We start from the raw sequence: 55,967 nt of genomic DNA on the forward strand, positions 1-55,967 counted from the left end.
TGCCGGGAGGAACCCCCGCCTGCACCGTGCCCCGCCGCCCCGGGTGACCGAGCCCCTCTCCGCGCACTGAGGCGTCGACACCGGCCGGCGAACTCGCCGTCTCACCGACCCGGTCGCGCCCCCGCTCGGACCCGACCCCTCACCGCCCCCGGCCGCCCTCGGTGGCACCGGACCGGGATCCGCAGCATCTTGAACCGGCCCTGTCCCTTCCGCGTCGGAGGCCCAGACCACCGCACACGACTATCTGTACAGATGTGCGGTTTTCGGGGAACTCACATTGTGTGACCAGCGTCTTTAATGATCGTGAGAGAGCGCGTTGAAGCACTGAGCGGTACGGGCATCGCCCTGGCCGGCGGGTTCGTGGGGCTGCTGGGATGGGCCGCGGATGCCGAGCTGCGGGCACGTGCCGGGTTCGAAGCGGGTCCGGACTGGAGTGTGTTGTTATGCGGAGCTTCCGCTGACCGTGCTCGCGGGGCTGTTGATCGCCTTGTCGGCATGGTTGCTGCCCCGGCGATGGGTGACCGGGGCGTCCTTCGCCGGATACGCAGGCCGGGCCGTACTCGTCGCTGTGGCGCTGGTCGGGTTCTGGCTGGTCGTCCAGGACTGGTACATGGCGCTTCCCGAGCCGGTGCCGGACCGCAAGCCCTGACGAACCAGCACTCGTAGGACCGAAGACGCCCCGCCCCGGTTCACGGCCTATGGCGGCACGGAGCGACACGCGGCCGTGTGCGTGGGAGCAGGACCCATCCCCGTATAGCCTCGGCCGGGACCGTGGTCGACCCGGCCCAGGCTCCTCCGGCAAGTGAGAAAGACGGTCGCAGTGTCCCGGAATCATCGTTTGATCCTGAGCCCGCCGTCCAAGGTCTGGGAACTGCTGGCCAACGGCCACCGTTACGGAGAGTGGGTCTCGGGCACGCAGCAGGTCACCGCCGTCGACCCCCACTGGCCCGACGTGGGCGCCCGGCTGGGCGTCCGGGTCGGCCTGGGCCCCCTGGTCCTGGACGACAGCTGCGTCGTCCGCATCTGCCAGCCCGAGCGCCGCCTCGAACTGGAAGCGAAAGCCGACCCCTTCGGTGCCGCCCGCATCGCGATGAACCTGATCCCCTGGGGCGAGAACACCCTCTTCCTCCTCGAATGGCACCCCCTACGAGGTCCTGGTACCCGCATGCACGGGCTCCCCGTCGACTACCTCGTCTCCATCCGCAACGGCATGATGTTGACGAAACTGGCCCGCATCGCCGTCAACGAACAGCGCAACACCACCGCCACCCCCGTCCCACCGCCCACCGCCACCCGCTGAACCCCGGATCGTCCGCCCCACCGCGAGACCGCGAGACCGCGAGGACAACTCCTCGATGACCGCTTCAGCCGGACCCGGCCGCGGTGTCCGTCTGATACCGCGTTTGAGATCTCAAATGATCTTGATTTTGGGTGACCTGTTACAACGCTGTCAGCGCCCTGACCTGGCTTTCCGCTGCTCGGCGGCTCGAGCTCAGGGCTGCGAACCGGCTGGGTGCGCAGATCTCAAACGCGGTCTCACATGTACTCGAAGTACCGGTCGTGCCAGTACGCCTTTCCCACCTCCTCGTCCTCGTCTTCGGTTGCCTCGCCCGCAGCCACAAGCGCCGCAACCAGTTCTTCGTCTCGGTGCGCCTCCAGGAACGACGGTCCGTCGTACGGCTCGCAGAGGAGATCGGCCGGAACAAAGCTGCACTCCACCGCTGTACAGACGCCGTCGAGCCATGTCACGAACTCCTCGGTCAAGCCCGCTTCGCCGCTGGTCACCCCCTCACCGGCCACCACGTCAGCAGTGACGAAGTAGCTGCCGAAGTTGCTCATCACGACACGCACAGGCCAGCCAAGACCTGTCGCGTCCGCCGGGACATCGATGACACCGTAGAAACTGGCATCCTGAGCCAGGCCCCTTGAGCAGGAAGGCCGGCCTTGGCCGCGTGCACCGCGCGCGCGTAATTACACCGTCCGCCGTATCCGTGATCCGTACGTCACCGGCCCGGCATACGGCTGCTCTGGCCGGCCATGGGTCCGCCGCCGACCGCATCCGGGAAACAGCTCTTCCCCACGCTGGTACCGAGGGCGGAGCGTATTCCTCGGCCGGGGGTCGGCGGCCGGGGCGGCTGAGGGCGCGCCTCAGGCGCGGGCCGCGTCCGAGGCGCGCCGGAACCGGCTCTCGAAGCCCTCGAAGACCTGGCGCGGCGGCAGGCTCTTGTACTGGGTGATGACACCGCCGGTCCGCACGAACGTGACAGTGCGGCCGGTATCCGCCAGATCGGTCGGCAGGACGGGAATCTGGCCGCTGGACTCCATACCGGGCGGCGGTGCCAGGACGCGGTAGGCCAGCGCCTCGTCCCCCACCGGATACGCGGGCGGAACCTCCTTCAGACCGAACCCGTAGAAGAGATCGGCGTAGTCGGCGTTGTAGGCGGCGCATCCCGGCAGTGCTGCCCGCATCTCCTCCATCACCGTCACCGCGACATCGGGGGCGTAACTGTAGGACTCCACCTCGTACCACTCCCGGGCGCGGCCCGTCTCTGTCAGGACGACCAGGGTCGAAGCCTTTGGAGCGCGTTCGTGCGACAACAGCGCGGCACTCATGTCGCCGCACAGGAAGTCGGGGTTCGGACCCAGTGTGAGAGCGGGATACGCGAACACCGCGCGATACCCTGCAACTTCCTCACCGCGGGGCAGGATCTTCATCATCCGCGCCATGTCCAAAGTCCCCTCCCGGCCGACGGAACTGTCGCCCCCAAGCAGTACGACACCTCCTGCGGCCAGTACGACAACCGGAAACAGCACGGACAACAACGGACGGCGGCAGCGCACAGGGCCTCCTCCTCGGACAGATCCCACCCATCCTGCCGTCTCACCCTGCGGCCCCGCAACGCCGGGTGAGGCAGCCGCTGAGAACAGGCACGCCCACGGCAGCCAGCTATCCCAGCGATGGGCGCCCGACGGCAGCAGCTTGATCACCTCATGGCAGCCGTGACCACCATCGCTACACCGCCTGAGCAGGTCTGGACCCAGTCGTCCTTGCTGACACCCATCCAGCGCCACGGCCATACCCATTCACACACAGCAAAATCATCTCGCCCCTGACCAGCAGTTACGGGACAACCTCTACGATGATCTCCGCTCGTACGGCCGGGGGCCGAATGGGCGGTGACAGACGTCAAGGGGTGCTGTCGCACGAGGATTTGGGACATGTGCAGCCTTGGGGGGCGCGGGATGTCGGCAAGAGGAGCAGCGGGTCCACTGGTGACCCTGGCCGTCATATTGGGCGGGATCGGATCGATCGTGGCTTTCTTCCTTTCGGCCGAGGGTTACTTGCCCTGGGACGCCATGCTGAAGTCATGGGCGGCCGCGGAGGACCGTGAGGCGGAGGTCACGGCCGGCGACGACAACTGGGTTGTCGGTGACATCGCCGTCCGCAGCCGCTACGACGCGGTGAGCGGATACGCGCTCACCGGGGACGAGAAGGGCAGGAAGCTCTGGGAGTACGTGCCACCGGGTCGGAGTGAGATCTGCGACCGAGCCGAGCACGCCGGTGCGGGAGCCGTGATCGTCGTCCAGGACTCGGTCGGCAGCGACGATGCCGGGCAGCCCTCATCGTCCTGCACGACCATCATCGCCCTGGACGCCAAGAACGGCCGGCAGCTGTGGAAGGAGGAACGGAAACCCGGAAAGGATCTCAGCGATGCCGCCGCTCTGCGAAACCTCGACCTCGATGCGGGCGGTGACCTAGCTGTCGTGACCGAGGACCGGCGCGAGACCGAGAATGACGCGCAGGAGCGGTCTGTGAAGAAGGACGGCGAGCGCGGCGAAGCCGCCCTGCGCGGCCTGGACCTGCGCACCGGCACGCCCCGGTGGACGGCCCAACTGCCCGATCGGTGCGGTCCGGACGAGATCGCCGTCGGTGACAAACGGGTGGTCGCCGTCCTCTCCTGTGACGCCGGTGGGCGTGACAGGCGTGAGGTCTCCGAGCTGACCGTGGCCGCGTTCGACCGCACCACCGGAGCCCTGAAGTGGAACGTTCCCATCGACGCGCGCCGTCCCCTCGACCCGGCGACGGGCGTCTCCATCGAAGCGGTCGACCCGCTGGTACTGGCGATCGGGACGTCCGACAAGAATGAGGGGGTGACGGGCCTGTTCGCCTCGTTCGACGACAACGGCCGCCCACACCCCACCATCGACTTCTCCCAGGGCGACGACGGCGTGATCGACGCGGACAGCCTGATGCAGACGGCGGTCTCCGGCGACCGCCTCTACGCACTGGCCGGCTATTGGTCCAAGGGCAACCATCACACGGTCATCGCCTTCGATCTCAAGACCGGCAAGAGGGCCTGGTCGGAGGAGATGGACGATCCGGCAGCGGCGATGGCGGTGAACAACGGCAGAGTCACAGTGCTGTGCGAGTGGTCCACCCAGGCCTCCGCGATCACCACACTGATCGAGCTCGACGCACGGGACGGTGACGAGACCGACGAACGCCACTTCCGTGACCCGGTGCCGAGCCCGGTGAGCGCCATGTACGAGGCCGACGGCCTGCTCGTCACCGCGGGCCGCGGCGGCGGAGCCCCGTTCATCGCCTGGGAGCGGTGGTGACCAGCTGCCGGTGACTGCGACACCCCGGAGCCGACGTCTCTTCCGACAAGCAGCTAAAAGAGCGTTTTGTCCAGACAGGGGTGTTTGAGAAGTTGACGGGTTGGTCGCCGTTCGGGACCGTTCTGACCCGAGGAGGGCCACTTCTGACAGGATGACGTCATGTTCGATTTCGGCATCGCGGGCTACCAGCCAGCATGGTTGGACGGCCGTCGTGACGTCGTGCAAGAACATGGAAATCGTCTGCGTGGTCTTGCCAGCCGGACGCTCACGAGAGTCTGGATGGTCTGGGACCTCAGGGATGACGAGTGGTTCTGCGACTGCCCGGTGCTGTTCGACTTCGGTGGCGAGCAGGTCGAGATCAACCATCAAAAGCTCGGCGATCTCTCCCTCACGTGGAACATGATCGACCCCACCCGACCAGTCCGGTGGTCTGGCTTCGACCTGCAGTGGCACCCCGAACCTTTCCCCAGACTGCACGCTCTGCTGGGGCTGCCCCTCAAGGGGGCAGAGCTACTCGAATGGACAGGCAGGGATGCCGCTCAGGGAAACGTCGACATCACCTTCGCCTTCGATTCAGGTCGCGTTACCGTCTTCAACGCACTCGACGAGAACGGGGTGAGCTTCGACCCTCCCGGTCCGAGCCAGCGGTCCCACCCGTTGCATTGAAGCGGTCGGTGTTCAGACATCACGCCAGTTCAGGGTGGATTCCCTCGCGAGGCGGCGGCTTACTGATCGTTTCAGAATGAGGTTCGCAGGCGTCGCAAGCAGATGACGCTGCAGGCGAGTTGCAGCAGGCCGAGGTGGAGGTCGGCGCGTATCTCGTAGCGGATCCGTAGGCGTTTGAACTGGTGGAGCCGGGTGAAGGTCCGCTCGAGGACCCAGCGGGTCTTGCCCAGGCCGGAGCCGTGCGGGACGCCGCGGCGGGCGATCATCGGTTTGATGCCGAGGGCCCACGGAATGCGGCGGTACTTGTCGTAGTCGTAGCCGCGGTCGGCAAAGAGCCGGCCCGGCCGGTGCCGCGGCCGCCCGCGGAGCCCTCGGATGCGGGGGATCAAGTCCAGCAGGAGCGTCAGCTGGGTGACGTCGTGTCTGTTCCCGCCGGTCAGCGAGACGGCAAGAGGAGTGCCGTGGCGGTCGACGATCAGGTGGTGCTTGCTGCCCGGCCGCGCGCGGTCGACCGGCGAAGGTCCGGTGTGAGCCCTCCTTTGGGCGCCCGGATGTGCGAGCCGTCGATCGCGGCGTCGTCCATGTCCAGCAGGCCGGCCTTGCGCAGCTCGGCCAGGAGCACTTCGTGCAGGCGGGGCCAGACGCCGGCTCCTGTCCAGTCCCGCAGCCGCCGCCAGGCCGTCACCCCGCTGCACCTGGTGTGCTCGGCGGGCACGTCCCTCCAGCTCACGTTCTTGCGCAGCACGTACACGATGCCCCGCAGAGCCGCCCGGTCGTCCGCCGGCAGGCGCCCGGGATACCGATGACGTCGCGGCGGGCGGGGCGGCAGCAGCGGAGCGATGCGTTCCCACAGGTCATCAGGCACAAGATCATCCGACACCCGCAACACTCTGCCGCCACCAGGCCCGGCCGCCAAGCCCCAACAGCGAACTCATTCTGAAACGATCAGTGAGGTAGGAGACCGCCGCGCGGAAGTCCTCGGCACGCTGGAAGGGGTCCTCCAGACCGCGGGGCATGCCCTCGGATTCGCCCTGGAAGGCAGCGTCGAAGGCCAGGACGACGAATCCCTCCTCGACCAGGCGGGTGGCGTACGCCGCCGGCGCCTGCTCCTTGACCCCGGTCGTGGGGTGGCCGACGACGATGGCGGCGAGCGGGCTGTCGACGCCGTCGGAGAGGTAGGGGTCGTGCGGCGCATCGGCTCCTCCATCACCGCGATGCTGTGTTCGACGCGCTCGTGATGCGGACCTCCGTGCCGGCCACCCTGCACCTGCTGAACGTGGCCGCCGGCCGGATCGACGCCTTCTGGCAGTTCGCCGGTGCCCGCGCGGACCTGCTTCCCGGGGCGCTGCTCGTCAGCGAGGCCGGAGGACGCGTTTCCGACGCCGAGGGGCGTCCCCGGACCCTGGAGAGCGAGAGCTTCCTGGCTGCGGCGCCCGGCGTGCACGCCCAGGCCGTCACCACGCTCTCCTGCTGACTCCCACCTCCAGCGGTACCCGCACCGACCCTCACGACCGTCGCACCCACCGGAAGGACCACATCACCATGACCAGGATCGCCGTTCTCGAAAACGGCCGCGTCGGCGGGAGCCTCGCGAAGGCCCTCGCCCGGGCCGGACACGAGGTGACCGTGGCGGACCGCGCACCGGGCGCCGCGTCAGTCGCCGCGCAGGCAGCGGAGATCGTCATCAACGCCACCCCGGGTGCCGGACCAGTCGAACGGCTCGCCACGCTGCGCCCGGAGCTGGAGGGCCGCATTCTCGTGGACGTCTCCAACGCCACCGTCGACGGGCCGGACGGGCTGCCGACCGACCTGATCCACCCCGGCTCCAGCCTCGCCGAGCAGTTTCGGGAAGCCCTCCCCCGCATCCACGTCGTCAAGACGCTCAACACGATGCTCTACACGGTGGTGACCGCACCCGCCGCACTCGACCGGCCCCCGACCGTCTTCCTTTCCGGCGAAGACGCGAAGGCCAAGCAGACGGTGGGCCGACTGCTCGGCGACCTCGGCTGGCAGCGGGAATGGATCACGGACCTCGGCGGGATCCGGACCGCCCGCGCCACCGAGGCCGCGATCCTGTTCGTACCGCACGTGATCCGGACCAACGGGTTCGCCCCTTCGCGATATCGATCGCCCGCTGATCCACGCACGGCACGCCCCTGCCGGACCGACGCCCAGAACAGCCGTCGCGGGCCGGAGCCGACCGATCCGCAGCCAGAACGCGTCCAGGGCGCGACGTGACAGCTCCGCCAGGTCCCGAACCACGGCGGAGCTGCCGCGTCACGCTCTGATGCGACCGATGCGAGCACGTCGGCGACGTACGGGTCTGCGACGGGGGGCACGAGGCAGAGCGACCGGCTCCGCCCAAGGGCGGGGGCCGCACCGCCACAAGGTGTCAGGCCAGAAGTGCGGTCGTCTCGACCTCGACGAGCACATCCGGCTCGAAGAGGTGGCCGACACCGATGAGCGAAGCCGGAGGCAAAGGGATCGGGAGGCCGATCTCGGCAGCCACGGCCTCCACGCCGGCCATGAGGTCGCCGATCTTCTCCGGGGCCCCTCGGGTCACGTAGAACGTCAGGCGCAGCACGTCCGAGAAGGCCGCGTCCGCGCTGGCCAACCCGATGGCGGTGTTGCGCAGTGCCTGAGCGACCTGTCCGGCCAGGTCACCGGGCGCGAGTCCCCGCCGGGCTGGAGACGGGCCGGCCCGGCCTGGACCGCCTGCCGGTGCCGGGTGTCACCCGCGCGGCCCGGACCGGACGCTGGATCCCGCCGTCCGCGAGGACGACATCCCTCGCGGCGGCGCGGGCGGCGCCGATCACCCTGGCGGTGGCCGTGAACACGGCCGCGGGGACGCCGCCGCCGGCCCGGCGCGGGTGCTGCGGGGGCCGCATCCAGTGCGGTTCAGGTAGACGCGAACAGGCCGCCCTCCTGGAAGGAAGGGCGGTCTGGAAGCCGGAGGCGTACTGCGGGGTCACTTGCTCGGGCAGGTCTCCTGGGTCACCTTGCCGCCCGCCGTAGTGGCGGTGGCCGGGTCCATCGACAGGCACAGGCCCGTCCAGTTGTTGACGAACTTGTAGGCCTGCTGTTCACCGTTCGAGGTGGTGACCTTGATGGGGACGACGTTCCACATCTGGCTGCCGGAGAACCAGCGGGTCTCGCAGTCCCACCAGAACATCTGGGTGCCGGAGCCGGGCGGGGTGCCGTTGTTGTAGGGCACGGTCAGGCACTTGCCGTTGCTCGCCCTGATCCAGAAGTGGCCCTTGCCGTCGAACGAGGAGGGCTTCTCGGCCCCCCACTGGTGGCTGCTGGGCGGGCTCGACTGGCACTCGCGCTGGGTGACCAGACCGCCGGTCTTGGAGTCGTCGAACTCGGGGCCCCGCACCATGCACCGTCCGTACAGCGTGTTCACGTAGGTCTTGTCACCCTTGACCTGCCAGAGCATCCGGTTGCCGCTGCTGAGGGCATCGTCCCTGTTGTGGTCGATGATCGCGTTCACGAGGCCCCAGCCGGGAAAGTCCATCATGACGATGCCGACGCGGCCCTGTGTCTTGTTGAGGTACTTCATCAGGTGGTAGTTCACCCCCGGGACCTCGGTGCTGACGCCGCTCTGGACCTTCGTGTAACCGCCGGCGTAGTAGAGCGGCGACCCCCCGCCGGGGACCCTGTTCGCGGACGTGTACGTCACGTACATGTTGGAGGCGGCGGACATGGCTTCGTCGACGTTCTTCTTGACGTGGTTCCACTTCTCCGTGATGTCCGAAGCGTTGTAGTGGTCCTCGTTGCGGTCGTTGAAGCCCGCGAGCCCGTAGCCCGAGTCCTCGACGCTGTCGAAGCTGCCCAGGACCAGCTTGCCGCGGACCTCCCCGAGCTTGGGGATCGTCGCCGGGCCGCTGCCCTTGATCGAGGGCGCCCAGAACAGATTGGAGTATTTATCCTTGTTCGCGTAGGAGCGGAAGATGTCCTTGACGTTCTGCGGGGTCATCGTGTCCGGGTCGTGCTCGCACTCGTGCAGCGCGGCACCCGAGTAGGGGCACTCGGACTTCAGACGCATCACAACCGTCTCGGTCGGATGCGCCTTGAGGAAGGACTGCGTCTTCTCCAGGACGTCGTCGAAGTTGGCGTTCTGGTAGAACGCGGCGTGGTGGATCGCGAAGTCCTGACCGTCGTTGACGACGCGGACCCGGATGTCGAGGGCGCGGATACCGCGTTCGTACTGCGCCGTCAGCGTCTTCGCGCTGTCGCCGTAGTCCTCCTGCGTCTGCACGGCCGACCCGCCGTGGAGGGAGAGCGTGTCATGGGTGCCGGGGATGGACATCGCCGACAGCCTGGTCTCGCTGGCGACGCCCGACATCCACTCGGCCCGGTCCGGCTGCCCGAGGTTGTTGAAGGCGTCCTTGTTGGTCGACCCGGCCGCCCCTGCGGCCGTGGGCATCAGAAGTGCCGCGCCCAGCGCGACACTGACCGTCATCAGACCTGCCAGCGTGCGGGATCGTCTGCGCGATCCCGTGCCGGCGCGGGGGGTGGGGCTGGGCATGGGACTCCTGTCCAGAGCGGGGTGATACGTGCCCAGCTTCAGCCCTGCCGCTTACGTTTCTCTCACGTTTCGCTTACGTCCGCCTCGGAGGCCCGCATGAAGACATCGGACGTGTCTGTGTGTGACGGGGCGGGCGGCGAGGTACAGGAAGGCCTCGGGGATGTCGTCGCGTCGTTCCCGACGGATCCGTAGGCAGCGGAAGCCGTACGACCAGGCGGTGGTCCTTTGGCCGTCGTTCCGGAAGACGTCCAGGCCGGAGCCGAGTTCCTGCCCGCGTTCGGCGATGACCGGGCGGATGCCGGGCTGCCCCAGCGGGCGCCGGTGCTTGTCGCGGTCGTAGCCGCGGTCGGCAGGCGGGGTGTCAGGCCGCCGTCCCGGACGGCCCACGACGCCGGCCATGGGCGGAACCTTGTCGGGCAGAGGCGGAAGCCGGGTGAATCGTTGCGGTTGCCGCCGGTCAGGGACACCGCGAGCGGGACACCCCGAGCGTCGGTGAGGACGCGGTGCTTGCTGCGCGGTCGACCGCGCTGGGGAGCTTCGGGCCTCTGCGGCCCGCTCGCACGTGGGGGGAGCCGATCACCGCTCGGGGCCCGCCCGGCATCTGCGATCCGCCCTCGCCCCGTCGTGTCCCGGCGAGGCCGAAGACGAGCCGGGAGGATCCGTCTCTGCTCTTCCGGTATCCGACCGCCGGGCTCGCGGGACGGCCAGGCAGGCGTGGGCGGCCGTGGCAGGGGTCGTGTGGCAGCGCCGTCCGAGGCGACGGTGCTCACCGGCCGAACGCATCACCGGCTCTGCAAGGCCCTCCGGTGCTCGGAGTTCAAGACCTTTGCCGGATAGTCCGCAATCGTCCAAAAGTATACTTCTGTGCCGCCGATCTCACCCGCAGACTGGTGCGGATCGGAGCATTCGCCCATGCCAGTAGGGGAACTGATGCGAAATATCATGCGCAGCACGGCCACGGTGGTCGCCGGAGTCCTAGTCACGGCGGGCGTGACGGTGTTCGGCGTCAGCGGGCCGGCCCAAGCGAGTCCCGCCGACTGCGAAGGCGGCGCGAACGGGTTCGTCGACATCCCCGACAACCTCAGCGGAACGGTCGGGACTCAGCGGACGATCGGCGGGGGCACCAGGATCAGCATCCAGTACGCCACGCTCGGTGGTGTCCAGCGAGGCTGGGCCAAGATCGACGGATGGACCCTCCCCGGTGACAAGGTGTGGATGGATTGGACCACCAACGGAGGCTCAAGCTGGTTGCAGTGCGGCCCCTTCGTCGTCGGAGCCCAGGACACCCCGAAGACGAGTGCCGCCAAGAACACCAGCAGCTCGTCCGCCTGGAAGTTCCGCGCCTGCGCAGCGCTGGCACCCGCTGGTCCCCCGCTGTGCACGAACTGGTGGTAGCTCCCTGACACCGTCCCGCCTTGTGCCCCGTACCTGACCCGCCAGGTGCGGGGCGCGGGCGGGCCGTGGAAAAAGGGTCGCCCTGAAGCCACGCCGAACGGCCTTCCTCCTCGGACGCTGCGCTCGTCGTCGCTGTCGCGGACGCGCCGTGAGCGGTCCGGTGCCGGGCTCACCCGGCAGCTCGGTGTCACCAGCCGTACCGTACGCCGCGACAGCGACCGCTTGCGCGAGCTGGAGCATCCCGTGGAGGGCACTACCGGCCACTCCGGCGGGTACCGGCCGAGCGCGGGCACCGCGATGCCGCCCCTGCTCCCGGACAGGGCCGAAGCCACTGCCGTCGCGCTGCGCGCCGCGGTCGGCCGGCTCACCGGCATGGAGGAGACCCGTTGGGAGCCGGTTGCGGGAAAGCGCTCCTCGGGCGATCAGGATGCCGCCGGCGACGACGTGGTCGCCTCCGTCGAGGCCGGTGAGTGCTTCGTGGAGACGTGTGCTCAGCCGGCCAGGACATCCAGCGGGTGTCGCACGGGCCCGGTGGATCTCGAACAGGCCTTCGTCCCGGGCCTGGCGGGCGGAGGCGGGGCCCGGGACGGTCGGAGCGGGTCAGGCGTCGACGACAGGAGAGGCGCTCAGCCTGATGTTGTCCACGGCCCAGAACCAGTTGTTACCAGCGTGGTGGACCCTGAAGCCCACCTTCACCGAGCTCGCGTCGGTCGGCACCGGGAAGGAGCAGGTGACGAGCCGGTTCTGCTGGTCGCGGCCGTTGTTGGTGTTTCCCGACGTCGCGCTGGAGTAGTGCAGCACCCGGGAGGTGGCGCCGGTGTCGAAGACCACGGTCACCTCGGCTTCCTGCGGGCTCTCCTGCCGGTAATGGGAGTCGAATCCCAAGTACAGCGTCGAAGTCCCTGCCGGGACCACGACCGCGGGTGTCGTCAGCGTCGAGTCGAAGGTGCCACGGCTGGACGGACTGCCTGTGTCGTCCCAGTCGTCCGGGTCGGCGACGGCGACGATGCCCAGGGACCGGTTGAACGCGGCACGTTCTTGGCCGGCGGGAAACCAGAACTGCCGGGACAGGAATGACCAGCCGTTGAGCTCTTCCGTGCCCCGGGGCATTCCTGCCGCGTTGGTGACCGTCCATCCCTCGGGCGCGGTCCGCGTCCAGCCTCTCAGCCCCGGACGGGCCAGATCTGTGGCAGGGGCCAGCCGGTCGGCGAGAAACTCGAAGTTCTCGGCGAGCAGGTAGCCGGTCATCACCGGTCCCACCCGGGCAGCCAGCGACCCGGTCTCCTCCACCGTACCGCCCGCGGTGCGCGCGCCGACGGTCGCCTTCAGCATTGCCGAGGCGCGTGCAGCCGATACGGGCGCCGTGACCTCCCAGACCACCTTCACCGACGTGCGGGCCGGAACGGAGGTCGGGCTGCCGGCGACGGCCTTGGCGCGCCATCCGTCCGGTACCGCCAGCGCCGCCGACAGGGCGGTGAGCGGGGCGTTGCCCGCGTTGGTGACGGTCGCGGTCACGGCCAGGGGCCTTTCCGGGTACAGCGCGCAGCCATCCGTGTCGGGGGAACTCGCCGGCGCGGTCAGAGCAAGGCTCACCGCGTGGGCGACTTCGGCCCGAACCCGGGCGTCCGCAACCCGCAGCAGGCCGTCGCCTTCGGCGCGGGCAGCGACGGTGAGGGTGGCGGCGGTGGCGTCCGCCGCGGGGGTGACGGTGAAGCGCAGGTCCGCCGAGCCGCCTCCTGGCAGGCTCCTCGGTACCGGACCGAAGGGCTTCGCCGTCCAGCCGACCGGTGCCAGGAGTGACACCACGAGGTCCCGCAGCCGGCTCGTCCCTTCGTTGCGCACGTGCACCACGACCTCGGCAGGGCTGCCCTGCACGAGCGGTGCGGTCAGCGCGGGCAGCGGCTGCGGCAGGGTGAGCGTCGCGCTCAGTGCCGCCCCCGTCCCGATCGATGGGTCGGTTCCCCCCGGTCCGTCGTCTGCGGGCCGGCCAGACGTCCTGCGCAAGAAGCGCGGGTCGTCCTCGTCGAGCACCACGATGTCGTACCAGCCGTGCCGGGCGAGCGGTACGGACACGGTCCGACTCCGGCCGGGTGCCAGCCGGACGGTCTGCACGCCGTCCTTGCCGTGCCGTACGTGGGTGGACTCGCCCACCAGGAGCGTCCGGGTCTGCCCCGACGGATTACTGCACTGCACGTCCACGCCACGGGCATGAGCGTGCTCCACGACGTGCGCCTCGGCTCCGATGCCGGTGCCGCGTAGTTCCCACAGCGTCCAGCCGGGTCCGTGCACCTGGAGGTCGTATCCCTCGGAGCCGTACGGCAGGCTACCCGTTGCGTTCTCCTGGCCGGCGACGGTCCAGGTCCGCGGAGCTGCACCGTCTCCCGGGTAGGCGGTGACTGCGGCGGCTCGTCGCCCCCTGTTGTGGAGCTTCAGCCCTAGCTCGGTGCTGGTGACGGCGGCACGCAGCGAGAGCCGGTACGGAGAGGGCCGCGTAGGACGGACACCAGGCTCCTGGGCAGGTCGCTTCTGCGTCGTGGGCGGAACCGGATTCCAGCGGCCGATCGGCGCCGGGACCGCGCCGGGCCGCTCCACCCCGGGCTGCCGGTAGGCGCGGTCGAAGTCGAACACGGAGGTCAGGTCACCGAAGACGCTACGGCGCCAGGCACTGATGTTGGGTTCCTGGACACCGGTCCACTTCTCCAGGAACCGGATCACCGAGGTGTGATCGAAGAGCTCGGAGTTCACAAACCCGCCGACCGTCCAGGGAGACACGACGGTCATCGGAACGCGCGGCCCGGGACCGACGGGACGGCCCCCCACCCAGTCGTCACCATCGCCGGTGTCCGGCCTGGGAGCGACAGGGGCGGGTACATGATCGAAGTAGCCGTCGTTCTCGTCGAAGTTGATGAACAGCGCAGTCTTCGACCAGGTCTTGGGATCCGCAGCGATGGCGTCCAGCAGGTCGTAGACAAGGTTGGCGCTACCGACGGGAGTGGAGGAACTGGGATGCTCGGACAGTGCGGCCGTGGGCACCACCCAGCTGACCTTCGGAAGGGTCCCTGCCTCGATGTCGGCCTTGATCCGGGTGAGCAAAGTACCCGGCTCGGAGCGGTGGGCGCCACGGAGGAACAGTCGGCGCTCCGGCTCGGGAAGGGCATCGACCGCGGTGCGGAACCGGGCCAGGTCGGCCCGCCGCTCGCTGTCGCTCTTCGCCCAGAGCTTGTCGTAGAACTCCTCGGTGGTGGCATGGGCGAACCCGGCAGCGGTGAGGATCTTCCGGCCGATCCGCTTCCAGGGCTTGAAGTATTCCACCGCGTTGTCGGTGAAGTTGTCCCATTCCTGGTAGATCTGCCAGGACACCCCGGCAGCCTCCAGGCGCTCCGGGTAGGTGGTCCAGTCGTAGCCGGCGTGGCTGTAGGAGTAAGCGGCGTTGGTGATGGCCCGGCCTCCGCCGTTGGGCTCGAACCCGGTGGTTCCGGTCCACAGGTAGTTGCGGTTGGGATTGGTGGAGCCGAACACGGAGCAGTGGTAGGCGTCGCAGATGGTGAAACGGTCGGCGAGTTCGTACTGAAGGGGGATGTCACGCCGGTCGTAGTGGGCCATGGTGCTTTGTCCCTTGGCCGCGATCCAGTCGTTCCACCAACCGTTCGCGCGGGCCTGCACTCCATCGGTAAAGCCGTGCGGCAGCGAGCCGAGGTACTGGATGTCGCTCTCGGCCCGTCCGGCGTCGACGGCCGCCTGCCGCGCGGAGAACGGCAGGACCGCGGGCCCGCCGGAACGGGGCTGCTCGAACACGCTCGCGCCGCCGGGCAGTCGCAGGGCTCTGCGGTCGCCGAAACCACGGACGCCTCTGAGAGTGCCGAAGTAGTTGTCGAAGGAACGGTTCTCCTGCATCAGCACGATGACGTGCTCGATGGCCCGAAAACCACCGCGCGGCATGGGGGCGGCCATGGCCGTCAGGAGAGAGGGCGGCAGAACGGAGAGCGCGGAGCCCGCGGCAAGGGTGCCGAGGACTTTACGGCGTGAGAAGTCGGACATGGCGGGGAGGCTATGACGTAGCGCGACCCCTCCAAAACCCGTCACGTCAGGGGTTCGCTCACTGTTCACGCTGGAGACTTGTACGAAATCCGCAGGTCAAAGCCATGATCGCGATGGATCCAGGGGGTGCGGCGGGTGTGTGACCCACACGTCCCGCCTGGGCGTCCGGTCCGCCCTGCAGCTTCCGGACGACGTTGACGTCCAGCTCGTGGAAGTACTGCGCCGGCCACATCACCGTTTCGGCTGCCAATGCCTCTGCTGACAGTCGACAGCTGAAAACGACGAGCATCAGCCCGGAAGGCATTTCGTTCCATCTGGTACCAGGCTTGGCAAGGTGCAGGGCAACGAGCCGGCGGGCGGTGAACCGGGAGGGTGCCGTGCGGACCTTCAGGGAGCGCGCTCAGGCGTCTGAGTGACCTGCCATGCCGATCGATACGGAGCAGTGAGCCTTTTTCATCCTGAAGAGTTGCAGGTCAGCAGCGCGTGGACGGCTTGGACGAGGGCGCTGATGCGTCGGGTGGAGCATCTGGCTCGGCGGAGGATGCGCCAGGTCTTCAGCTGTGCGAAGGCCCGTTCGCCGGGTGCTCTGAGCCGAGCGTGGTCGCGGTTGAACTGCTGGTAGTGCTCCGGCTGTTCGTGGTGGTTCTTGTACGGAGTGCGGACGGTGGCGTCGGCGCCCTGGTAGGCGCGGTCGGCCAGGACGAGGATCTGCCTGGTGAGGCAGGCCTGGACGATGCCGTGGGCGCGGGCCGCGGTCAGGTCGTGGGTGCGGCCGGGTGTCGCGCGGGAGAACCACAGCGGTGTGCCGTCGGGGCGGGCGATGACCTGGACATTCATGCCGTGCTTGCGGTGTTTCATCGAGTAGTACGGCTCGTCCGCACCGGTCCGGTCGATGGGGGTCAGGGTGCCGTCGACGATGACGTGGTCGCCTTCACCGAGGCCGGTGAGGGCTTCGTGGAGGCCGGGCGCCCAGCCGGCCAGGACGTCCAGGGTCTCGTCGACGTAGCGCCAGGCGGTGGCCTGGGATATCCCGAAACTGGCTCCGAGCTGCGAGAACGTCTCGTTCTTCCGCAAGTGAACCAGCGTGAGAAGTGCCTGCCTGAAGCAGCCGAGCTTGCGCCAGCGAGTGTTGCAGGCCAGGCGGTGCTCGTGCAGCAGCCAGGCGACATGCTCGACCAGCTCGTAGGGGACGTCGAGCGTGGCAGGATACGGAAACCTTCAGGGCCCCTTCGGTCGCCGGTGTGATGAGTGAGATCACCACGCCGACGACCAGGGGCCCTGCCTCGTCACCACACCCGCTGACCAGCCCATTTCACCCTCCAGCACAGGATGAAAAAGGCTCACTGGGCACGGTCAAAAGCCATGCCCGGCGCGCCCTGCAGCGTCTGACGCGGCACCCGGCTCTCGCATCGGCGCACGGGTAAGCGGGGCGAAGGTCGGGGTCCTTCAGGGCGCGGAAGCCGATTCCGTCTGCTCGTCCGGTGCGGCGCCGCCGGCGGCGTGGGAGGTGCGGGCGTTCTGGGTGAGGTGGTCGGCGATGCCGGTGAGCTCGAGGATGCGCGCCACGCGGACAGGTTGGTGGTCCAGGTGCAGGGTGACGCCCGCGGGGTGGGTGCGGCGGCGCAGGGCGAGCAGAGCGGTCAGGGCGCTGGAGTCGATGCCGGTCAGCCCGCTGAAGTCCAGGTGCAGATCCCGTAGGACCGGTCCGTGCCTTTGGTGGTGGGTGTCCAGTGCCTGGTTGACCTCGTGAGTGAACCGGGTGGCGGTCTCGTAGTCGAGGTCTCCCGCAACAGCCAGGTGCAGTGCGTGCGGCTGGACGCTGTGGGCGGTGATGGTGAGGTCAGCAGGCAGGTAGGTCATGCGCTTATTCCCGGGCCGGTGTGATCGGAGGTGGTGTGCAGCGCGTCGGTGGCTGCTGTGAGAAAGGTCAGGGCGCGGGGGAAGTCGCGCAGTTGTCCGGCCAGTACGTCCATGCCCGAAAGCAGGCTGGCGGCGGGAACGCCACGGGCGGTGAGGATGTCGGCGGTCCAGGTGGTGAAGGTGGTGAACAGTTCGGCGTCGTCGACGTAGAGGGCGGCGGCGAGGAAGTCGACGATGTGGGCGAGGTCCTCGGTGGTGCGGTCGCGCTGGGCGGTGCTGTAGGTGCGCATCGCGGGCCAGCGTTCCTCCAGCGTCTCCAGGCTCTGCTTCACCAGAGCAGCGCGGCGGGTGGTGACCAGGGTGTATTCCTGGTCGAGAAGGTGGGGCAGATCATCGTCGATCTGCTGACGCTGCCCGGCGCGGTGCTGCGCCAGGCCCTGGTCGAGGTGGTCGGCTGTCTCCCGGGCGTCGGGAGCCCAGGCGTCGGCGTGCAGGAGGCGGGCGTAGCGGCCGTCGGGGCCGAAGGCGCGGCCGCCGGCCATGACAGAGGCGCCGATGGACTGCAGGGCGCTGATCGCCTTGTGGGCGGTGGGCAGCCGGGTGGGCAGGGAGGCGGACAGCAGGACGGCTGTGGGGTTGGTCTGGTGGACGTGGGCAACCAGGTGCGGGGTGGGGGTGTGGCCGCCGAGGAAGTCGACCTGCCAGCCGCGGTGGGTGAGGACCTCGGCCAGCAGCCGGGCCGGCAGCACGTGCCACTCGCCCTCCGCACAGGCCACCGTCACCCGTCCTCGGGTGCGCAGTCGCCGGGGGGCCTGGTGGTGGGCGAGGGCGGCCAGGACCCGGTCGGTGATCGCACTGGCGGCGTGCTCGTCGGCCACACTGATCCGGTCGGCGGCCCACTCGGTGCCGACCCTGTTCTGAACCCCGGCCACGACGTCCAGCAGCAGGACTTCGCGGTCCGTTCCGGCGTCGGCCGCGGCCGTCACCAGGCGCATCGCGGCCGGCTCGTCCCGGCCGATCACCGCCGTCCACAGCTGCTCGGACAACTCCGGCGGTTCAGGAAGAGGACGGGGCGCAGTAGTGGTGGTCATCGGCCTTCCCTGGTGTACGTGCGGGAGTCGTTGTGGCCGCCCACGATGTGCAGTGCGCCGTGTCCGCTGGCCGGGTTGGTGATCGCCAGGGTGGCCATGTCGTCGTGCTCACGGCCGCCGAGCCACTGCGAGGCCAGCATCTGCACCCGCTCCACCACTGCCTCCGCCGGCATCCGCACGCATTCCCGCAACGCGGCCCGCAGCCTCTCCTCACCGTAGAGCTGGTCACCCAGCGGGCCGCCGCGGGCCTCGGTGATGCCGTCGGTGTAGAGCAGGCACGTCTCCCCCGGCGCCAGCACCACCTCCGTGCTTCGGGTGTTGATCTCGGGGAGAGCGCCGATGAGGGTGCCGCGAGTACCGGCTTCTTCCACCCGGCCGTCGGTGCGGACGACGAGCGGGGGCAGGTGGCCGGCGCTGGTCAGTCTGATCCGCACCTGTCCCTGGCGACGCTGGACGGAGGCCAGGACCAGGGTGGCGAAGCGGGTGTGGTCGGAGGTGAGCACCGCGTCGTTGAGGAGGTTCAGTACGCGCTGGTGGTCTGTGGACAGTGGCAGCAGTGCGTGCAGGACGCTGCGGATCTTTCCCGTCAGAACGGCTGCTTCCAGACCCTTGCCCGCCACGTCGCCCAGGACGACGAAGGTCTCCTTCGTGGCGTCGGTGCCGGGGTGGACGTCGTAGAAGTCGCCTCCGACGCGCTCGTGGTCCCTCGCGGCCCGGTAGATGCCGGCGTACTCCACGCCGTGGACGCGCTCGAGTTTCGGCGGCAGGAGCTCGCGCAGCAGCGTGGCGGTGATGGAGGCCTGCTCGGCGTAGAGGCGGGCCGCGGACAGGGCGGCTCCGGCCCGGGCGGCGAACAGGCGCGCGAAGACTTCTTCGCCGTCGCTGAAGGCCTGGCGGGTGCTGGAACGCAGCAGGATGAGCACGCCGGCGGGCATGCCGTAGCCGGGCAGGGGTGTGACGATGACCGATCCGATCGGGCCGGTGAAACCAGGCGGGACGGCCCAGTCGGGGATGTCTCCCGGATCGATCCACCGTGTCGGCACCGGGGGAAAGCCCTGCAGGGCTTCGGTCAGGCCCGGAACCGTGTGCGGGTCGATCGGCGCGGTCTTCTGCGTGACCTCTCCGCCGACCTGGGCGTAGGTGAGGGTGTGGCGGCGTCCCTGGGAGGGAGCGACGATGACGGCGGCATCGGCGAGATGGTCGGCGGCCATGCGCACTGTCACCTCCGTACACCGTTCGACGTTCAGCGAGGAGAACAGCGCGCTGGAGATGTCCACCAGCAGGCTGGTGCGCTCGCGTTCGCTCTGTAGTGCCTGTTCCGCGAGGTGCAGGTCGGTGTTCTCCACCAGCCACCACACCGTGTACTCGTCCTCGCCCGGCGACGGATGCGCCTCAAAGGTGCGGCCCGCCACCGTGCCGGAGACGGTTTGCGGTGAGGTGGCTTCCGGATCCAGGTGCCGGTGGGCGCGGGCGAGCCAGTCCGGCAGCGCGCAGGCCGCCGGATCTCCGCCGGCCTGGATGAGCAGGTGGCGGGCGGCGTCGTTGGTCTCGATGATGTTCCCGTCGCGGTCTGCGACGAGAACGGGATAAGGGGCGTTGCTCCACGCCGTACTGACATGAGCACCACCACCGCGCGGACTGTCAGGGGTACCAGGGGAGGGAATCACATAGGAGGGGACGCATCGTGCGTACCCCACCACCTTTCTTCCGCTGGAAAATAGTTGACCGGCTGCAACCGTCTCGCATCCGCTGGTCCTATGCAATGTCAGGCCAAAGCCAGCACGACTTCCCCACGCCATTAGCCATATATCGCCCTTCTCGCAGGCTCGGCAGTACTGGCCCCTACCGGCGGAGCAGTGACGTCGGTCTCTCCTTGGGCCTCTTTGTTCGGCGATGCCCGCAGGACCGTGGCGAAAGACGCCCTGAGCTGGTTAGGAGAGGAGCCGGTCTGTAAAAATGCCCGGATGAACGATGAGGTGGAAGTGACTGTGGCCGTGGTCGACGGCATACGGACGGTGCGGGTCGCAGGGGAGTTCGACACCGACGAGGCCGACATTCTGGCCCACGCCCTCGCCCTGCCCCCTGATGGTTCTCCGGCCGGCACCGTGGTGGACCTGGCCGGGGTCGCCTTCGCCGATTCCTCCTTCCTGCACACCCTGTTCACCGCCCGGCAGCATCACGAGCGGGCCGCCGTCCCCCTGGTCCTGGCCGGGCTCACTCCGTTCCTGCAGCGAATGCTGGAGCTGACCGACCTCACCCGAGCCTTCACCATCGCCCCCACCCCGCCTGCGGCCGCGGACCTCATCCGCACGCGCGTTCCCCTGCCCCGCCGGCGGTGAACCGCGTACAACCCGCCCGCACGGGAAAACGCGATGGTGACCATATGAAGGAGAAGGGCGGACGAGCATGACGACGCTGGAGTCTGATAAGGGGCGGCATACGCTGCCCGCCACCGCCGGCGCCGCCCGCGACCAGGTCCGCGACCTCCTGCACACCACCGGACGCGCTCCCCCGCCCCGAACGGTCACCGACGACATCCTGCTGGTCGTCTCCGAACTCGTCACCAATGCCTTCCGGCACGGCGGCGGGCTGACCGGCTTCACCGCCCATCTCACCGATGGCGCCCTCATCGTCCGCGCCACTGACGCCTCCCCCGTGATTCCGCGGACGAGGACGGACAGCCATCCCACCGCGCCCGGCGGGTTCGGCTGGCCGCTGATCCAGAAACTCAGCCGCCGGCTCACCGTCACCCCCCTCGGATCGGGAAAGACCATCCAGGTCGTCCTGGACACCACCGAGCCACGCGTCTGACCGGATACCGCGATCCCCGGTGGACGGGCTCGCCGCCAAAAACGTCAGGCAAAGCCCCCCGTTTCTTCACAACAGCTTGTTCCGAACCGTGTTCGGGGTGTCGATGCGGACGGCGAGCAGGACGATTCCGTCGTCGTGAGCGCGACCGGCGATGCGGTCGGCGATCTGTTCCAGAAGACTTTTCACCGGGGTACTGCTGTTCTCGCCCAGCAGCCGGGAGGCCCGTTTCAGTCCTCTGATCGATGGAGGTGCCGGGTTCTTCAGCCAGGCCGCCCGCACAGAGCAGCAGGTCATGTTCCTGGAGCCGGTGCCTGGGCCGGCCTTGCAGGTCTACAGTGGAAGGGGCAGCGCCGGGAATACCTGACCGCAGGTTCACCGGCCCATAAAGCGGGGGACCTTGCTGTGCTCCATGTCACCACGCGCACCGGCGACCGGGTCACCGCAGCGCTGCCCGAAGACGTCGACCTTCACACCGCTCCTCTGCTACGCGCCGTGGGGGCCCGCATGATCGACGAAGGCTGCCGCCACCTCGTCCTGGACGCCTCCAAAAGCCGCTTCCTCGACTCCAGCGGCGTCACCCTGCTCATCCACTGGTACCAGCGCCTGACCCGGCTCGACGGCACCCTGAGCCTGACCGAGGTCAACGCCAACGTCTACGACCTGCTCCACCGCCTCGGCCTGGACACCGTCATCACTACCACCCTGCGCACGCCCACCCCAGATCCACCCGGCCCGTAGAACTGCGCCCCATGTGATGCGGCGATCGCCGAGTGAGGCCGATCCTTCTGAACACTGGCAATCCACGCGTCCGAGCAGGCATTGCATCCGCCGCTGAGCCGGCTCGGCACGAAGAGCGGGAAGCAGAGGCCTTCTGCCTTACGACGATTCGGTCTGAACCGTCCCCAAAGCGTCGATGCGAACGGCGAGCAGGGCGATGTCGTCATCGTGAGCCGGACCGGCGACGCGGTCGGCGATCTGCTCCAAAAGGCCTTCCGCCGGGATGCTGTTGTCCTCGCCGAGCAGGTGGGAGACCTGGTCGTTCCTCTGGTCGAGGGGGGTGCCGGGTTCTTCGACCAGGCCGTCGGTGTAGAGCAGCACCGTGGAGCCCGGCTCCAGGCGTGCGTGGTGCTGGGTGCGGCGGGCGGGCAGGCCGGGGTAGAGCAGCAGGTCGTGTTCCTGGAGCTGGTGGACGGGGCGCCCGGGTCGGGCTAGGAGCGGGGGCGGGTGGCCGGCGTTGGTCCAGGTGAAGTCCCAGGCGCCGTCGCCGAAGGGGGTGAGGTGGGCGTGGACGAGGGTGCCGGAGATGTTCATGTCCAGGTCGGTGATCGCGCCGTACAGTGCGTCGACCGCGGCGGCCGGTCCGCCGCGGGAGTGGTCGTGACTGGCTTGGCGCAGCATGCTGCGGGCCTGCCCCATCAACGTGGCGGCTTGCATGTCATGGCCGGTGATGTCACCGACAGTCAGCGCCAGCCTGGTGGCAGGAATACTGGTATGGGCGTCGGTGCCGGAGGGGCGGGTGGGGTTCAGCCGGTAGGCGTCGTACCAGTCACCGCTGACCATCTCCTGATCGGCCGCCGTGCGGTACAGCGCCGCAAGGTGCAGACCCCGAACGGTAGGCAGGTCGGTGAGCATGGCCTGCTGGAGTCGGCGGGCCACGTCGATGCGTCCGTCCAGGAACAGGGCGCGTTCGACGGCATCGGCGGTATAACGGGCCAGGACGGTCAGCACTGCCCGTTCGGAGATGTCGATCGTGCGGGGAGTGTCCCAGGCGAGGATGAGGGTGCCCAGCGCACGGCCGTAGGTGTCGGGCAGAGGCACGCACACGGCTGAGCACAGGTTCATGGCGTCGAACTCGGCGACCGTGTCGGGGTGGTAGTGGTCCACCAGGGTCTGCCGGTCGGGAACCAGCACGATCCTGTTCTCCCGCGCCGCCTGGGCGCTAGGCCACTGCTCGTGAGAGTCGTAGACCGGAAAACGCTCCTCCAGCGAGACGTACGAGGCCGCCTGGTCGGTCACCCGCCGCAGCGCGCCTTCCTGACGCAGCACCAGCCCCACGTAGGCCGGCCGCAGATCGCCACTGACCAGATCGCTGACCTGGCGGCGCACCTGTTCCAGGCCGGAGGTACGGGCCATGGTCTCCGCCGCCCGCAACAACAACCGCGAATTCCCCAGCAGCGCCGCGGCCTGGGCACGGGCCTGCTGCGCCTCTTGGGCCAAGGCCCGCAGCCGTAGCTGCGCGCTGCACGCCTGCGCCAGGTCCTCCAGCGTCTCCAGGTCCTGTTCGCTCCAGGCACGAGGGGCGGAATCGAGGGCGCACAGGGCTCCCAGCACCGTTCCCTCATCGCCCGTCAACGGCACCGCCGCACAAGCCACCGTGCCGAACCAGGCAGCAGGAGTGAAATCCCGCATCCGTGCGTCGGCGCGCACGTCTTTCACCACCAGCGGCTCGCCCGAAGCGGCAATCTGTTCACACGGTGAACCGGTCAGATCGGTCTGCCGGACGAGGGACCACGGTTCCCCCAGGCCTACCGCCCCGGGCAGGAGCTGCCGGTCCTGATCCACCAGGGCAACCACGGCCGCCGGCACGCCCAGCACGCCGGCCGCCAGACGTGCGAACCGGTCCATCCCCCCGTCCGCGGCAGTACCCGGACCCACCTGCTCGAGAAACGCCGAAGAGTCCTTCACGTCGTCTTCCGCACCGCTCTTCGAACCGTCGTTGTCAGAACGCATCCCCTGCCGCAATCGGTGGTCGCAATCCGCCCAGCGCATCTGCGCTGGGCGGTTGACGAAACATCTGTCAGCGTAGAACAGCCACGGATCTTGTCACCGGAGGGTGGACACCTGTTCGTGTCGTTGTGCGGCAAGCGTGAGAGTAGCTGACCGCTGCTCGTAGAGGACGGTGCCGCTGCCCTCGTCACCGAGCTGATGGCCCTCGCGCACCGCATGGGGCCGGAGTTCGGGGAGCGGTTCATGGAACGCCTTCAGCACCTCCTTGACACAGACAGCTTCACCGCACCGAAGCAAGGAGACCCGTCATGACCGAGCGGCCCGCCATCCTCCGCTACTTCGCCTTCGACCGCCTGTCGACCCATCTCGCCCAGATCAGCGAGCCCTTCCACGGCCTCGCCCACACCACGGCCGACTGGCTTCTGCCCGAGCCGAGCTGAGCGCAGGCCTGCGCGAGCTCCTGGAAGCGAAGGACTGCGCGGTCCGGGCAGCGCTCGACTCGGGTCCTCTGGCGTCCGTCTCGGCCCAGCAGCCCGCCACTGCGTGTCCGCACTGCCCCGACGGGCACGCCCCGCCCGACCGAGGCTCCCAGCCCTGGGGCGCGTTCCTCGGCCCCGAACGTGACGGCGACGGACAGCACACCACCATCCACGTCATGCGCGTCGGCAGCGCCCACGTCGCTGAATCCGATGCGCAGTGGCTGCTCGGCCGGATCAACCGGGACACCCACCGCCACGGGGCCGGCAGGGGACAAGCCCTTCACCAGCCGGTGGCGGGCTCTCCGCCGTCAGCCCTCGTCGAGGACGCGGCGGGCGGCTTCCATGTAGGCCTGCCTGGCATCCTCGACGGCGTCTCCGTCTACGCGGCCCGCATGATGGTTTGCCACAGCCTTCACATAGAGGAACGCCATTTCGCCAACGGAGTCAGGACCTTCGAGGATGACCGCTGTCTCAGTACCGGCCGTCCTGGCCATCGTGTCTTCGTCGAACGTCAGATGAGCGGTCTGGGCGGCGGTCAGGAAGTCTACGTAGGCCTGCCGTCGCCGTTCCTCGGCCCGGGCGCGCCGCTGTTCGTCGAGGGTGGCCTACACAGTCGATATCAGCGCCGCAGCCTGCGCTTGCCCCGCCTTCTCTGCCGCGGCGGCCTGGCGGTGGCCGGCCCTCCACGCGAAGAACCCCGTCACGAAGCCGCCCGCTACCGCCGACCCCGCAGCGATCAAGGCGATCTGAAGCTCGCTCATGCCGGGATCCTGCCATGGGCCTACGACGCAATTCCGAGCCCTGGAAGAGCGTTGTGTCCTGGCCAGGTCGTTTGATTACTCGGGCGATGCCGGCCGCTTGGGGTGGTCCGTTCCGGCGTGTGAGGATCCGCTTGTGGAGTGTGATGTGTGCGGGCGGTCGATGTGGCGGTGGCCGGTGCCACCGACGATCTGGGAAGAGGGGATCTGGTCCTGCTTGTGGTGCCATGCGGTCACCCATGTGGGCGGCGAGTGGTTCGAGATTTCGCGACCGTCGTATCTGCCTCTGGGGATGCGTTGGGAGAAGGCCGTCGCGGATGGCCTCACCGCTGGTGTCTCCCATGCCTTCGGCATCTTCGACAGGACGCTGTGCGGCATCCAGGAAACCGGCATGTCACCGTCCGACCACTGGTGGCTCCCGGAACGGGAAGACGTCTGCGGCGCCTGCCGGGAAGCGGCGGATGTCATCGATGATCGCTGGCCGCAGGCGATGAGGGGAGAGAACGCGCGCGTCAGTGTGGCCCGGCGGCTATGAGTCCTCCCCGTTCGGAGTCGGCTGTCCGCAGCGGCTCCGCGGTGATGCCGAGATCCGCGGCCACCGCCGCGTACGTCCGCTTGCCGACCGCGGCACGGTGGAGTGCGACCGACCGCTCCAAAGGGCCGGCCTCACGATCGCTGTCCGCCCTCCGGACTGTTCCACGCCACTGACTCCTCCCCCACGACCGACCGCCCGTGCGAACTCCACGCGCACTGAACGGACAAGCGCTTCACGGGAGCCTTGCACCGTTCACGTTGTTGTGGCTCGGACGCGAGTGCCAAAGGTGAATTCGCAGGGCTCACGATCTGCGCGGAGCCGGATGCTGGCAGCCTGTCGTCAGTGAATCGTGTACGACGGCGAACCCGTGGGGTGGGCTTCTTCCGCCGTGGGCCAGCGTCCTGCCCGGGCGCTGAAAGGGTAGGCGTGACAGCACGACAGACCATGAACAAGGAGTTTCCTCCTCTCACCGTTCCGCGGGACGTCGGGCTGTCCGGAAACCCTGGTGGGATGCCACGGCACGTCGCGTGCGTGATGGACGGGAACGGCCGGTGGGCGGAGCAGCGGTCCCTGCCGCGCACGTCGGGTCATCGTGCTGCGGAGACGACGGTCATCGACGTCATCGAGGCGGCGCGTGCGGCCGGGGTGGGATGGCTGAGCCTGTTCGCGTTCTCCACCGAGAACTGGAGTCGCCCGCAGACCGAGGTCGAATTCCTGATGCATCTCGTGCGCCGGGTGGTGCGCAAACACGCTCCTCTGTTGCACGCCCGGGGCATCCGCTGCCGCTTCCTCGGCATGACCGATCCCCGCATTCCTTCCGGCCTGGCCGGGGACATCGCGGACCTGACGACGCTCACCGACAGGAACCGGCAGATGACGCTGACCGTCGCTTTCGACCACGGCGGCCGCAGGGACATCGTCGAGGCCGCACGGTCACTGATCCGCAGTGGGGCGTCGGCCGAGTCCGTGACCGAGGAGAGCTTCGCCGCGCACCTGCCCTTTCCCGACACCCCGGACGTGGACCTCGTCATCCGGACCTCCGGCGAACAGCGCATCTCCAACTTCATGCTCTGGCAGGTCGCCTACGCCGAGTGGGTCTTTCCGCCGGTGCTGTGGCCCGACTTCCGCGCACCGGACTTCGTGCGATGCCTGCACTCCTACGGGCAGCGTGAACGCCGCTTCGGCGCCGTGCTGCCGAACCAGAACGGAGAAACCTGAATCGTGACCACCTCGGACGACCATCGCTCCACGAACGCCCGCACCGGCGCCGGCGACCACGACAGGGGGGACAGCGGAGCTGAAGGAGAATCCCTGTTCGGGACCGGCTCACAGTTCCACGGCTTCTTCAATGACCCGCGCTGGGCCCTGGCAGTAATCCGTGCGACCGTACTGGAGGCCGCGCACCCGCAGGTCGGCGCCGCCCTGATCGACAACTCCACCTTCGTCGCCCACCCCTGGCGGCGACTGCGCAACACCCTCACGAGCCTGCAACGCATGTTCGGGGCTGACGACCACACCCGGCAGAGGGAAGCCGCACGCCTCAACCGGTTGCACGCACGACTGCACGGCACCGACCCGCGCAACCGGCCCTACGACGCCATGGACCCCGACACGCGCGCCTGGGTGGTGGCCACCCTCTTCGAAAGCACCGTCACCATGTGCCGGCTCAGCGGACAACCACTCGAGCAGAGGACCATGGAACAGCTGTACCGCGAGTTCCAGGCCTTCCTCGCCGCCCTCGAGGGCCGGGCCGACCATCTGCCGCGCACTCTCGACGAATTCTGGCCCTACTACGACCGGGTGGTCGCCGAGGAACTGGAGAACACCGAGGCGATGCGGATCATCCTCTACAAGCTCTTCGACCACCTCCCCGCTCCGCCCGTGCTGAACGGTTTTCCCGCTCTGTGGGCGACCGGCCGTGCCGTCGCCGGCCCGGTCGTCGGAGCGATCACCGTGGCGTCCCTTCCGGAACCGTTCCGCCGCCGGGCCGGCCTGCCCGAGATCGCAGGGGTACAGACCCTGATGCAGGGCGCCTACCTGGCCGCGGGCCTGACCCGGTTCCTGCCCGAAGGCTGGATCAAGGCCGAGAACGTCCTCGACCTGCTGACGCTCTCTCCTGACAGTGACGATCCCCGCGCACGGACGATCACCGCCGTGCGCGATCAGATGAAGCGGGCCAGCGCCCTCATCCGGCTCATCACCCCGCTTCCCCCGGAACCCGGACCCGCTTCCGGAGGCGAAGCGCAGCGCAACGCCCAGGAGTTCTTCGCCGAGGTCCTCGACCAGACCGGGGACGGCTACCTGGACTGGCCCGACCTCGCCGCCATGGCACGCGAGCTCTCCAGCCGCCTCGATCTGGACGAGCCCGAGGAGACCAGGCTCTACGCCGCCTACGCCGACTGGTGGCGCGAACTGCAAAGCGCCCTCGACACCGACGGGGACGGGCGCGTCGGTCTCCACGAGTACGCCGCCGCCGTGCCGTCCTTGGCTGGACCCGCGCTGATCAGGGTCGCCGAGGTCCTCTTCGACGTCACGGACAAGAACGGTGATCAGTGCATCGACGCGGACGAGTACCGGGCCCTGTTCCGGACGGCCTTCCACCGCGACACCACCGAAGCAGGCGGGACCTACGGCCGCAGCGCGTTCGTCAACGACTTCCTGTCCTTCATGTCCGGCCGTCGGCGCACCACCCCCTACGACCCTCTCCTCGCCGACGCGTGACCACCTGGATCCAGGTCGTCTCCTCCTCGCACGGTTCGGCTCGGTACCGGCGCCATCGCCGGCCTGCTACGTGGCGTGCCGAGTCGGTACCGAGACGGGGCATACCTCCTGGCCGCCGACGGCGCTACCGGGCCGCGGGCGAAGGCCGGCTGTCAGGCGGGAGAAGGCGCGGACCGGGACCGGTGGCAGGGCCGCCGGTCCCGGTCCGCACGGACGCCGGCGCGTCACATCGGCTCGGGGAAGATGTCACTGATGCTCCAGGCGACGCTGAAGCAAGGGATGAACGCGTGGTCCTCCTGCTCGGTGTCCAGAGCTTGGAGCGCGAGGATCTGGCACATGGATGGTCTCCTCTTTCCTGACGGGATCATGTCGGTCGGTCATCGCACACCTCGGCGCGGAGATGTCTGCCGCCGCGCCGAGGAGGTCATGGGAGGTCCGGCCGGTGACGTCGGACGGCTGCCGGGAGCCCGGAAGGGGCCGTCGTGGGACGCGGACAGGAGCGGGCCGGACAGCAGGCGGTGCAGGGCCAGGAGGACACCGGCTCCGCCACTGGACAGGTCGGCGGTGAACCGCTGCGAACCCGCTCCGAGGAAGCGGACACCGCGTCGGTACGGAATGGCGTACTTCAGAAGACCGGTCCCGGCGCGCACGGCGTCTTCGCGTGCGGCGTCCGTGCCGGTCGCTTCGGCATGGTCGGCCAGGAACCAGGTCAGTCCAGCCAGTCCCCGGTACAGGCCCGCCTCCTTCGTGGCACGGGAAACCCTGATGCCGGTCACCAGCCGCGGAAGTGCCGCCGCGCAGCGTTCGTCCGGCGTGGTGGTCGTGTAGCGGGTGAGCACCGCCGCGAGACCGGCCGCGCCCGTGGCCAGATAGGGCATGGCGCGGGTGAGTCGTGCGTTGTCCGAGAGGGACAGGGCACCGTCTTCCAAGGCGAAGGTCCGGTCCAGCTCTTGGTGGAGCAGCAGACGGCCTGCCTCCAGGAAGCGTGCCTCGCCGGTGTCACGCGCCAGGCGGTGGAGGAAGAGGGCCAGACCCGAGCGGCCGTGCAGCAGGCCGCGGGCATCGTGCTCGCCGAGGGCGGCCGGCAGGTCGGGGACATCCAGCAGGCCTTCCCCTGCCGCGGCGGCCCGCTCCAGGTGGCTGTTCTCTCCGGTCAGCCGGTGCAGGGCGAGCCAGCCCAGGCCGACCCCGGCCCGCCCGCCCGCCAGCGTGCCGCACGAGGCGGTGAGCGGGTGATCGTCGGCGTCCTGGAGCAGATCGACGGCCTCGTCCAGCCGACCGAGGCCGGCCAGGACCCGGGCGACACCGGCCGACCCGACGAGCAGCCCGGGAGACAGCGCGCCACGCAGGGCCAGGGCGTCGCGGCGCAGCCGTTCGCATATCTCCTCCGGCACCGCGGTCCCGGCGCGATGCAAGGCGTACACCACCCCGGCCGTACCGTAGGCCAGGCATACGTTGTTGGTGCGGAACGCCTCGGGGGAGGGAGGGAAAGCCCACTCCGGACGGTCGACGTCGGCCATCTCCAGCAGACCCGCCGTCACCTCCTCGGCCAGCCGAGTGAGACGGCCGTGCAGATCGGTGTCCGGCTCGGTGGAGGGCAGACGATCGGAACCGTCGTCGTTCAGGTGGAAGACGGTCGCGCGCCGCCACAGGTCCTGCGGGGGAGCCACGTCCGCCAGATCGCGGCGCAGGAGCAAGAGGTTGGCGGGCGCGTGCTCGGCGATTTCGTTGAACGGCGCCAGGAACGCGAGGGCGACCGCAGACGTGCCGTACCGGTCCTGCAGGAGCGGATCGGTGTCGGCCCGGCGCAGCCCGGGCGGCGGGGTGAACCCCGGAGTGCCCATCCCGCTCGGAGCCGCGGACAGTGCCGAGGCCGCCTCGAAGTCCACCAGCCGTGCCCCGCCCGACGGCGTGACCAGGACGTTGCCCAGGTTGAGGTCACCGAACCGGTAACCGGCGGCGTGCAGTCGTTCCAGCGAGGCGTCCAGCGCGGCCAGCAGCCGCCGGCACGCCTCGTAGTACGCGGCAACGGACTCGGCCGTGCGGTCGGCGCGTGCCAGTGGGGAGGACCGGCTCAACCAGCCCACCAACGGCTGCCCGGCGACGTACTCGGTGACGAGGAAATCGTGCTCCCACTCCGTGAAGTGTTCCAGGGGCTCCGGGCCCACCCCCGGGACGGCCGCGTGCAGGTCGCGCAGCACGTCGTACTCGTGCCGCAACCGCTGCCTCGCGTCGGTCCCGTCGAAGACCAGACCGTTGTGGGCACGGGCCTCCTTGAGGAAGACGGTACGGCCGGTCCGCCGGTCGCGGGCCCGGTAGGCACCACCGGCGTTGCTCAGGCGCACCGCTCGGTTCACCTCGTAGTCGCGGATCAGGATCGGGCCCGCGTGCGGCTGCTCCTCCCGCTCGACGAAGGGGTCCGTGACTCCCGGGGGCAGGTGGAAGGCGGGCAGCCGTGAGTCCACGATCTCGCGGCCGGAGCCGTCGTGGATCACCCCCTCACGGGTGCCGTCGGCCCTGAGCCGGCTGCTGGCGCCGTCGAAGGAGCCATAGCGGTAGTGGACCGTCCGCGAGTCGCGAAAGCGCCGGTCGGTGAGAACGTAGGGTCCCTCCTCCCCGTCGAGCGCCTCGCGCAGGCGTTCCAGCAGTCGGCGTGCGGTCGTCGTGTCCGGTGGATACACGGTGCAGAACTTGCCCGCCTGGGCACGCACGGCGTGCTTGTGATGCAGGAACAGGAAGAAGAGGCGGGCGCTCAGGTGCTTGAAGGGCACTCCTTCGGCGAAGCAGATTCCGGCGACCGTGTCGAGCACGTGCTGCGCCCGCTCCAGACGCGCCGACACGTGGATCTTCCAGCCCTGTTCGGGGAAGCCGGCCCGCGGACCGGCCCAGACCGTCCAAAGCCCCTGGGAGGAGCCGTGCGCGCCCGGCGGAACCTCACCAGGAGCGAAGCACGGCCCGGGGTCGGCCGCGCTGGGCAGCGGTAGGAAGTACTCCTGGTCCGCGAGTGCCTCGCCGAAGCCTTCGAGCACGGGATCTCCTCACAGAGCGGTGATGGACCACTTCAACGGTCTCGTGCGCCGGGCACTGGTACCGGCAGGTGCGGCGGCGGTTCCGGCGGCGGTGTGTGCGACCGGTGTCGAGCGAGAGCGCCCCCGGGACGGCCCGCGGGGCCCGGGCACGCCCGGAAAGTCGGCCGATTTTTCTGTTGTGTTCGCCGACGAGGAGACGATGAATCGTTCGGTGCGACTCCCGATCATGGAAGATGCGCCGATCGGGCGGGCGACGGCGGGACGGTGCCGGAGCTCAAGCAGGGCTCGCTGGAGCCGCTGCCCGAAGCGGCCGGCACCGTGGCGGTGCTGAAGGACCTCATCACTTTCGACGTCATGGCCCTGTACGTCGCCGACCGGAGCCAGAAGCTCCTGGTCCACCTCGCCTGCGCGGTCCTGACCGTCCTGATGTTCATCGACAACAGGCCGCCGGTCGAAGCGGTCGCCTCCGGCGGGACGGTCGCGCTGCTGTGCACCGTGGCATTCAGGGCGGGCACGGTCCGCCGCAGGATGATCGCACAGCGACTGACGGACGCCGGGCTCCTCGCGGTGCGCGACGAACAGGGCAGCCGGCGATTCCTGCGCCCGGGACAGCATGTGCCCGGCCACACCAATCGACCCGCCGCCTGAAGACCCCGGCCCCCGTCACCGCGAAGTTGCCCGCACACTCGACCGTGCCCGAACGGGGACTCCGCACGCAGGTGATCATGGCGACCGGATCGGGCAAAACCCTCGCGGCCGCCCGCAGCGCGGTGGAACGGACGCGGGGCCTGGAGAAGGTGACCGTGTACGCCACGTACGCCGGCTTCGGGACGGGGGCCCCGGAGCGCGCGCACGCCGCCGGTCTTCCGGGGTGGGACCTGATCGTGGTGGACGGGGCCCACCGGGTTTCGGGCCGGATCGGGAAACCCTGGGCCGTCGTCCACGACAACGCCCGCATCCCGTCCCTGCGCCGCCCCTACATGACCGCCACGCCCCGCCTGTGGCAGCTCGGAGACGACGACATGGCCGGGACACCCGGCGAGCTGGTGGCGAGCATGGACGACGACCCTGCGGGGCTCTTCGGCGGCCACTGCTTCACCCTGATGCTCTCCGAGGCCATCGACCGGGGCATCTGTGTCCCCCCTAACAGGTGGTGTGCGTGGACGTCACCGGCACCCAGCTCCGGGCCACGCGGCTCCTGGGCGCGGAGTCGCGGTACGAGGAGATGCGCGGGGCCCGGTTCGCGGCGCTCCAGACGGTGCTGACGAGGGCGTCGGCCGAGGAGAACCTGAAGCGCACGCCGGTGTTCCACGGGGTGATCAAGGAGGCCAAGGCCTTCGCGGCCGGCCTTCCCGGCGTCGGCGGCGAGGTGGTGCACAACGCTTGAGGCGGTAGTCCTCAGGAAGAGGGTGTCGGGGTCGGTTTCGTCGGTGTGGCCGGCGTCGCCGGGATGGTGTAGACGTGTTCGGGGCTGACCACCTTGGTGACCGCCTCCGCCACTACGGTGCTCGGTTCCTGTCCGTCCGGGGCTGCGTCGTCGGTGTTGAGCACCACCACCATGGTGGCCTGTGCCTCGGGCAGGTAGACCGTCACCGACTCGTAGCCGGGCAGTGAGCCGTTGTGCCCGATCCAACCTTCGGTGAGGAAGATACCCATGCCGTAGCCGATGCCGGGGGCGAACGTGCTGCGTGGCACGAGTCGCTCGGCCTGCGTGTTCGGCTCCAGCAGCGTGCCGGTGGCTACTGTGCGGGCCCAGGAGCGCAGATCGCGGACGGTGGAGATCATGGCGCCGGCCGCCCATGCCCAGGACGGGTCCCAATCGGTTGCGATCTCCTCCGCCGGTCCGCCGCTCTGGTCGGTGTAGCCCTGGGCGTGCGGCTGTGGGAACTCCGCCCCGGTCGGCAGGAAGGTGTCCGGCAACCCGGCCGGCCCGGTGATGTTCTCCCGCAGGAAGTCCTTCAGCGGCTGCCCGGAGACCTCCTCCACCACCAGCCCCAGCAGGATCAGGTTGGTGTTGCTGTACTCGAAGCGCGCGTCGGGCTGGAAGTTCACCGGGTGCCGGAAGGAGTAGTCCAGGAGCTGCTGGGGGGTCAGCGGCTGCCGGGGATTTCCCAGGAGCTGCTTCTGGAAGGCCGAGTCCTCGCTGTAGTTGAACAGTCCGCTGCGCATGTCGGCCAGATCCCGCAGGGTGATCTTCCCGCCGTTCGGCACCCCGTCGACGTACTTTCCGATCGGATCGTCCAGTTTCAGCTTGCCCCGGTCGACGAGTTGCAGTATTGCCGTCACCGTGAAGGTCTTGGTCTCGCTGCCCATCCGGGTGTAGAAGTCCGTGCGCATCGGCGCCCCGGTGGCCTTGTCGGCAACACCGTAGGCGCGCACGTACTCGCCCTTGCCCGGCGCCGACAGGGACACGATCGCTCCCGGCACCCCGGCCTCCTTCAGGGCCCCGCGGACTGCCGCGTCCACCTCGGTGCGCACCTGCGGCGTCAACGTGCGGAACGCCCCTCCAGGTGACGGTGAAGGCTGCGCATCGGAGGGGAGCGCGGCCGCGAGGACGCCCGGTGGGCCCTGTGCCGCATATGCCACACCGGTCGAGGCCGGCAGCGCAAGCGCCACCACCAGGGCCGCGCCGGCGCGCACGTCACGTCGACGGAAGAGCGAACCGCTCATGGAGAGCCTCCCTCAGGAGAGGAACAGCTTCTGAAGAGTCTAGGTTCATCACGCTTCATCCGCATGGTCGAACAGACCTGCGGCCGGTCTGATCGGTGTTCCTACCGCGGCAAGCGGGTGGTACTGGTCCGGGACGGGCTGTCGGCTCATCGGAGGGCGATACGGGCCCGGGTGGCCGAGCGGGTCTGGCTGATCCTGGAGCGGTTGCCCGCCTGCGCACCCGAGCTCAGCCTGGTGGAGCTGCTGTGGTCCTCGCCGAAGAAACGCGAGCTCGCCAACCTCGCGGGCGACCACCTCGCCGACGTTGCCGGCGCCACCGAACAGGCATCCACCGCATCGACACCAACCCCCGACTGCCCCGGTCCTTCCTCACTCACACCGGCCTCACCCTCCCCCCACCAACCCCACCCGACCAACGAAAAGATCAGTAGGTTCACGGCTTGCAGGCGGTTTCGCCGGTCCCGCCCCGATGAGGATTGCCCCTGCCCACTCCTCCTGGCAGCCCTGACCAGCGAGCTCACTCAGCGGACCGGCAGCTTGCATGTCGACCGCGGCGGTGACGGCGGGGAGTGGCCGGTGTCAGCGTCAGGCGTCAACCTTCGCCGCCGTATGTCATCCGGCCCGCAGAGGCGCGGCCAGGCCGGCGATGACACGCTCGTGATCGATACGCCCAGGTGCAGCACCTTGATCAACGCCCCGGTGGCGTCGTTCACTGGCGGCTCGTCATCTTCCGGCCGGAGGCCGCCGCCATCGTGCGCCCGCGAAGCGGACGAGCGCGTCATCCAATTCAGGCCGGATCATCGCGTCGTCCGGGTCTCCAGTGGGGCAGTCGAGCGGCCACAGGGCCACCCAGCCCGTGCTGTTGACACGGATCCCCGGCCCGGGAGCGGCTTCGGCAGTGAGGCGCAGGTGAAGCATGACGGTGCCGTCGTCATTCTTGCCGAGCGGCGGTTCGAACAGGCGCGGTGCGACGTCCGCGACCTCCCGCCACTCGAAGCGGAGCGCCCGCCTACTCGACGCGAACTCGATCCCGTTCTCGTCCAGGCGTAGCTCGGCGCGCCGCCAGGTGAGGGGCGGGATCAGAAGGTCGATGGCCAGGGGAAGCGCCACGAAAAAGCCCACGGTCTGCAGGGCACCGGGATCCTGCCAGCCGTCCTGGAGGGTGATGATGCCGATCCACACCAGCGCGATCGTCCACATCCCCACGTACGTGCCCGGTCGCCCTCTGGTGCTCCGCAGCCCGACGTAGCCGGGGATGCGTACGGACTGTGGGCTGCTGCTCGCCGCAGGCAGCGGGCGGACCGGCCAGGGCACGCGGGTGCGGGCGCGACGCCGACGTGCCGGGGTCCCGCCTCGCTGATGGTCAGCGAAGCCCGCCTGGATCTGGGCGTGGCGGAACTGGTAGACGCCGCCGACCTGTCGCAGCAGGCCCACCCGGCGCGCGTCCTCCAGGAATGCCATGGTCGACCATGGCAGTCTCCCCGAAGCCGCGAGAGTCACCTTCGCGAGCAGCCACTGCGTCCAGGGGCTGCTCGCCACGATCACCGCGGCCGCCCCCGCGGTCCCGGAGATCCAGCTGCCGAACAGCACGGTGCGGTCCGGGACCTGGACGATGCTGAGGGTGCCGATGGCTCCGATCACCGGTGCGACACCGAGCACCATGAGTACGGTGCTGGCCCTCTCGCCGCTCAGCAGCGCCCGCGGTCCGACGGCCTGCGCGGTGTCGGCGGGCGCGCCGACGACCATCATGAGCAGCGGCGGAACGATGAAGCCCAGTGCCATGAACGGCTCGTCCTGTGCCAGGAGCAAGACGATGGGTGCCAGAAACACGAGAAGCCAGAACAGGCCCGGGATACGCGAGCGGTGCCTGCCGAACATGGCGAGCCGACGGGGTAGAGGTCCCTTCCATATCTGCGAGAGCAGCAGGAACAGGCCTCCCATCGTCCCGAACATCATGGCAGCCCAGGCTCCCGCGGCTACTTGGAAGGCTTGAAACGCATCGCCTCCGGTGATCCAGTCCTGGAACCACGAAGAACTCAGCATCAGCAGGACGTAGCCGACCAGCAGCGCAGGCGCCTTGAGGAACGTCGGCGCCTTCGCTCGGTGCAGCTCCCACCAAGCGAACTCTTTGGTCTTTGCCGCGGTGAGATGGACGGCCAGGAAGCCAAGGGCACGCTGCGCCTGCGCGTGCCCCCACTCACGTACTGGATGGGGCTGGTGGGGCGAGGCCGGTCCGCAGGGGAAGGCCGCCGGAACCATGGAGACGAGCAGGTGGCGTTCGATCGCCACGACGTCGGGAAAGCGGGACTCGTCGGCGAGCTCGCCGGGATCGGAATCCGCACGGGCGTACACCGTGCGCGCCAGCCACAGCATGAGCGGGGACGAGAGGGCCCTGGCCGACACGGCCTCGGGGTGGTGGGTGATGTGTTCCAGGAGCGCTTGCCAGCGCCGGGTGTGCTGGGGATGCGAAGAGCCGCGCAGGTACGCGGCCGCCGCGGCCCTTTCCACCGGTTGTGCTTTGATCACGGCCGCCGCCTGTAGCACGGTCTCCTCTTCGACGAGTTCGGCGTACTCAGTCGTTCGGGAGGTGAGAATGAGCGGCGCGCTGTCGACGCCCGTCTTGTTGAGCCCGGCCAGCGCCGCGGACCGAAGCGGACGCGGCAGTTCGTCCAGGCCGTCGAGAACCGGAAGTATCCGCCGGTCGCGTACCAGTTCGCGGATCCGGGCTCGGTCGAGATCCCTGCTCAGGCCGACGTATTCCTCGTGGACACGGCGCGCGAGCCAGACGTCGAAGTGTTCCTTGCTCGCGTCCCAGGAGGAGACCAGTAGCGGTACGGGGACGGACCTGGTCACATCGTGCAGGCTCAGCAACTGCAGCGCGAGCAGGATCGTCAGGGACGTCTTGCCCGTGCCGGGACCGCCGATGATCACCAGACGCCGGGCGCGCAGAGCCCGGAAGGCGGTGGCGAGTTCGGCGAGGCCCACAGTGCTGCCTGCCACGTCCGCCCCGATGTGCTCACGGTGATCGGCCACCGTCCAGTCGGCTCGCCAGCCCACCGCGAGCCTGGCGCTTCCGGTCAGGCCGAGCGCCCCCGCCTCGTCCCGCCACTGGGCGAGCACCACGCGCGCCAATTCGGCGGCGGCGCGGTCCTGCGGCGTCTGCGGCAACGGCAGATGCAGGTGAACGGCACTGAAGTCCCGGCCCTGGATCACGTACGTCGCATTGCCCGAGAACACGTTGTGCACGTCGCCCTGTGCTTGCTCCGACATGGCCACTCAGCCGGTCGCTGTCCGCGGTCTACCGGAAAGCTTCAACTGGTACGCCCCGTCCCGCCCGACGCCGCGCTCCGGCCACCACGAAATCGGGCGGCGCGCCTCCGGACGTACGGGCTCGTGGAGGCGCACCGGCGACGCCACGCCGGGGCGTCCACGCCAGGGCTGGCACCGCGTCATGACTGGTTGAACGTTATGGGGCCGTGGAAATCCCGCCCCATGACGACGGTGTCCTGCCTGCCGCCCGTGATGCGGTTGTCGACATCACCCGCACCGGTTCGCGCTGCGGCGTCTTCCGCAGTGCTCCGCCAGGCCGTGAGACCGTCGCGAAACGCGTTGTCGTACGTGGCCCGCAGCGCCAGCACGCGGGCGAGCGCTCGCGCCCGCTCCATGCTCTCGGCCTGCTCGTCCAGAGCCACGAGTTCTTCCTCCCCGGACGGAACCTCCTCGGGTGCGCCAAGCACCCCGTCCGGTTCGGTGCGGCGCCGCACGAGGTCACGCAGCGACATCCACGCCTGCTGCCCCGCCGTGCCCGCCGCGCCACTGGCCAGCGCCGTGAGGAGCTCAGCCGTGATCACTTCCATGGGCCCTCCATCCCCCGTCGTGCCCCAAACTCCCTCGTCTCCAATGGAGTTGCACCCGGCGGAGAGGGCGCTGCCTGAACGGTACCTGCCCGGATCTCACTGCGCGCGAACCTCAGTGCCGGCGAAATGCCGCAGCACCCAGATCCTCGCCGAGGATCGATCATCTGCGCCGGAAGAGATGTTGCAGGGGGCATTCAGGCGGAGCAGCCCGTGCTCGGCAACGAGCAGCCCCCTGCGGCACCATCCCGGCCGCGTCTGCCCCCCGCCCGGTCCGCGTCGCTTGCGGGGGGGGGCCGGGCCGCGCCCGTCTCCGGGCTCCCCACGGAAGGCAATGCCGCATCGCGTGGGGTGCCCGCCGTAGGGACGCACTTCGGACTGATCGATGAGTCGTGGTGCCCAACCGTCTCTCAGAAGGTGCGCCATGAGTACGACCGGATGCTCGAAGTGCTCCACAAGCGGACCCCGCACGCCAGGATCCTGACCGTCGGCTACCCCGCGGTCGTCCCCCAGGACGCCTCCAGCGGCAACTACGGCGACCTGACCCAGTTCGGCACCGTCACCCCAGGTGACCTGGACTGGCTGCGCGAGGACGTCCTGGAGCCCCTGAACAGGGCCATCGACAACTCCACCAACGCCCAGGGAGCCGCCGGCGTCGTCGACCTCTACGACTCCTCACGCAACCACAGCGTCTGCGGCAACTCCGAGTGGGTCGAAGGCTTCGTCGCCCTCCCCGACCAGCTCTCCTCCGTCCACCCAACGCCCTCGGCCACCGCAACGCCGCCGACCACGTAGAAGAAGCCATGCTGAACGCCATCAGCTGAGGTACCTCGCGCCCGCCTCCCTCGGCGCACTGGCCTCCGGTGACAGCCGGAGGCCAGTTCCCCGCACAGCCCTTACGCGCAAGCGGTCGCAGACGGCGCGGCCTCCACGCAGGGCCTGCGTATCGCCGGAAAAGAGCCCGCCGGCTCAAACAGGTCGCTCGTTCGAAGGCGAAGAAACATTTCCGCAGTTCACAGCCGTGCACAACGCGGGAAATGGCCACGACGCCCCTCTTCGCCCGGGGCCCTGCCGATTCCACTTGGATGTGGCCGTCCGTGGCCCTCATCATCATCGTCGCCGCCCTGGCCCTGCTGGCGGGCCTGGCCGCCAACCGCTTCCTGCGGCCCCGCCTGCTGAGCGAGGACAACGACACCGGCATGGCCGTCAAGGACCTCGTCGGCCCCCTGCTGACCCTGACCGTGCTGCTGCTCGCCTTCGTCCTGGTCACCGCCAACGGCTCCTACGGCAAGGCCGAGGTCGCCTCCCGCGGCGAGGCGAAAGCCGTCGACCAGCTCGTCGAAGCCGCCGAATACGCACCCGCCGCGCAAAAGGCCGCCATCCAGGCCGACGGCAACGGCTCGGCCGCCCCCAGCGTCTGGTCCACCGACTTCCGCCGCGTCTTCCGCGAAGTGGAGGGCAAGCCGGTCTTCGGCATGCTGGTCGCCGCCGACAACAAGCGCTCCGAGGAACGCGAGGAACGCCTCACCCAGGCCACCGCCAGCATCCCCGGCGCCATCCTGTGGTTCCTGCTCGCCACCCTGGTCATCACCGTCATGGCCCTGGGCATCTGCCTGCCCAGGCGCAACAACCGCGGACAGGTCATCACCCTGGTGGTCATCACCGCGCTGCTGACCACCACCCTGTGCATCATCCGCGACGTCGACCGTCCCTTCGGCGGCATCATCGACATCGAACCCACCGCGATCACCGAAATCGAACGCCAGGCCACCCGCGACTACCTCGCCAACCACACCGCGGCCGACCTGCCCTGCGACGACCGGGGCAACCGCAAGAACATCTGAGCCGCACCGCACCAACCAGCCCGGACACGGAAACGGCCCGCACCGATGCGGTGCGGGCCGTCTCACCATCCGAAAACCCGCCGGAAGGGGGAAACCAGCAGGCCCTTTCCTGTCCAGAGCGAACCCATACGCTCAAACCCCCGCATGCCCCCGATCCCGTCGGCCCCCAGACCTTCCGGAGAGTCGCCTGGACTGGGTCGCGCCAGGAGACGCGCACAGGAGATGACGTGCAGGCCCGTGCTCCTTACGCCCAGTGACGCGTCACGAACGGTCAGAGCGGGGCGGTATCGCTCCCCGGACAGCTCAAGGCCTGCGGGCCGTGAGAGCGGCAGGGGTGTGGGGGATCAGCTGGGCCACGTCATAGACGGTGGGGAACAGGTCGGCCGCGATCAGCAGGAGTTGCAGCGGCTGCTCGCGCAGGTTCGTCACCGACGTCCTGCGGCACACGCTGCCCTGCGGGGCTGGGCCGAACAGCAGGCGCAGGCCGGCTATGTCGGTGAAGGACAAGTGCTCCAGGTCCCACACCAGGCCGGTCACGTGCGGCGGCAGCCGGTCCACGGCCGCGCGCAGCGGGGGCAGGGTGTCGAGGTCGATCTCCCCGTGCGGGGTGATACGGGCGCTGGTGCCGGTGATCGTGGTGGTGATGTTCATGCCGGGCGTGCCCCCCTCCCGGGGGTTGATGAGCCCAAAGGCGAAGCACCCCTGTGCCAAGTGGGGTGGACGACGATGGTGGGATCCGGGTGCCCGGAATGGGGGCGACTCCCATATCCCAAGGGCCGCCACCATGAGCGGCGACCGGTCTCGCGTCCTGCCAGCGTCCCATACCCGGTCCCAGACGTGAAACGACGGGCGAGCGTTCCAGCTCACGGGCCTGTGCGAGGTGGACCGGACGCTCCTTCGAGGAGTTGATGTACGGGATGACGAAGTTGGTGGGGCGGGGCGGTGCCCAAGTGCCAGGGGTGTCTGGGGTTCGCTTTCTCACAAGGTTCGGTATCCGGTCGAAGACAGTGCCGGCAGCGAGGCGCCACGGCCACAGCCCCGCGACAGCCGCTCGGTGCCATCCACGCCTTCATCCGATCGGCCTCAGAACTGTCCGACGGTTACGTCAGGCTGGCAGCGTCGGCCAGAGTGAGGCGGGCGGTGATGCGCTTACCGACCGGTTCCCGCTCGATGAACAGCTCCTCGGCGACCGCCTTGATGATCTCCATGCCGTGTTGGCCGATACGGCCCGGATCAGCGGCGCGGGCCGCCGGAACGACCGGGTCGCTGTCCCATACGACGATGTCCACGCTGCTCGTGCTGATGCGCAGTTCCATCAGGACGGGACCGGGAGCGTATTTGCAGGCGTTGGTGACCAGTTCGCTGACGACCAGTTCGGCCAGGTCCCGCGCGCGTTGCGAGACGGGCAGGCGGTGTTCGGTGCGGGCCCGGTCCAGGAAAGCGGTGGTGTGGTGGCGGGCGGCGGCGATGCATCCGCCGTCACCGTCCAACGCGTAGTCGGCGCGCATCAGGTACCGGTCGGGCGGGGGCTGGGGATCGCTGTCACCGTCGCCGTAGGAGTCCATCGGTTTTGTCCTCGTTCCCGTTCACGCGACGCGGCTGCCCGCCTGGGTGATCCCCACCCGAGTGGAGGCTGAGCGCGCCGCTGTCCGGGTGCTTCCGGCCCGGGCGGATGCGGCAGAATCATCCGCACGCTCCCGTCCCTTGCCGGGAGGGTAAGCCTAGGCGCACTCGAGGAGAGCATGACCGGCAGCACAGAAGCGGGCCGGTCCCAGCACCTGTCCGCGGCGCACCACGCCGTCGACGGTGTCCATGTCGTCACTCCGCGGGGCGAGATCGATCACACCACCAAGGACCTCCTCCAAGCGGCCCTGCTGGACCAGGACGACCCGTCGTCAGAACCGCCGCGTGTCGTGGCGGATCTGGAAGGCGTGACCTTCATGGACTCCAGCGGCATCAACATCCTCATCTCCGCCAACCGCCACCTGACCGAAGCACACGGCTGGCTGCGCGTCGCCGCCGCCCAGCAAGCCGCCCAGCGCGTTCTGAGTCTGGTCGGCCTCGACACCATCATCGGCTGTCACCCCACCCTCGAGCAGGCGCTGCACCACTGACCTGCGGACCGTCACCGCCCCGATCCGCAACACCGTCAAAGACCGCCACCTTGCTGACCGAACACCGTGATGCCGACAGTCAGGGCATGTCACCGGAGTGGTAGAAGCGGCACACGACGCCCGGCCCGGGCACCCGGGCCTCGCCGGGGCGCGGATCGTACGGGGCGCAGCCTCCGGGCCACCGGCCGAGCTCGGTGATCCGGGGCGAAGACGAACAGCAGCAGCGGGAAGGGCCGCTCCAGGTACGGCCCGGCGTAGGTCTCCTGCCAGTGGAAACGCGGAGAGCAGGGTGACGGCCCGAAGCAGGGTCCTCATCAGGCGGGTTCATCCCCATCTCAAGCGGGGAGCAGGGCACGAACCCCGGTGTTGTCGGCGAGGGCCAGGGCCTAACCCCGTAGGCGCGGGGAGCAGCACATCGTCATGGCATGCTCCCTGTAGGGGCCTGACCCCGCGCGAAGCGGTGTCTCCTGGTCCATGGTCGGGGCACCGTGCGCGTTCGGATCGGTGCGTGCCCTCCAGGTTGTGCTGCGGTCGGGCCCGGGCACGGGGGCCCAGAGGGTGGAGAACAGGGTGTCGGTGGAACGTCACACAGCGGGGGTGCTCGGGCAGATCGCCCGTCAGCAGGACATCGTTGAGCTCGCCCCTCAGGGCTCCGCGGCGAAGGCGGCCGCTCTGGCGCACGTGGCGGAGCAGTACGGCTACACGTACGGCACGGCGTGCAGGACCGGGTTCAAGAACTCACTGGTCCAGGTCAGGATGTACCGGGACCCGCGGCCCGACGCGCGCGTCCGCGAGGCGGCAACCATCGCCGCCCATCCGCGGGCGGGCAACGGCGGGACGGTGCCGGGGCTGAAGCAGGGCTCGCTGAAGCCGCTGCCCGAAGCGGCCGGTGACGTAGCGGTGCTGAAGGACCTCATCACTTTCGACGTCATGGCCCTGTACGTCGCCGACCGGCGCCAGAAGCTCCTGATCTACCTTGCCTGCGCGGCCCTAACAGTCCTGATGTTCATCGACAACAGCTCGTCGGTCGAAGCGGTCGCCTCCGGCGGAGCGGTCGCGCTGCTGTGCACCGTGGCGTTCAAGGCGGGCACGGTCCGCCGCAGGATGATCGCACAGCGGCTGACGGACGCCGGGTTCCTCGCGGTGCGCGACGAACAGGGCAGCCGGCGGTTCCTGCGCCCGGGACAACATCTGCCCGGCCACACCAACCGACCCGCCGCCTGAAGACCCCGGCCCCCGTGAACGCCACCCACGATGAGGGGACGACGGCGCTGCTGCGCCGCGTCCTCAGGGACGAGCCGGCCGACGGACCCTTCAGCGACCCGGCCACCGGCTCATCACCCTGGCGTCCGAGGACTGAAGCCCGGCCCGGGGACTAAAGCCTGCTTCAGATGCTGCCGAAGGGTGCCAAGCCCGGACGGCCGCCGGTGCACAGCGAGCGGCAGCTGATCAACGGCATGCGGTTCCGGATCCGGACCGGGATGCCGTGGCGAGATCTTCCCGACCGATACGGGCCGCGGGAGACGGTCTACGGTCCGTTCCGCCGCTGGCAGCGCGACGGCACCTGGCACCGCATCTTCGAGCAGCTCCGGGCCCGATCCGACGCGAAGGGCCTATCACCTGGGACATCTCGGTGGACTCCACGATCGCCCGAGCGCACCAGCGTGCGGCGGTGCCCGCAAAAGGGGGATCTGCAGGTCGAGCCGCCCGGCGGCGTCTTCACTGAGCCAGAAGACCACGGGCTCGGACGCTCGCAAGGTGGACTGACCACCAAGGTCCACCTCGCGGTTGAGCAGTCCCAGAAGCCGATGTCGCTAGTGATCACGACTGGACAGCGCGGGGGTTCCCCGCACTTCCAGGTCCTCCTGGGCCGTGTCCGGGTGCCCCGGCTCGGCCCGGGTCGGCCGCGCACCCGACCGGACAAGGTCCGCGCCGACAAGGCATACGGCTCCCACGCGAACCGCGTCCACCCGCGCAAACGCAAGATCTACTGCACGATCCCGGAGAAGCGCAACCAGATCGCCGACCGCAAGAAGCGCGGCTCCCACGGTGGCGGCCGCCGAAGTTCGACAAGGACGGCTACAAAGAGCGGCACGCGGTGGAGCGCCGGACCAACCGCCTCAAGCGCCACCGCGCGGTCGCCACGAGATACGACGAGCTCGCCGTCCGCTATGAGGCGACGGTACTGATCGCGGCCATCAACGAGCGGCTCTGACAGGGCCGTCGGCCCTCATGCCGGACCGGTGCCCGGCATGATGGACACCATGACCACGCCGAGCGCCGACTGGATCACCGTCACCGCCTACGAGAACCTGCCGGGCTGCCTCCGGCCCATGGCGGCCGTCCGCGCTTGACTGCGCGATCGGGGCATCGACTGGATGCCCTTCGACCAGACCGAGGTCCGTTGGGATCTGGCCTGTGGTGTCGGTGCCGACGGTCGGTGGCACGGCTGGTTCGACGTCCACATCCATGCCCGTGCTCTGCGACGCCATGGACTGCACCCCGACCAGCCGACCTCCCGGGTCACAGTCCCCTCTCCGCCCAGCTGGTGGCACGCCGCAGCCGAACGTCACGCTCATTGGTGATCCCCTTCTGAAACAGGCCCTGAATGGCCGCTTTGAGGGAGCTCGCCGTCTTGTTGCCATGACTGCGTCGGCCAGATCAGCGCCTGGGCGACGATGACGTTCTCGCCGTTGAAGGTGACAGCAGGACCTTCATGCAGCTCGTATCCAAGCTCCAGCGCCTCGCTCACACGGTGGCAGAACGCGGGATCGTCCGGGCCGGTCAGGACCCGGTAGATGGGCAATCCGTCAGGCGGTGTACTCATCGGCAAACGATCTCATGAAGCCCCCGGGCTCCATGGGCTTCGTCAGTCGAGGGCCTGGTAGAGCGTGGTCCAGAAGTCGGCCATGGCCCGCGGCGAGTCCGGGGTGGACAGTCCGACCTGGGTGAGCAGGACGCCAGTGAGCTGATGGGTCGGGTCCGCGTAGGCGGTGGTGCCGGTGCCGCCGAACCAGCCGAACCGGCCGACGGGCGCGTAGTTGTCGCGGCCCGTGTCCACCGACATGCCAAACCCCAGCCGCCGGCCGCGCCCTGGCCGGACGACAGGTGGGCGACGCCGTCGAACATCGCTGCCCGGGCGGCCATCTGCCCCGAGGAGAGGCGGTTGGTGGTCATCAGCTCGACGGCGGCCCGGGACAGGATGCGCTCGCCGTCGTGGACCCCGTGGTTCAGCAGCATGCGGAAGTAGGCGTGGTAGTCGTCGGCGGTGGAGACCAGTCCGCCGCCCGCGCCCTGGAACACGGGAGGAGCGCTGAACATGCCCCCTGCCGCCTGGTCCCAGACGGTGAACTCGCCCGTCTGCGGATCGGGCCCGTACAGGGGCGGCAGGCGGTCGATTCGGTCGGCGGGCACGTGGAAGCCGGTGTCCTTCATCCCCAGCGGATCGAGGATCCGTTCGCGCAAGAACGCTTCCAGTGGCTGTCCGGCAGCCCGGGAGATGAGCACGCCGGTCACCTCGTTGCTCAGGTCGTACTGCCAGCGCACACCTGGCTGGTACTGCAGGGGGAGTTCGCCCAGGCGGCGCATCCACTCGTCCTGGTGGGGCGCCGGGCCGGAAGCCACGCTGTAGTCGAGGCGTTCGAAGGTCGCGGCCCTGATCGGTGATGCCATCGACTCGAAATCGGTGCCGAGCCCGAAGGTGGAGGTCAGCAGGTCCCGTACAGTGATCGGCCGCCGCGCCGGAGTGGTGTCGTCCAGCGGGCCGTCGGGCTGCCTGAGCACCTGTCGGTCGGCGAGTTCGGGCAGCCATGGGTCCACGGGGTCGTCCAGTCGCAGTCGGCACTCGTCGAGCAGGACCATCGCCGCCGCCGTGGTGACGGGCTTGGATGCGGATGCCATCCGGAAGATGGTGTCCCGGCGCATCGGCGGGCCGCCGTCGTGCCGCATCGTCCCGATCGCCTCGGCGTGCGTCCGTCCGCTGCGACCGATGAGGGCGACCAGACCCGGGATCTTTCCGGACTCCACGTGCCTTTCCAGCACCTCGCGCAGTCGGCGCAGTCCTGCCTCGGTGAAGCCGCTGTCGTTCGTTGCCATGGGGTATCTCCTGTTGACGGTTTCGTTTCCCGCGGCCGCTCACCGGTGGTCGCGTGGCCCTGAGGAGGGCCGTGGCAAGAGGCTGCATCCTTGCCCCGGGGTCAAGGTCAAGGGCCGCTTCGGGCGCGTTATCCTCGCCCCCGCGATGACCAGCGACACGGAGGAGCGTCAGGGTGGCGGCGGACGGGTTCGGGCTCACGATCGGTCAGGCGGCGGCGTATGTCGGCGTCACGATCAAGACCGTGCGGCACTACCACCGGCTTGGTCTGGTCGCCGAGCCGGAACGCGACGCTTCCGGCTACCGCCGCTACCGCTCGGACGAACTGTTCCGTCTGCTCCAGGTGCGCACCCTGGCCTCAGCCGGGGTACCGCTGGCTGAGGTCGGTGATCTCCTTGAGGCCGACTCGGAGACCTTCGCCGCGACCCTGGAGGAGGTTCACCGCGCACTCACTTCCCGGATCGAGGAACTGACCGCGCGCTGGGACCGGCTGCACCGCCTTGACCACGGTGATCGCGCCCTGCTGCCCGACCGGGCCTGTGCGATCTTGGAAACACTGGCTGGACTCGGCTTCGACTCCGCCTACGTGACCGGTCAGCGAGAGGCCCTCGTACTGACCCGAGCTCTGGTCCCGGAGATCTTCGACGGCTTCATGACCTGGCTCGAACAATCGCTCGCCGACCCCGAGACCGTCGAACTGACCAGGCTCGGCTGGGAGGTGAGGAGCTGGGATCCGGACGATCCGCGGATCGAGGAAGTGGCCCGTGAACTGGCCGGGAAACTGCTGACCCGGCGCGAACTGCTGTCGATGCCGTCCGGGTTCGAGGGCCGATCCGACACCGCCACTCGCTACGGGATGGTCAACCACCACATGGAGGACCGGGTGCCGTCCATAGCCCGCCTGAATGCCCTGGTCGAGGCGGAGCTGCGTGCCGCCGGCATCGCCGTGCCCCAGCGCTGACCAATCCCTTTGGAAGGTGGAAGGGGACGGATGGCGGGAGTCGTCTCGGTCGTGTGCGTCGTGCGCGTGTCCCCGGCTCGAGGTACCGCAGGGTCGGCGGTCTCCTTTCGTCCTGTCCCAAACGGGCGAAAGAGGGCCGGAACTCTGACCCGCGCGGTGTGGGCGAGCGTCATGTGCGGCGTCCTCGGTGCGCTCAGGCTTCTCCTGCGCCCGCCCTCGTGCTCGCACCCCCGATCGCCACCGCATGTCCGCTCACCCGTACGCGCGGGTGGGTGGTGGAGGCCTCGACCCGGAGCAGGCTGGGTCGGCCGAGGTCCTCTCCCTGGTGGATGGTGAAGGTTCCGGTGGGCGGGAGGGCGTGAAGGGTGCGCAGGTAGCCGCCGAGGGCAGCAGCGGCGGCACCGGTGGCCGGGTCCTCGACGACGCCGCCGACCGGGAAGGGGTCGCGGGCGTGGAAGAGTTCCGGGTTTTCGCGCCAGACCAGTTGGAGCGTGGTCCAGCCGTGACGGTGCATGACCTCGGCCAGGGCGTCGAAGTCGTAATCGAGGGCCGCCAGACGCTCGCGGGTGGCCGAGGCCAGGACCAGGTGCTCGTTTCCTCCGAAGGCGACGTGCGGCGGCAGCGCGGGGTCGAGGTCCTGCGGGGACCAGCGCAGAGCTGCGAGAGAGGCATCGAGCTCTGCGGTGGTCGCCGACCGGGAGCGAGTGGGGACGCTGGTGAGCGTCGCCGTCACGGGCCCTTCGAGGTCGGCGGAGGTGTCCAGGGCGATCTCGCCCACCGGTGTGTCGAAGACGAGCGGGCCGGTACCGATCCGCTCGGCCAGGGCCACCGCGGTGGCGACGGTGGCGTGACCGCAGAAGGCGACCTCGGCGAGCGGGCTGAAGTAGCGAAGCCGGAACCGGCGTGCCGTGTTGTCGGCGGCCGTGACGAACGCGGTTTCCGAGTAGCCGACTTCGGCGGAGATGGCGAGCATGGCGGTCTCGTCCAGCGCGGCCGCATCCATGACGACACCGGCTGGATTACCGCCGGCGGGATCGGTGGTGAAGGCGGTGTAGCGCAGGATTTCGGGGTGTGTCCTCAAGGTCATGACTTTTACTGTGGCACCCCATAGGCATCGTTACAAACGATGGTTTTAGATCTGATTCATCGCTTTGACCGATGGGATTGTCTAGGGTCGACGGCATGGACACTCGACTGCTGCGCACCTTCGCCGCCGTTGCCCGGACCGAGAACCTGACCGCCGCCGCGGAGCGACTGCACCTGGCACAGTCCACCGTCACCGCCCAGGTGCAGGCGTTGGAGAAGGAGCTGGACCTGCGCCTGTTCGACAGGCTGCCGCGCGGAGTCGTACTCACCAGTGCCGGGTGTGAGGTGCTGGCACAGGCTGAAACGGTGCTGGAGGCCGAGTCCCGGCTGCGGGCGGTTGCCGCCTCGGCAGGTGGCGCGGACGGCCAGGTGACCGGGCGCGTAACGATCGCGGCCGGCGAGACACTGGTGTCCGCGCGGCTGCCGGGAGTCATCGCCGCGCTGCGGCGCAGTCACCCGGGAATCGAGGTGGACCTGCGCACGATGGGCACCGCGACCGCAATCGCCGCGCTTCGCACCGGCGAGCTTGACCTGGCGCTTCTGCTGGAGGACGAAGCGGCTTTCCGTGACATCTCATGCACGCCGCTGGCTCATGAGCCGCTGGTGCTCGTCTGTTCTCCCGGACATCCCCTCGCCCGCAAGGCCGCCGATGCGCCCGCCGACTGGGCGGAGCTGGCCCGCCAGGACTACTTCCTGCACGAACAGGGCTGCTCGTACAGCGACCGCTTCGTCGACCGGTTGCTCACCGAGGCCGGAGGTGCTCAGCCCCGGATCACGCGTTTCGGCAGTCTGGAGGTCGCCCGGTCCTGTGTCGCCGCGGGCCTCGGCCTCAGCCTGCTGGCCCACACCAACATCGCAGACGCGCTCGCAGCGGGCCGTCTGACGCAGGTGCCCGGGCCGCGGTTTCCTGACGTCGCGGTCCAGTTGGCCCGTCACCGCCGACGCTGGCTCTCCCCCGCAGCGGCTGCGCTCACCGCGGAACTGCCCCACCACTTCCCGCAGTGAACGGGGCTTGCTTCGCTTTGACGGACATCGGAGATCAGGGGCTTGGGCCCCGTACTCGTTCACCCAGTGTGGACACTTCTGCATGCCGTTGCAGTACGCGGTGATCACGGCGACTTGGCCCGTACCGACCAGTGGGTGGACGGCATGGGGTGGTCGAATTGCCGCGCGGTCGATCGCCGTGTGCAGGTGGGGCCTTCATATGGGCGCCGCCCTTCTACCGTGGAGGGTACGAATCCCGGTTACCGTGGTTCGGATCATGTGACGGAGGCGAATGTGTTGATCACCGTTGCGGACGTGGAAGCCGCAGCCGAGCAGATCAGCGGGCACGTGCTGCGGACCCCGACAGTGCCGAGTCCTGGGCTGTCCGCGTTCCTGGGTGTGGGCGTCACCGCGAAACTGGAACTGTTGCAGCGCACCGGTTCCTTCAAGGCACGCGGTGCGACGGCGAAGCTGCTCACGCTCGACGAGGCTGAACGGGCTGCCGGAGTCGTAGCGGTGAGTGGCGGCAACCACGGCATCGGGGTCGCGGTCATGGCCGGCGTGCTGGGCATTGAAGCGACTGTCGTCATGCCACGGTCCGCCCCCGGCCGTGCGGTGGACATCGCCGAGGCCTCCGGAGCGAACGTCACCCTCGTCGACACCATGGACGGCGCGTTCGCCCTCGTGGAGGAACTCCGGACCAAGGGGCTCGCCCTGGTCCACCCCTTCGACGATCCCGTCGTCATCGCGGCTCAAGGCACGGTCGGTCTGGAGTTCGCGCAGGACGCCGGGGAACTCACCGACGTACTCGTCAGCATCGGCGGCGGGGGACTGATCGCCGGAGTCGCCACCGCGCTGCACGCGCGCCGTCCCGGCGTACGGATCTGGGGCGTGGAGACCGAAGGCGCGCGAGCCATGTCGGCAGCCCTGGCCTCCGGCGGGCCGGTGGCGGTCGAACTGTCCTCGATCGTCTCGACACTGAGCGCTCCCAGCGTCTCCCCGCTCACCTACGAGCACGTCTCGGCACTGGTCACCGATGTCCTCACGGTGACCGACGCCGAGGCCGTACAGGGCACCCTTGACCTGGCTGACCACGCGAAGGTCTGGGCCGAGCCTGCTGCCGGCTGTCTGCTGCCCGCGGCACGCCGGGTACTGGAGCGCGTCGGTGAAGACGCCAAGCTCGGTCTGGTGGTCTGCGGCGGCAATGCGACGACCGCCGATGTGACCGCCTGGGCCGAGCGCTTCGGGCTGCGCTGATCCCACGGGCTTCAGCGGCCGCTCAGCCTTTGGCGAGAAAACCTGGCGGTCACCAGCATCAGATGATCGTGCTCAACCTTTACCGCGGAAGATCAACGGTCGCGGAGTCTTGAGACTTGCAGGCTCGCGTCCAGGGCGGTTTCAAAACCCGGTTTTGAAACCGGCCTGCGGATGACAATACGGGGGACATCACGTGGCATCCTGTCCCAGTCCGCCAGAGGTTGTCCCGTAACCGCTGGTCAGGAGTGAGACGATCTTGCCGCGGCTGGTGTGATCACGGCGTCGGAGCCCTCCCGGACAGGCCCGTTCACCGGGCTGAACCCGCGGCAGTTCGGCGGACTGATCACCGCGCTGTGGCGTGAGGGAGCCGATCCGGTCCGCAAGGGCCGGCCGTGGTCGCTGCCGCTGAAAAACCGGGTGCCGCCGGCGGCCGCGTACTGGCGCACCAACCTCGCCCCGCGCCGGCTCGCCCCGCTGTTCGGCATCTCGCATTACCGCCGGCACAAGGACGAGGAACTGCCGGCCCGGAAGGAGGAGCACAACGCCTCCCACCGCAAGGTACGGGCCCGCGTCGAGCACACCTCCGCCCGCGTGAAGAACTGGAAGATCCCCCGCGACTGCCGCCTCAAGGGCGACGGCGTCCACCACGCCATGCTCGGCATCGCCCGCCCGCACAACCTCACCCTCACCGGATGACAGGCAACCGGGCAGGTCGGCCCGTACGCCTCAGATCATTTACGGGACAACCCCTAGCCCTACGGAGCTGGGGATCAGAACAGCAGAGTGGTCCGAAGCGGTTCTCGGGCGACCTCCCGCTCGTGTGACACCACCCACCCGGGCGCTCCCCCACCCTCGAAGACGCTCTGAACCCCTGACCCTTCCCAGACTACTGAAGTCCGCTCAACGCCCCGGCGCCGGCCCCCTGGCACGCCACTGTGAGACGGGCCGGACGACCCACGGACATCTCGTCGGCCAGGGCGCGCGGCTGCACGGCCGTCCGGGTGCTCGGCTCCAGGGTGCCGGGCGTCTTGAGGACGTCGACGAGCAGGGGGGCGGCGACTGCCTTCTCCGCCGGTGTGCACACAAACGGTGAGGAGCGGCAGGTTTGAAAACCCTCCGATCGCGCAGACGCCGTATTGACGCAGACTTTATACGAGCAGGTAGGAGACGCATCATGGGCATCATCGCGTGGATTCTCATCGGCCTCATCGCCGGTTTCATCGCCAAGGCGATCATGCCGGGCAAGGACCCGGGCGGCGTCATCATCACCATCCTGATCGGCATCGCCGGCGGCCTGCTCGGCGGCTTCCTGGGCAAGGTCATATTCGGCGTCGACTCCATCGACGGTTTCTTCGACCTCTCCACCTGGATCGCGGCCATCATCGGCTCCGTCATCCTCCTGGCCCTCTACCGCCTGATCACCGGAAACCGACGACACGCCTGATCGTGCCTCTCCGACCCTGACGAACGGCTCCCCTCTGAAAAGAGGCGGAGCCGTTCGTCACGCTGGGGCACTTCCCTCTCTGCGTGCTGACCGGAACTAGGTGTTCTACGGGGCGAGGGGACCGCGTGCCGGATGATCCCGTGCTTGCGGCCCTGCTCGTCACCGAGCCGGCCACTCGCTCCGCTGAAGCGGTCGACCGGCTGTGGAGCGCGGACGGCACCCTCGCCCCGGTCCGCCACGCCTTCGCCCGCAGGAAGCACCGCAGGATCCTCCGCGACTGCCGACAGCGCCGCATCGGTATTCACCGGATGGTCCAGGCCCTTCGTCCGCATGCACAGCTCTGCTCCCGCCACATGCCCCGGCAGCCCCCGGCATCGCCCTGACCTGCCCGAACACGGTCTTCTGCAAGACGCCTCACTCAGGCGACGAAGACGCAGAAAGGGTGGCCCGAAAGGTCGGCGTAGACGCGGAAGGGTTCGTCGGGACCCTGTTCGTTGTCGGACAGCAGGCGGCCGCCGAGCGCGAGAACTCGTTCGTGCTGCACCTTGAGGTCGTCGCGTGATGCCACGCTCAGATCGAGGTGCGGCTGCTGAGGAACGGATCCTTCGGGCCGAGCCGGCGGCGTCAACCGGTCAACGTGCTGGAAGGCCGGTTGGGGTGTGCCCTCTTCGGTGGGCAGCACCAGCCGTTCCTGACCCCGCCCATCGGGCTCCCCCACTCCGGGCGGTTCGTCTCCCGATGCGTAGACCGGACCGAGCAGCGAGCGGTAGAACTCCGCAAGCCTTCGGGGGTCGGTGCTGTCGAGAACCACCTGACACAACTTCAACGCGTCTGTCTCAGCGGACGTGGTGATCACCTCCGGAGATCGGTCTGCCCCGCGGGCCGGAGGTGATCAGTGGGTGAAGAAGTCGCCCAGGGCGGCGGAGAGGAGGCCGGGGGCTTCCTCGGCCACATGGTGGCCGGCGTCGATGCCGTGGCCCCGGACGTCGTCGGCCCAGTCGCGCCAGATGGTGCGCGGGTCGCCGTACAGGTCCTCCAGGTCGTCGCGCAGTGACCACAGGACCAGGACGGGGCAGTCGATCCGTGTGCCTTGGGCGCGGTCCGCCTCCTCGTGCCGGCGGTCTACGGTGAGCCCGGCGCGGTAGTCCTCCAGCATGGCGCGGACGACGTCCGGGTTCCTGGTGGCGGCCCGCCACTCGTCGTGGTTTTCCTGTCCCATGGCTTCGGGGTCGCCGCGGTACCAGGCGTCGGGGTCGGCGTTGATGACGCGTTCGGGGATCTCCGGCTGGGCGAAGAAGAACCAGTGCCACCACGCGGTGGCGAAGCGGGCATCCGCACGGGCCAGATGCTCGCTCAGGGGCAGGCCGTCGACGAACGCCGCCCGGGTCACCGCGGAGGGATGGTCCAGTACCAGTCGGAGTGCCACGGCGGCCCCACGGTCGTGGCCGACGAGACCGAAGCGCTGGTGCCCGAGCGCCTGCATGACCTCGACCATGTCCGCCGCCACGGCGCGCTTGGAGTGCGGGACATGATCGGGAGCGGGTGCCGGGCCGCGGGAGCGTCCGTAACCGCGCAGGTCGGGGCAGACGACGGTGAAGCCGAGCCGGACCAGGACGGGTGCGACCCGGTGCCAGGTCGCCGATGTGCGCGGGTGGCCGTGCAGCAACAGGAGAGGCGGGCCCTCTCCCCCGTGCCGGACGAAGACGGACGCCTCAGCGGTGCGCACCGTCCTGGTGGCGAACTCCTCGAACACGAAAGACCCCTCTCGCTCCGGGGCCCGGCCCGCGCTGTCCCACCTCCGCCTGCCCGTGATGAGCCCCCGCACTCGTCCAGAGGGCCGAGAGGCGGTGCTCCCCGGCGCCGACACGGCCGAAGCCGGTGCTCCGGCCTTCTCCCGCCGGCGCCTCACAGCAGGGTTCGAAACGCGGATTGCGTCCTCTTCCGCGACGGCCGCAGGGCAACACCGACAGCCCCGGCACCACCCACGGTTCGACCGCGACCACGCCCGCCCGAGCGCTCCCGGCGAACGCGCCTCCGCGCAGCTGGAATCCTGACGGCTCCTCCGTCGGGCCCGATGCTCCACCCGCTGCATCGGCGCCATCGTCCAAGCCGTGCGCACCCTACCGAACTGCGACTGTTCAAGGTGAAAGAGGTCGGTGACCACCGCAGTGCCCTGCCGCTCCGCCGAGACTGCACCACCATGTCCTGCTCCACCACCCCCCTCCACACCACGCTCCACGAGGTCGACGGGAAAAGGCCGGCGAGGGCCACCGCTCGTCATGCCTTGTCCGAGAAACGAGGCCGGCACCGGCATGGGGGCCGGGAAGATACGAGGCCGGCCACGGGCGGGTCTCTCCGCCAGGCCGGGAGCATCGGACGGAGCGGGACGGACAGCCGGAACGTGCGGACGACGGTCCTACGGTTCAGAACGCGGGATCCGTACGATCGCTGTCCCCGCGGTCAGGTCCACCGCCGTCCCGTTCGGCGGAGCCCCGTCGTCCTGGTCGTCCGGCATGACCAGGGCCGACTGCCGCTCCTTCAGCTCGTTCTGCTCGCCGGGAGAAAAACTGGCATGCAACTGCTCGGACCCGGTCGCCGAGATCTGCCCCTGACCTGCGCTGTTACGCCATGGCAGAATCCCGGTGCGTTCCGTACGCAACAGCAGCCGGTCGGTGAAGACCAGCAGTTCCTCACCCCGGGCCGGCGCCCGGCGCGAGCCTTGTACAAACCGGGTGGGGGCTCTTGGACGCCGGAGAGGACGTGGTCCGCTCCCCTTACGAGGACCGCTGCCCGGAGATGTCACCGGGCTCATCGGCGAGGGCGAGGTGGCCCATGAGGCTGGTGAGCTCGAACATCCGGGCCAGATGGACAGGCCGATGATCTGGACTCGAAGTGATACCGGCAGGGTAAGTGCGGCGGCGCAGAGCCAGAAGGGCAGTCAGAGCACCGGAGCCGGCGACGCTCAGGCCGCTTCAGCTCAGGCGGAGGTCTCGCAGGGCCGCCCCATCCTGCCTGCGGTGGGCCTCCGGCGCTTCCGGACACAGGACGGGCGGAAAGGCCTGTCCGGCCCCACACGGGACATTCACCACAGAATCCGCGTGTCGAAGCAAACTTCGGGGGTACACGACTTTCGGCCTTGTGGAAGTGGAATCGGAAGATGTCAGGAACGGGGATGCCGTGGAGCGGATCGTGGACTGCGCAGAGCGGCGGCCGGGCCGGGGGGCAGCTCTTTCGGTGTCCGGGGTGTTCCAGGGCAGTCTGGACATCGCCGCCGCCCGTGACCTCGCTCAGCGTTTCCTCGCCGACGCCCAGGCCGTCCACGGCTTGCCCGTCTGCCGGTCCGCGATGGACATCGTCCAGCTCGTGGTCAGCGAGCTGATGACCAACGCCGACAAGTACGCCCCCGGCGCGAGCCTGCTCACCCTCGACGTCAGTGGCGGGACGATCAACGTCAGCGTCTGGGACAGCAACCCCACCCCGCCCGCGATCCTCCCGCACGACCCCACCCGCATCGGTCAGCACGGCCTGGAAATCGTCATCAAACTCGCCCACGGCTTCACCGTCCACCGCACGCCCCTCGGCAAAAGGATCACCGCCGCCATCGCTCTGACCGACGACCCCCTGGCGGGCGTGCTGTAGGAACTCTCGGGTGACTGCCTGGCCGCCACCGGGATCCCAGCCGAGTGCGCGGACGAGCTCCCCGCGCCACTGGCGGACAAGGCAGTCGCCAGGGCCCGCACACGGATCGCGGAGAGCAGCGCCCGCACGGGACCCGAGCAGGGCCGGGACGGAGACGCACGTGAGGGTGGCCGCCGTGACCGGCCCTTACGCCGGGTCCGGCGCTTGGGCCAGGGCGAGGCGGGCGGTCATGCGCTTGCCGACCGGCTCCCGCTCGACGGACAACCTTTCGGCGACCTTCCTGACGATCTCCAGACCGTGCTGGCCCGCCCTGCCGGGGTCCGCAGCACGAGGGACCGGAACGGCCGGGTCGCTGTCCCACACCACGACGTCCACACCGCCGGCACCGACGCGCAGCTGCATCAGCACGGGCCCCAGGGCGTACTTGTGGGCGTTGGTGACCAGTTCGCTGACCACGAGCACGGTCGACTCCCGCACCCGTCGCGAGACCGGCAGACCGTACTCGGTCCGCATCCGCTCCAGAAAGGCCACGGCGTGGCGGCGGGCGGCTGCGATGCGGCTGCCGCCACCCTCCAGCGTGTAGTCGGCCCGCGCCAGATGCCCCTCCGGCCGGGGCTGGGCACCGCTGTCATAACCGGCATCGAGTTCCACTGGATCCGCCCTTCCTCAGGTTCACGCAACGCGGCTACCCGACCGGATGATCCTTGAATCGGCGCAGATCGATCATGCCCCGTCCGGGTGAATCCGGTGTCGTCCGGTG

Annotated in this window: 49 protein-coding genes and 10 pseudogenes; 32 read left to right on the plus strand and 27 right to left on the minus strand. The window is 69.1% G+C overall.

Annotated elements, in window-relative coordinates; translation table 11 throughout:
- The first annotated feature begins 487 nt into the window (after positions 1-487).
- Both ACWGSR_RS21710 and ACWGSR_RS21715 read left to right on the plus strand, forming a co-directional pair.
- Positions 488-649, plus strand: a complete 162-nt coding sequence (locus ACWGSR_RS21710; protein WP_453568264.1) for a hypothetical protein — start codon at positions 488-490, stop codon at positions 647-649.
- A 171-nt stretch (positions 650-820) separates the two neighbouring features.
- Positions 821-1,300 carry an SRPBCC family protein gene (locus ACWGSR_RS21715; protein ID WP_453568266.1) on the plus strand — a complete coding sequence of 160 codons (480 nt, stop codon included), beginning with the start codon at positions 821-823 and terminating at the stop codon, positions 1,298-1,300.
- A 236-nt stretch (positions 1,301-1,536) separates the two neighbouring features.
- On the opposite strand, the gene ACWGSR_RS21720 is transcribed toward ACWGSR_RS21715, so the two are convergent.
- Both ACWGSR_RS21720 and ACWGSR_RS21725 read right to left on the minus strand, forming a co-directional pair.
- Positions 1,537-1,839: a hypothetical protein gene (locus tag ACWGSR_RS21720; protein ID WP_453568268.1), complete on the minus strand. Its 303-nt coding sequence runs from the start codon at positions 1,837-1,839 to the stop codon at positions 1,537-1,539.
- Positions 1,840-2,148: 309 nt separating this feature from the next.
- Complete coding sequence (locus ACWGSR_RS21725) at positions 2,149-2,814, minus strand: hypothetical protein (RefSeq protein ID WP_453568270.1); 666 nt, start codon at positions 2,812-2,814, stop codon at positions 2,149-2,151.
- Positions 2,815-3,273: 459 nt separating this feature from the next.
- On the opposite strand from ACWGSR_RS21725, the gene ACWGSR_RS21730 reads away from it, so the two are divergent.
- Positions 3,274-4,620, plus strand: a complete 1,347-nt coding sequence (locus ACWGSR_RS21730) for an outer membrane protein assembly factor BamB family protein (RefSeq protein WP_453568271.1) — start codon at positions 3,274-3,276, stop codon at positions 4,618-4,620.
- Between the two features lie 159 nt (positions 4,621-4,779).
- Entirely contained in the window at positions 4,780-5,286 is a 507-nt protein-coding gene (locus ACWGSR_RS21735) for a hypothetical protein (protein ID WP_453568273.1), read from the plus strand.
- 71 nt (positions 5,287-5,357) lie between these two features.
- Here ACWGSR_RS21735 and ACWGSR_RS21740 read toward each other — a convergent pair.
- A protein-coding gene (locus ACWGSR_RS21740) for an IS5 family transposase (RefSeq protein WP_453568275.1) occupies positions 5,358-6,166 on the minus strand; the annotation gives its coding sequence in 2 pieces (ribosomal slippage) (positions 5,358-5,818 and positions 5,818-6,166; 810 coding nt in all).
- A 61-nt stretch (positions 6,167-6,227) separates the two neighbouring features.
- A pseudogene (locus ACWGSR_RS21745) lies at positions 6,228-6,446 on the minus strand (alpha/beta hydrolase); the annotation flags it as partial.
- 21 nt (positions 6,447-6,467) lie between these two features.
- Between ACWGSR_RS21745 and ACWGSR_RS21750 the strand changes: the two are divergent.
- Both ACWGSR_RS21750 and ACWGSR_RS21755 read left to right on the plus strand, forming a co-directional pair.
- Positions 6,468-6,760, plus strand: a pseudogene (locus ACWGSR_RS21750) (inositol monophosphatase family protein); the annotation flags it as partial.
- A 68-nt stretch (positions 6,761-6,828) separates the two neighbouring features.
- Positions 6,829-7,424, plus strand: a pseudogene (locus ACWGSR_RS21755) (NADPH-dependent F420 reductase).
- Positions 7,425-7,678: 254 nt separating this feature from the next.
- Here ACWGSR_RS21755 and ACWGSR_RS21760 read toward each other — a convergent pair.
- From ACWGSR_RS21760 to ACWGSR_RS21770, 3 genes and pseudogenes are all read right to left on the minus strand, one after another.
- Positions 7,679-7,969 (minus strand): annotated as a pseudogene (locus ACWGSR_RS21760) (Rid family hydrolase); the annotation flags it as partial.
- Between the two features lie 285 nt (positions 7,970-8,254).
- Positions 8,255-9,751 carry a phosphatidylinositol-specific phospholipase C domain-containing protein gene (locus ACWGSR_RS21765; RefSeq protein WP_453568277.1) on the minus strand — a complete coding sequence of 499 codons (1,497 nt, stop codon included), beginning with the start codon at positions 9,749-9,751 and terminating at the stop codon, positions 8,255-8,257.
- 642 nt (positions 9,752-10,393) lie between these two features.
- A pseudogene (locus ACWGSR_RS21770) lies at positions 10,394-10,603 on the minus strand (hypothetical protein); the annotation flags it as partial.
- A gap of 144 nt (positions 10,604-10,747) precedes the next feature.
- Here ACWGSR_RS21770 and ACWGSR_RS21775 point away from each other — a divergent pair.
- On the plus strand, positions 10,748-11,212 hold the full coding sequence (locus ACWGSR_RS21775; protein WP_187283810.1) for a hypothetical protein: 465 nt from the start codon (positions 10,748-10,750) through the stop codon (positions 11,210-11,212).
- 45 nt (positions 11,213-11,257) lie between these two features.
- Positions 11,258-11,479: pseudogene (locus ACWGSR_RS21780) on the plus strand (HTH domain-containing protein); the annotation flags it as partial.
- 333 nt (positions 11,480-11,812) lie between these two features.
- Here ACWGSR_RS21780 and ACWGSR_RS21785 read toward each other — a convergent pair.
- The 5 genes and pseudogenes from ACWGSR_RS21785 to ACWGSR_RS21805 form a co-directional block, all read right to left on the minus strand.
- Positions 11,813-15,250, minus strand: a complete 3,438-nt coding sequence (locus ACWGSR_RS21785; RefSeq protein WP_453568455.1) for a phosphocholine-specific phospholipase C — start codon at positions 15,248-15,250, stop codon at positions 11,813-11,815.
- Positions 15,251-15,703: 453 nt separating this feature from the next.
- Positions 15,704-16,511: pseudogene (locus ACWGSR_RS21790) on the minus strand (transposase family protein).
- Between the two features lie 185 nt (positions 16,512-16,696).
- Entirely contained in the window at positions 16,697-17,110 is a 414-nt protein-coding gene (locus ACWGSR_RS21795) for an STAS domain-containing protein (protein ID WP_453568279.1), read from the minus strand.
- Positions 17,107-18,201, minus strand: coding sequence for a cobalamin B12-binding domain-containing protein (locus ACWGSR_RS21800; protein WP_453568281.1), 1,095 nt, complete (start codon positions 18,199-18,201; stop codon positions 17,107-17,109). Before ACWGSR_RS21800 ends, ACWGSR_RS21795 begins: the two co-directional genes overlap by 4 nt.
- Positions 18,198-19,868 carry a PP2C family protein-serine/threonine phosphatase gene (locus ACWGSR_RS21805; protein WP_453568456.1) on the minus strand — a complete coding sequence of 557 codons (1,671 nt, stop codon included), beginning with the start codon at positions 19,866-19,868 and terminating at the stop codon, positions 18,198-18,200. Before ACWGSR_RS21805 ends, ACWGSR_RS21800 begins: the two co-directional genes overlap by 4 nt.
- Positions 19,869-20,165: 297 nt before the next feature.
- Here ACWGSR_RS21805 and ACWGSR_RS21810 point away from each other — a divergent pair, with 297 nt between their 5' ends.
- From ACWGSR_RS21810 to ACWGSR_RS21820, 3 genes are all read left to right on the plus strand, one after another.
- Positions 20,166-20,540, plus strand: a complete 375-nt coding sequence (locus tag ACWGSR_RS21810) for an STAS domain-containing protein (protein WP_366378269.1) — start codon at positions 20,166-20,168, stop codon at positions 20,538-20,540.
- Between the two features lie 67 nt (positions 20,541-20,607).
- Positions 20,608-21,012, plus strand: coding sequence for an ATP-binding protein (locus ACWGSR_RS21815; RefSeq protein ID WP_401572676.1), 405 nt, complete (start codon positions 20,608-20,610; stop codon positions 21,010-21,012).
- 402 nt (positions 21,013-21,414) lie between these two features.
- The gene (locus ACWGSR_RS21820; protein ID WP_366378271.1) at positions 21,415-21,750 is read left to right on the plus strand and encodes an STAS domain-containing protein; all 336 of its coding nucleotides are present in this window, start codon (positions 21,415-21,417) and stop codon (positions 21,748-21,750) included.
- A 138-nt stretch (positions 21,751-21,888) separates the two neighbouring features.
- Here the strand turns inward: ACWGSR_RS21820 and ACWGSR_RS21825 are convergent, their stop codons facing one another.
- The gene (locus ACWGSR_RS21825; protein ID WP_453568283.1) at positions 21,889-23,742 is read right to left on the minus strand and encodes a SpoIIE family protein phosphatase; all 1,854 of its coding nucleotides are present in this window, start codon (positions 23,740-23,742) and stop codon (positions 21,889-21,891) included.
- 305 nt (positions 23,743-24,047) lie between these two features.
- Between ACWGSR_RS21825 and ACWGSR_RS21830 the strand changes: the two genes are divergently transcribed.
- From ACWGSR_RS21830 to ACWGSR_RS21850, 5 genes are all read left to right on the plus strand, one after another.
- Positions 24,048-24,179, plus strand: a complete 132-nt coding sequence (locus ACWGSR_RS21830; RefSeq protein WP_376241428.1) for a hypothetical protein — start codon at positions 24,048-24,050, stop codon at positions 24,177-24,179.
- Between the two features lie 215 nt (positions 24,180-24,394).
- A complete protein-coding gene (locus ACWGSR_RS21835; protein WP_453568285.1) occupies positions 24,395-25,054 on the plus strand; it encodes a hypothetical protein in 660 nt (219 codons plus the stop codon).
- A gap of 100 nt (positions 25,055-25,154) precedes the next feature.
- On the plus strand, positions 25,155-25,511 hold the full coding sequence (locus ACWGSR_RS21840) for a hypothetical protein (RefSeq protein ID WP_376241432.1): 357 nt from the start codon (positions 25,155-25,157) through the stop codon (positions 25,509-25,511).
- Between the two features lie 510 nt (positions 25,512-26,021).
- The gene (gene uppS, locus ACWGSR_RS21845) at positions 26,022-26,729 is read left to right on the plus strand and encodes a polyprenyl diphosphate synthase (protein ID WP_366378276.1); all 708 of its coding nucleotides are present in this window, start codon (positions 26,022-26,024) and stop codon (positions 26,727-26,729) included.
- Positions 26,730-26,822: 93 nt separating this feature from the next.
- The gene (locus ACWGSR_RS21850; RefSeq protein WP_453568459.1) at positions 26,823-28,232 is read left to right on the plus strand and encodes an oxygenase MpaB family protein; all 1,410 of its coding nucleotides are present in this window, start codon (positions 26,823-26,825) and stop codon (positions 28,230-28,232) included.
- 377 nt (positions 28,233-28,609) lie between these two features.
- On the opposite strand, the gene lanKC is transcribed toward ACWGSR_RS21850, so the two are convergent.
- A complete protein-coding gene (gene lanKC, locus ACWGSR_RS21855) occupies positions 28,610-31,261 on the minus strand; it encodes a class III lanthionine synthetase LanKC (protein WP_453568288.1) in 2,652 nt (883 codons plus the stop codon).
- A gap of 264 nt (positions 31,262-31,525) precedes the next feature.
- Here lanKC and ACWGSR_RS21860 point away from each other — a divergent pair, with 264 nt between their 5' ends.
- The 3 genes from ACWGSR_RS21860 to ACWGSR_RS21870 all read left to right on the plus strand — a co-directional run bounded on the left by ACWGSR_RS21860 (position 31,526) and on the right by ACWGSR_RS21870 (position 32,648).
- Positions 31,526-31,909: a hypothetical protein gene (locus tag ACWGSR_RS21860; protein WP_376241436.1), complete on the plus strand. Its 384-nt coding sequence runs from the start codon at positions 31,526-31,528 to the stop codon at positions 31,907-31,909.
- A gap of 77 nt (positions 31,910-31,986) precedes the next feature.
- Positions 31,987-32,526 (plus strand): hypothetical protein, encoded by a 540-nt coding sequence (locus ACWGSR_RS21865; protein ID WP_453568290.1) that lies wholly within the window; start codon positions 31,987-31,989, stop codon positions 32,524-32,526.
- Entirely contained in the window at positions 32,520-32,648 is a 129-nt protein-coding gene (locus ACWGSR_RS21870; protein ID WP_453568292.1) for a hypothetical protein, read from the plus strand. Before ACWGSR_RS21865 ends, ACWGSR_RS21870 begins: the two co-directional genes overlap by 7 nt.
- Positions 32,649-32,659: 11 nt before the next feature.
- Here ACWGSR_RS21870 and ACWGSR_RS21875 read toward each other — a convergent pair whose 3' ends face one another.
- Positions 32,660-33,931, minus strand: coding sequence for a serine hydrolase domain-containing protein (locus ACWGSR_RS21875; protein WP_376241440.1), 1,272 nt, complete (start codon positions 33,929-33,931; stop codon positions 32,660-32,662).
- A 63-nt stretch (positions 33,932-33,994) separates the two neighbouring features.
- Here ACWGSR_RS21875 and ACWGSR_RS21880 point away from each other — a divergent pair.
- A pseudogene (locus ACWGSR_RS21880) lies at positions 33,995-34,141 on the plus strand (hypothetical protein); the annotation flags it as partial.
- Positions 34,142-34,654: 513 nt separating this feature from the next.
- On the opposite strand, the gene ACWGSR_RS21885 reads toward ACWGSR_RS21880, so the two are convergent.
- Complete coding sequence (locus tag ACWGSR_RS21885) at positions 34,655-37,201, minus strand: NACHT domain-containing protein (protein ID WP_453568294.1); 2,547 nt, start codon at positions 37,199-37,201, stop codon at positions 34,655-34,657.
- Positions 37,202-37,380: 179 nt separating this feature from the next.
- Complete coding sequence (locus tag ACWGSR_RS21890) at positions 37,381-37,788, minus strand: hypothetical protein (protein ID WP_376241444.1); 408 nt, start codon at positions 37,786-37,788, stop codon at positions 37,381-37,383.
- Between the two features lie 414 nt (positions 37,789-38,202).
- Between ACWGSR_RS21890 and ACWGSR_RS21895 the strand changes: the two genes are divergently transcribed.
- Positions 38,203-38,580, plus strand: coding sequence for an SGNH/GDSL hydrolase family protein (locus ACWGSR_RS21895; protein WP_376241446.1), 378 nt, complete (start codon positions 38,203-38,205; stop codon positions 38,578-38,580).
- A gap of 302 nt (positions 38,581-38,882) precedes the next feature.
- Positions 38,883-39,629, plus strand: a complete 747-nt coding sequence (locus tag ACWGSR_RS21900; protein WP_453568297.1) for a bestrophin-like domain — start codon at positions 38,883-38,885, stop codon at positions 39,627-39,629.
- A gap of 303 nt (positions 39,630-39,932) precedes the next feature.
- Here the strand turns inward: ACWGSR_RS21900 and ACWGSR_RS21905 are convergent, their stop codons facing one another.
- Positions 39,933-40,280: an STAS domain-containing protein gene (locus tag ACWGSR_RS21905; protein WP_453568299.1), complete on the minus strand. Its 348-nt coding sequence runs from the start codon at positions 40,278-40,280 to the stop codon at positions 39,933-39,935.
- A 449-nt stretch (positions 40,281-40,729) separates the two neighbouring features.
- Positions 40,730-41,194 (minus strand): ATP-binding protein, encoded by a 465-nt coding sequence (locus ACWGSR_RS21910; protein ID WP_453568301.1) that lies wholly within the window; start codon positions 41,192-41,194, stop codon positions 40,730-40,732.
- Between the two features lie 177 nt (positions 41,195-41,371).
- On the opposite strand from ACWGSR_RS21910, the gene ACWGSR_RS21915 reads away from it, so the two are divergent.
- From ACWGSR_RS21915 to ACWGSR_RS21925, 3 genes and pseudogenes are all read left to right on the plus strand, one after another.
- The gene (locus ACWGSR_RS21915) at positions 41,372-41,743 is read left to right on the plus strand and encodes an STAS domain-containing protein (protein ID WP_453568303.1); all 372 of its coding nucleotides are present in this window, start codon (positions 41,372-41,374) and stop codon (positions 41,741-41,743) included.
- 576 nt (positions 41,744-42,319) lie between these two features.
- Entirely contained in the window at positions 42,320-42,967 is a 648-nt protein-coding gene (locus ACWGSR_RS21920; RefSeq protein ID WP_453568305.1) for a hypothetical protein, read from the plus strand.
- Between the two features lie 167 nt (positions 42,968-43,134).
- Positions 43,135-43,758 (plus strand): annotated as a pseudogene (locus tag ACWGSR_RS21925) (IS5 family transposase); the annotation flags it as partial.
- A gap of 560 nt (positions 43,759-44,318) precedes the next feature.
- On the opposite strand, the gene ACWGSR_RS21930 reads toward ACWGSR_RS21925, so the two are convergent.
- Complete coding sequence (locus tag ACWGSR_RS21930; protein WP_453568307.1) at positions 44,319-44,570, minus strand: DUF1737 domain-containing protein; 252 nt, start codon at positions 44,568-44,570, stop codon at positions 44,319-44,321.
- 42 nt (positions 44,571-44,612) lie between these two features.
- Positions 44,613-45,838: pseudogene (locus tag ACWGSR_RS21935) on the minus strand (serine hydrolase domain-containing protein).
- 173 nt (positions 45,839-46,011) lie between these two features.
- Between ACWGSR_RS21935 and ACWGSR_RS21940 the strand changes: the two are divergent.
- Entirely contained in the window at positions 46,012-46,797 is a 786-nt protein-coding gene (locus ACWGSR_RS21940; protein WP_453568309.1) for a MerR family transcriptional regulator, read from the plus strand.
- A gap of 193 nt (positions 46,798-46,990) precedes the next feature.
- Here ACWGSR_RS21940 and ACWGSR_RS21945 read toward each other — a convergent pair whose 3' ends face one another.
- A complete protein-coding gene (locus ACWGSR_RS21945; RefSeq protein WP_453568311.1) occupies positions 46,991-47,884 on the minus strand; it encodes a PhzF family phenazine biosynthesis isomerase in 894 nt (297 codons plus the stop codon).
- A 95-nt stretch (positions 47,885-47,979) separates the two neighbouring features.
- On the opposite strand from ACWGSR_RS21945, the gene ACWGSR_RS21950 reads away from it, so the two are divergent.
- The 3 genes from ACWGSR_RS21950 (at position 47,980) to ACWGSR_RS21960 (ending at position 50,820) form a co-directional block, all read left to right on the plus strand.
- Entirely contained in the window at positions 47,980-48,888 is a 909-nt protein-coding gene (locus ACWGSR_RS21950; RefSeq protein ID WP_453568313.1) for a LysR family transcriptional regulator, read from the plus strand.
- Positions 48,889-49,164: 276 nt separating this feature from the next.
- Positions 49,165-50,124: a threonine/serine dehydratase gene (locus ACWGSR_RS21955; protein ID WP_366378375.1), complete on the plus strand. Its 960-nt coding sequence runs from the start codon at positions 49,165-49,167 to the stop codon at positions 50,122-50,124.
- Positions 50,125-50,394: 270 nt separating this feature from the next.
- Complete coding sequence (locus ACWGSR_RS21960) at positions 50,395-50,820, plus strand: hypothetical protein (protein ID WP_453568315.1); 426 nt, start codon at positions 50,395-50,397, stop codon at positions 50,818-50,820.
- Positions 50,821-51,010: 190 nt separating this feature from the next.
- Here ACWGSR_RS21960 and ACWGSR_RS21965 read toward each other — a convergent pair whose 3' ends face one another.
- The gene (locus ACWGSR_RS21965; RefSeq protein ID WP_453568317.1) at positions 51,011-51,208 is read right to left on the minus strand and encodes a hypothetical protein; all 198 of its coding nucleotides are present in this window, start codon (positions 51,206-51,208) and stop codon (positions 51,011-51,013) included.
- A 90-nt stretch (positions 51,209-51,298) separates the two neighbouring features.
- Here ACWGSR_RS21965 and ACWGSR_RS21970 point away from each other — a divergent pair, with 90 nt between their 5' ends.
- Positions 51,299-51,568 carry a GlsB/YeaQ/YmgE family stress response membrane protein gene (locus tag ACWGSR_RS21970; RefSeq protein WP_366378294.1) on the plus strand — a complete coding sequence of 90 codons (270 nt, stop codon included), beginning with the start codon at positions 51,299-51,301 and terminating at the stop codon, positions 51,566-51,568.
- A 125-nt stretch (positions 51,569-51,693) separates the two neighbouring features.
- Positions 51,694-51,951 carry a hypothetical protein gene (locus tag ACWGSR_RS21975; protein WP_453568319.1) on the plus strand — a complete coding sequence of 86 codons (258 nt, stop codon included), beginning with the start codon at positions 51,694-51,696 and terminating at the stop codon, positions 51,949-51,951.
- A gap of 35 nt (positions 51,952-51,986) precedes the next feature.
- Here ACWGSR_RS21975 and ACWGSR_RS21980 read toward each other — a convergent pair whose 3' ends face one another.
- The 3 genes from ACWGSR_RS21980 to ACWGSR_RS21990 all read right to left on the minus strand — a co-directional run bounded on the left by ACWGSR_RS21980 (position 51,987) and on the right by ACWGSR_RS21990 (position 54,254).
- A complete protein-coding gene (locus ACWGSR_RS21980; protein ID WP_453568321.1) occupies positions 51,987-52,379 on the minus strand; it encodes a VOC family protein in 393 nt (130 codons plus the stop codon).
- Between the two features lie 81 nt (positions 52,380-52,460).
- Entirely contained in the window at positions 52,461-53,321 is an 861-nt protein-coding gene (locus tag ACWGSR_RS21985; RefSeq protein ID WP_453568323.1) for an alpha/beta fold hydrolase, read from the minus strand.
- A gap of 663 nt (positions 53,322-53,984) precedes the next feature.
- Positions 53,985-54,254: a DUF6191 domain-containing protein gene (locus tag ACWGSR_RS21990; RefSeq protein WP_453568461.1), complete on the minus strand. Its 270-nt coding sequence runs from the start codon at positions 54,252-54,254 to the stop codon at positions 53,985-53,987.
- A 557-nt stretch (positions 54,255-54,811) separates the two neighbouring features.
- Here ACWGSR_RS21990 and ACWGSR_RS21995 point away from each other — a divergent pair.
- Positions 54,812-55,207 carry an ATP-binding protein gene (locus ACWGSR_RS21995; RefSeq protein WP_366378298.1) on the plus strand — a complete coding sequence of 132 codons (396 nt, stop codon included), beginning with the start codon at positions 54,812-54,814 and terminating at the stop codon, positions 55,205-55,207.
- Between the two features lie 186 nt (positions 55,208-55,393).
- Here ACWGSR_RS21995 and ACWGSR_RS22000 read toward each other — a convergent pair whose 3' ends face one another.
- Complete coding sequence (locus ACWGSR_RS22000; protein WP_453568325.1) at positions 55,394-55,858, minus strand: ATP-binding protein; 465 nt, start codon at positions 55,856-55,858, stop codon at positions 55,394-55,396.
- Positions 55,859-55,967: the final 109 nt, after the last annotated feature.

The organism is Streptomyces sp. NPDC055632 (assembly GCF_053618675.1).

Bases quoted from the DNA above. Each gene is read 5' to 3' on its own strand.
- ACWGSR_RS21720 (WP_453568268.1), bottom strand. From the start codon at position 1,839: ATGAGCAACTTCGGCAGCTACTTCGTCACTGCTGACGTGGTGGCCGGT.
- ACWGSR_RS21735 (WP_453568273.1), top strand. From the start codon at position 4,780: ATGTTCGATTTCGGCATCGCGGGCTACCAGCCAGCATGGTTGGACGGC.
- ACWGSR_RS21765 (WP_453568277.1), bottom strand. From the start codon at position 9,751: ATGACGGTCAGTGTCGCGCTGGGCGCGGCACTTCTGATGCCCACGGCC.
- ACWGSR_RS21775 (WP_187283810.1), top strand. From the start codon at position 10,748: ATGCGAAATATCATGCGCAGCACGGCCACGGTGGTCGCCGGAGTCCTA.
- ACWGSR_RS21785 (WP_453568455.1), bottom strand. From the start codon at position 15,250: ATGTCCGACTTCTCACGCCGTAAAGTCCTCGGCACCCTTGCCGCGGGC.
- ACWGSR_RS21795 (WP_453568279.1), bottom strand. From the start codon at position 17,110: ATGACCTACCTGCCTGCTGACCTCACCATCACCGCCCACAGCGTCCAG.
- ACWGSR_RS21800 (WP_453568281.1), bottom strand. From the start codon at position 18,201: ATGACCACCACTACTGCGCCCCGTCCTCTTCCTGAACCGCCGGAGTTG.
- ACWGSR_RS21810 (WP_366378269.1), top strand. From the start codon at position 20,166: ATGAACGATGAGGTGGAAGTGACTGTGGCCGTGGTCGACGGCATACGG.
- ACWGSR_RS21815 (WP_401572676.1), top strand. From the start codon at position 20,608: ATGACGACGCTGGAGTCTGATAAGGGGCGGCATACGCTGCCCGCCACC.
- ACWGSR_RS21825 (WP_453568283.1), bottom strand. From the start codon at position 23,742: ATGCGTTCTGACAACGACGGTTCGAAGAGCGGTGCGGAAGACGACGTG.
- ACWGSR_RS21830 (WP_376241428.1), top strand. From the start codon at position 24,048: ATGACCGAGCGGCCCGCCATCCTCCGCTACTTCGCCTTCGACCGCCTG.
- ACWGSR_RS21835 (WP_453568285.1), top strand. From the start codon at position 24,395: ATGCGCGTCGGCAGCGCCCACGTCGCTGAATCCGATGCGCAGTGGCTG.
- uppS (WP_366378276.1), top strand. From the start codon at position 26,022: ATGCCACGGCACGTCGCGTGCGTGATGGACGGGAACGGCCGGTGGGCG.
- ACWGSR_RS21865 (WP_453568290.1), top strand. From the start codon at position 31,987: ATGGCGACCGGATCGGGCAAAACCCTCGCGGCCGCCCGCAGCGCGGTG.
- ACWGSR_RS21875 (WP_376241440.1), bottom strand. From the start codon at position 33,931: ATGAGCGGTTCGCTCTTCCGTCGACGTGACGTGCGCGCCGGCGCGGCC.
- ACWGSR_RS21885 (WP_453568294.1), bottom strand. From the start codon at position 37,201: ATGTCGGAGCAAGCACAGGGCGACGTGCACAACGTGTTCTCGGGCAAT.
- ACWGSR_RS21890 (WP_376241444.1), bottom strand. From the start codon at position 37,788: ATGGAAGTGATCACGGCTGAGCTCCTCACGGCGCTGGCCAGTGGCGCG.
- ACWGSR_RS21905 (WP_453568299.1), bottom strand. From the start codon at position 40,280: ATGAACATCACCACCACGATCACCGGCACCAGCGCCCGTATCACCCCG.
- ACWGSR_RS21910 (WP_453568301.1), bottom strand. From the start codon at position 41,194: ATGGACTCCTACGGCGACGGTGACAGCGATCCCCAGCCCCCGCCCGAC.
- ACWGSR_RS21915 (WP_453568303.1), top strand. From the start codon at position 41,372: ATGACCGGCAGCACAGAAGCGGGCCGGTCCCAGCACCTGTCCGCGGCG.
- ACWGSR_RS21930 (WP_453568307.1), bottom strand. From the start codon at position 44,570: ATGAGTACACCGCCTGACGGATTGCCCATCTACCGGGTCCTGACCGGC.
- ACWGSR_RS21945 (WP_453568311.1), bottom strand. From the start codon at position 47,884: ATGACCTTGAGGACACACCCCGAAATCCTGCGCTACACCGCCTTCACC.
- ACWGSR_RS21950 (WP_453568313.1), top strand. From the start codon at position 47,980: ATGGACACTCGACTGCTGCGCACCTTCGCCGCCGTTGCCCGGACCGAG.
- ACWGSR_RS21970 (WP_366378294.1), top strand. From the start codon at position 51,299: ATGGGCATCATCGCGTGGATTCTCATCGGCCTCATCGCCGGTTTCATC.